Source organism: Vibrio tritonius (assembly GCF_001547935.1).
GTDB lineage: Bacteria > Pseudomonadota > Gammaproteobacteria > Enterobacterales > Vibrionaceae > Vibrio > Vibrio tritonius.
Map to the genome: position 1 here is coordinate 1,670,753 of NZ_AP014636.1, position 57,671 is coordinate 1,728,423.

Below are 57,671 nucleotides of genomic sequence, written 5' to 3' on the forward strand. Positions count from 1 at the left end.
TCAGCCACTTTCAGTAACGTTTGCTTAGCAGCTTTATCACTGGAATGGTCAACTGACAATGAAGTTGGTGCAGTGGTTGAACGCACTTCACTTTCTGGAGTCGTTGTAGGCTTTTGTTGCTCGACTTTTTGTCTTTCTTCAGCACGGCGTAATTCGCTTTGAATCTTGCTTTCTACCGACTCAATGACATCCGATTTAAGGCCATGAGAGTCAATCACTTGCTCCCAAGCTTGCAGCGACTGCATCAGTGTCTCGCGTGCAGTGCCATCGAAACGGTGATACTCAAGTTTTTCTACAACCAACGAGAAACGCTGGGCAATTTGACTAAAGAATTTACGTCGTGGCAGATTGCCACGCTTACCCGGTGCGGGATAACTCTCTTCCCAAAAATGCACCATGAAATCGGTCATCACATCTAAAGAGGTAATGAAACGTGTTGGCGTGGGATCGTTGTGAAGGCACTGAAGTAAGTAGACCAACAGTTTGATGTCTTTACTCTTTTCAGCCAAAAGCTTAACAGTGCTGTGTTCAACTTCTTCCCACTGCACACTACCGTGAGAAAGTGAGCCCACTTTCATCATCTGATCTTCAACAAAATCAAACAGTGGATCGTCGATCAACCGTTCACCAACTGGGTTATCACCTGCGATCGGTTGAGCGACACATTGACGATATTGCGCTAATTCCATCTTCTCACCTACCAGCCACAGCGTTGACGTAATGCAGAAAGTTCGCTTGCCACATTGCGGGTATCAAACTCTAGACCATCAGCAAAGGTTGCGTTTGAACGCAACACAAGACGATTTCCAGCCGTCATGGCTTTCATCATATCAATTGCAGGCAGACCACGAGCAGAAGACATCAAAACGCCTAAATCATCACTGCGCCAATACTGCTGCTGACCACCAGCCACAGCAATACGAATACGACCATCTTGTACAGGATCCGGCAGAGCCAGCTCAACACGGCTTAAGTTATTCATGCAGCTCATCAGCAAAATAGGTTTGGCATTGCCTTGGAATTGGGTATGCGTATTCATCGCTGTTAAAGCCAACCATGCACTGCTTCCTTTTCCATCGCCTTGCGTCACTAACGTTCGTGACTTGTCACCATCTTGATGGGCAGCATCCATCGCACGCTGCCATGCTTCGGGGTATGCTTGACCTGTCAATTGTTTTTCAGGTAATGGGGTTTTGAATACGCGGTCAAAACAGTCTAAACGTTCTAAACGTCCTGATACCAAACGACATTGCTCAGCTTGAGCTAAGCGTTGATCGGCAGCTTGAGTAACAGAAGGGACAGCCGCTAAGGTTGATAGCAGGCCTAACCATGCACAAACACGCAGTTTATTCATTGTGCTTTGATCTCCAATTTAAGGCATTTGTACGCCAGCGTGCGCTTAGGAATGCCTAAGCTTTCAGCTGCTTTTGCCCGATCGCCAGAGAAGCGTTTAAGACGTTCACTAATGATTTTGGCTTCGAATTCATTCAGAGCCTGTTTCAAGTCGCTGATGACATTATAATTTGGCTCTGATGACTCATTGACTGGCGCTTGAGTCGTCGTTGAAGCTGGTATGTTTTGCGGCATTTCTGGATCTAGATTAATTTCAGCCATCGCCTTAATGCGATGAGCAAAACACTGCTCTTCAACTTGTGTACCGTCTAGAGTTTGCGCACACCCAAATTCAATGAGGTGTTTTAGCTCACGCACGTTACCAGGGAAATTATGTTGTTTTAGGCAGTCAATCGCTTTGAAATGCAAACCGCGAATGTTCTTGCCGTTTTGTTGATTAAACAACTCAACAAAGTGCTGGCTAAGTTGGTCAATATCGTCCATTCGCGATGCTAAACTAGGCAACGTGATCGGATATTGGAACAAACGATAATAAAGGTCTTGGCGGAAAGAACGCTTACGCACTTGGTCAATCAAGTTCACGTGAGTTGCCGATACCAAACGAAAATCTGACGTTAGCTCTTGTTTACCGCCAACAGGACGAAAAGTTCGAGATTCCAAAACACGCAGAAGTTTGGCTTGCAACGCCAAAGGCATATCACCAATTTCATCAAGGAATAAGGTGCCGCCATTTGCTTGAGCAATCAGACCTTGCTTATCACTGTCTGCGCCAGAGAACGCCCCTTTGCAGTAACCAAATAGCTCACTTTCTAAGAGGTTTTCAGGAATCGCAGCACAGTTAATTGCGACAAATGGCTCATCTTTACGGGAAGAGAGCTGGTGAACAGCTTCAGCTACCAACTCCTTACCTGTCCCAGTTTCACCTTGCACCATAACTGACAGCTGTGACTGAGCAGCGCTGGCGATTTGCTGACGCAGCTTCTGCATCACGTTACTTTGGCCTATCAACTTACTAGATAGGTTATTTACTAGTGACTGCTGTGTGGAATTACGCTGAATATCCGATAACGATTCAGTGAGAACTTGACGATTTTGCTCTTCACGCGCCATTTCACTGAGCAGTTCCCACTGCTGAGAAAACACCGCGACAAATTTGAGGAAGTGCTCATCGTCAAAGGCATTGGTCACAACGTGGCTTTCGCCAATCATCAATAAAATCGACTGAACATGACGAGCACCCAAAGGTAGAGGTTGAATCAAGACTGAGTCGAACATCCCCACGCGCGCGGTCAGTTGATTAAACATACGGTTAGCTTGCCAAAACACCAGTTCATCAGCCGTCAAATGCATCGCATTAGACGACTGAAGAACATGGGCAAACGGTGTATCAAAGTCCGTAACTGACCATGAATAAGGTAAAACGTTGTCGTTAGGCACCAATAGACGCCCATCCGAAGAGGGCATCAATAGCATACAAGTAGAAAGACCGAGCTCTTGCGACACGATATCGACAAATCGAGTCGCAAGTTGTTGGGGCTTTCTTAATCCAACAAGATCGGTCGCGAAAGCTAGCCAATTACTCATGATTACTCTACCTCTCCTACAAATTCACCATCTTGCGCAGACAATGAAATACGCACGACAGGCTCTTTGGCAGCCAGTTTATTTAGCAGTGCTAATGAGACTGGCGGTAACAGTTGTCCTTCGATAATCGCTTCGAGCATACGCGCGCCATTTTCAGAGCGAGTCGCACGGTTAAGAATCTCTTCAATCAGAGAATCTTCAATCACTACTTCAGCGCCGTAACGAGTCTTGAAGAGTGTTTCTAGGCGAGCAAGTTTGCCTTTCACGATCTCGTTTAGAACTTCTTTGCTAAGTGGCATGTAAGGAATCACCTCCATGCGAGCGAGCAATGCAGGTTTAAAGAACGCCGCTAATTCTGGGTAAAGCGCATCATCTAGTTCAGACAGATTGTCTGAGTAATCAACGATGGTTTGGAAACCAAGGTTTGAAGTCAGGAAGAAAACAATGTTTTGGCAATCAATCTTACGACCTTCACCATCACACAGCTCACCTTTATCAAATGCTTGATAGAAGATGTTAAGCACTTCTGGATGCGCTTTTTCAACTTCATCAAGAAGAACCACTGAATATGGCATCTTGCGAATCGCTTCCGTTAGCACACCACCTTCACCGTAACCCACGTAACCTGGAGGCGAACCAATTAGGCGTGAAACCGTGTGTTTCTCTTGATACTCCGACATATTAATCGTTGTTAAGAATTGCTGGCCGCCGTATAACTGCTCAGCAAGCTGAACAACCGTTTCTGTTTTACCCACACCACTTGGACCAACAAGCAAGAAAGCACCTTTTGGACGACCAGGACGACGCAAATCAGCGCGAGCCGTTAACAGGTGGCGATGCACACGTTCAATCGCGGTATCTTGACCTTTGATTGCTTTACCTAGGATCTCGGTTAGATGGGTAATTTTGTGCAGTTCGTCCGTGTTCATTTGATCGACTGGTACACCAGTCCAATCGGCAATGACCTCTGCAATTTGATCGGCGCCAACTTGTGGACACATCAAACGATCATCATGCGGAATCGCATTTAATTCAGCGAATTTGCTCTGCAAGTCAGTACGAAGTTCAGCCAAGTGATCTTGGTCTTGATCTTCTGCATCCACAGCTTCCATCAATTCCACTCGCAGAGCGACAATGGATTCAACCAGTTCTTTCTGTGATTGCCATTTTGCGCTTAACGTCTCTTTTTCTACTTCATCCAGTTGCTCCTGCTCACGCAGTTGCGCAAGACGATCTTCATCGATCTCTTGACCAAGATAGATAGCACGCTCAAGCATCTTGATCTCTAATTGACGCTGATGACATTCAGTTTCAAGCAAAGCGATACGACTTGGCGGCGTTGTCATATTAATGGCGATACGAGCACAAGCAGTATCTAACACATCAATGGCTTTATCTGGCAGTTGACGACCTGAAATATAACGAGCAGAAAGTTCTGCTGCCGCTTTCAAAGCATCATCAGTAATTAATACGTTGTGTGCCTTTTCATACACACCATTCAAACCACGCAAAATATCGACAGCTTGAGTAATAGAAGGCTCTTCCAATTTCACCAGTTGGAAACGACGAGTTAACGCAGGATCTTTTTCAAAATACTTTTTGTATTCTTTCCAAGTGGTCGCCGCAATCGTACTTAATTCACCACGAGCGAGGGCAGGTTTTAGCAAGTTGGCTGCATCACTGCCCCCTTCTTGGTTACCAGAACCAATAAGGGTATGTGCTTCATCGATAAACAGAATGATTGGGTGTGGTGCGTGTTTAATCGCATCAATCACGCCTTTCAGGCGTTTTTCAAATTCACCTTTTACTGATGCACCCGCTTGTAGTAAGCCTAGATCTAGAGAATAAAGTTCAATTTTTGCTAATTGAGTAGGTACTTGACCAGCTACGACGCGCAGTGCCAAACCTTCAATCATGGCACTTTTACCCACGCCAGCATCACCAACCACAATCGGGTTATTTTTACGGCGACGACACAGGATGTCGATCATGAGATTCAGCTCATTCTCACGACACAATACTGGGTCAAGTTCGCCATTACGCGCTTGTTCGGTAACGTTGGTGCAGTATTTAGCTAAAGGTGAAGAATCGGAATTTAGCGCTGCTTTACTTGCCGCAGCGGGTGTTGATTTTTCAACCGCGCTTTCTGCAGAATCTGCCAAAATAGTGGTGAAATGTTTCTTCAAACTTTCGCGATTAATGCCATCAAACAGTTTAATCAGTTTCAAAGGCAAATAGCGGTCAGCACGTGTGATTGCCGCTAAAAAAACCGCACCAGAACGCAATTCGTTTTGATCCAATTCAGTCGTTGAAAGTAACCATGCTTCTTGCAGAACTTCCACTAATAGCGGAGAAAACGCCGGATAAGAATCTAAAGATTGTTCACGGGCATAACTGGACGCAAGGGCTTGTTTTACGGCGTCTAGCTCAATATTCGCTTGTTTAAGTACAATGCGAACATCAGACAATGGGTTATCTGTCAGGACATCAAGATAGTGCTCTAGGGTGACTTCTGGATGCTGACGCTCAATGCACAGTGAAGCAGCTTGCTCTAAAGCCAGCTTACTTTGCGCATTCAACTTTGCGATAAGAGTGGGTAATTCAATACGGATCACGACGACCACCTAGCCTGTTAAATTGTAGTTAAAGTATTTGATTTAATTGATTTAGTACGTCACTGGTTTTTTCATGAAGTAGGTATGTATAGCCAATAAATACCCCAATCCACAAAACAACAAATCCAGCAAACACTGACCATATTGGTAACTGAGTGCTTAACTTATATTTAGATTGCACTACATGGTCAGTTGCACTGGTTAGCGCTTCGAGCGGTTTCTCTTCTAAGCCATTGAGCATCTCGTGCAAACGAGCAATGACACGTTCGCGTTCAACGTGTCCACCCTCAATCACACGGTATTTGCCCTCAAAACCTAACACTAAGCAGTGGTAGATAAATTCTAAAAGGAGCTGATAACGGAGTGGGTCATCTTCTAAACGGCCTAAGATAGTAAACACTTTTTCGCCACCCCACGTTTCATTATGGAAACGAGAAAGCATTGAGTGTTCAGCCCATACACTAGAAGAACCCCATTCAGTTCCCATCACCGCTTCATCTAAAAAAGCACACAAAATGTAGCGGTACGCCATCAAAATCGCATGTTCAAAACCTTGCTCGGAAAGCTCGATTTCGATGGCCTTAATTTCTTCAATTGTTTGTTGATAGATTTGTTCGATATTGTCGCAATCACTTAACGAACGAACACGTAATGACAAACCAAAAAGCGGTGTTGCCGCATCAATCAAAATATTTGGGTTATCACCACGCAACTGAAACCAGTAATCTTGGTCATAGTTAATCTGTTCAACATCATCAAACAGTAAGTTACTGTATTGTTGTTCTTTTTTTCCTAAAGCCATGGTTAACTCCTAATCGCCCAGAATTGCAGATCCAAATCTTCAAATGCCGCTGCCACATGGAATGCAAAACCACTTGAGTTAGTGATCATTTCCCATGCAGGACTAGTTTTATCCAGCTGGTAATAGGTGTAGCCAGCGTGATATGGCAATTGACGAGGTGCAACAGGTAACGAAATTAATGGAATACCTGGTAGCTGAAGCGAGATAAGCTCGCGAATTTTTTCCACAGAAGAAACTTTGGTTTGCTGTGTAAACAAACGACGCAATTCGTCTAATGGCATACGAGCCTTCACTGCAATGATGAATTCTGCTGAACTCATCAATTGCGGGTCGTGTACCGGTGCTACCATCAAACCGTACTTACGTTTATCCAACTGAATTGAAACCGCGCGAGGTTCAAGTACCACACTCAAGCTTTGACGTAAGTTGCGAATCAGCGGACTAAAAGAGAGTCCAGGCATATCGTGGTTATAACTTGGGAGCGATGGTGGTAAACGGCTTTCATGGGTGAACGTCGCAAGCTCACCACACACTGCTGAGAGACACTCAAATAGGCGCTCAGGGTGCAAACTACGCAGCTCAGCCAAATGCTGCATTTGAGGTTGTAAGCGGTTAAGCGCTTGAAGCAACATAAAGTCAGACACATCCGCAACACCGCCTTGCGATGGAGCTGCGATGCGTTGAGCAATGTTTTTTGCACGCTCGCGCATAAGACCAGACATCTCGTTAATAAAACGATGCAATCCCGATAACCCCACAACGTTGTAGTGGCAAGGGATAAAGTCTTGGTCAAGCACCACACTACCATCAGGGCGTTTTTCTAGAATGCGAGCAATGGCAATCGATGCATACGCACTGCGATCTTCTTTCTCTAACATCAGTTGCATTCTGACAGGAGAAACATCAATCGTAGTGGTATCGCCTTGAACGCTATGCACATCACGTACTTCCATACGACGGCTCACATAACGACCAGTACCCTTTTCTTCAGGCCAGTTCACTTCCATCAACGACTCACTACGAAGTGGCACGGCTAGATAGATAAGTTGATTGGCTAACGATGCATCTTCAATCTCTAATGCATCTGGCATCGCATCTTCTTGAGGAATACGAAATGCGGTACCGTCGGGCATGATACCAACAGCACGCTCAATCGCGATTCGACCAAAAGATAGGTATTCAGGGTTTAATGACAACTCTGAGATGCCATAAAGGTAGCGGCTGGCAGCACTGATGCGTTCATCGATATAATATTCGGTAAAACGCTGTTGCTGTTGAAAATGCTGAGGCTTGATAAACAGCCCCTCATTCCAGATCACTCGGTTACGTGCAAACATGGTCTATCACTCCACCCGTTCTAACTTGACGTTATAATCTTTAAATAACATCAACATGTGATATTCACGGCCAACAGTGAGAACTTTCACTGCTTTTTTCCATTCACTTAACTCAGGGTCGGCAAAATGAGCCATAACACCGATATAATGCGTGTCTTTGTTGATCTCAAAACCATTCACAAACTTGAACTGCCCAGGCATCAATACGTAGTCGTAACTTTTCACGAAGTTACTGCGTAGTGCCTTTTTGTAGTCTGTTTTCAGTTGGTCATAGTCAGCAGACATAAACATAGAATCGTCTTGTAACTCAAAGACCTGAATTTCAATCGGTGAGGCTTCACCCCAAATATTTGGGTTAACCCCTTCATCGGCAACTAGGCTAAGTGTGACCTTAGTTGGCTGTTTCGCTGGGTTGTAGGCGTCTTCTGCATCACTCCCTTCAGAAGAACCACTGCTACTACAAGCAGTTAACAAGATAAGCGGAAACAGCAATAACAGCAGTTTCTTCACTTTTACAGCTCCAGTTGTTTCTCACGGATTTTCTTGTCGTAAGCTTGCTCAAAAATTTCCCAGAACAGTTTTTCAAAACCGCGCTGACGGTTTGAAGTCAGTTCTTGATAGTAGCTGCAGTACATATCCCAAGCCCAAGCTTGATCGGATGTATGTTGAGAATCGGTATTTCTTCTGTAATGCTGGAAACGACGCATCAGTACTTGTGGCGAAAAAGCAGCCAGAATTTGGCTAAGCGCTTCTGAAGTGGCATGTTGCATTGCATCGTTATGGTCACGCACATTCTTCAAGCTTTCTTCAATCGCTGCTGGTGCTGATAAATGCACCATGCTTTTGTCTGAATCATACATAGTACGTACAGTTTCTTCGTAAGAAAGCCCCAAACGCAGTGGGTTATCTTCTATCGGTTGAAGATTGCGGTTTAACGTACCAAAACGGCCTTCGCTCACCTGTTGGTGAAGGTCAAGTAAACCTTTCACACAAGCTTGCAGAGACTGACCTAGCTCTTCAGATAGAAGGTGCATACGGTTCATGTCGTGCTCATCGCTTAAGTCAACACCTAAGCCTTGTAGCATTGGACCCGTTAATAGGTGTTGACCACCAGAAACTGGACGTTCTGCTGGGGTGTGATGCTGTTCGATATGATCAGGATTGATGCTTTTCGCAACTTCTTCTTCGAGTAAATCCAATACTTTGTCATCCATTGGTGAGCCCTCTGATACGTTGTTAATTGTTGTGTCGTTATTATGTGTGTAAGCCGAGTTAGGTTGTGGGCGTTCTGCAACTTGAACGCTAGCCACTGCATCCTCTTGTTGAGGCGCCGATTTTTTCCACAAACCAAACCCCAAGATTCGTTTCAAACTAATTGAAGATGTCATTTCGTAATCACTGTCAGCCTGAGGTGTGTAACTTAATTCATTAAGAACCAGATTATCCTCAGGCACTAATGACTCTGATTCTTCATTATGTTCAACCTTCGGTGCATCGATCAGCGACTCTTCTTCATCATCGTTGGTTTGCAATGCATCTAATGCAAGCAATGGATCTGCATCTATTTTTTGCTCATCCACTGATACTTCATTTTCATCAAATGGCGCATCGGCTAGTAAATCGATCTCATCGGAACTGAACATAGTATCCAGTGAACCGTTGGTCGGATCTTCTGCGACCGCACCACGAAGCACGCGAACTTGATACGGTCCAACCGTCACTTCGTCTTTATGTTCTAATTTGGCCAGTTTGTTTAAACCCAGTGGCATATGCGATCCATTAACATAAGTCGCACCACAACGGTCTTTTAAACAAAAAGCGCCATCGACCATTAAGATTTCACAATGAACAGGATGTACCTGACCTTGATTATCTTTTAAACGCCAAGTGGCAAAGCTGTCTGAGCCAATCGTGCCACCCGTTTGAGTCCAAGTTGACTGCGCGGAAAGCCCTGATTCCAATAACTGTACGTTGGTCACTAATAGAGTGAGTGAAGGCTGTGCTGCTTGGTTCATTGTTATTGCCTCACCTGAATTAATACGTGTTGATCTTGAACGTTATCACCGAGGAAAGATGTCCAACCCAATGCGATACCTTTATCAGCGCCAAGTTCTAATTTTGGTGCCTCATCCTCAGCCATCGTCAGTTCAAGGTCATAAGCCATTTGTTCACGCAAAATCACTTCAACCAATTTACATAATGGCTGATATTCTTTGCCTGAAGGAAGAAAGTCCGCAAAGCGGTCTCTCGTTAATTTATTGATACATATGGTAAATTTACCATTACAATCCACAACAGTTTCACCAATCACAGTGTCCATACCGAGTTGTGCATTCTGCAAACCCAAAGCGCATTGTTGTTCTTTGCCAATAGCCACTTTGCGTCTCACCCACTGTCGAATTTCAACTTCTGGTAAATCAAAACAGTGTGCGATAATCCCAGCAACCACTTGAGGCGAACGACTACGTCCTGCCAAAGTTCCTGAGTAAGCCAACATCTTGCACCAGTTAATTGGTGCGTCTCCCCGCAAGTTCGGATCGCCTAAGCCAACCAAAGCAAACAGCTGAGATGAAAAATCGTCTTGTGCATCAGGCTGAAAACGAACGTAATAACGATATTTACGCCAAACTCGATACACTAAGTTGATTAACCGGTTATTGAAAAAATCAAAAAACGGTTGTTTGTAACCACCTGGATCTTCTGTCGCTAACTGCTCAGTTATAAAACCAGGTAACGGTGATTGCGCCCCTGACAAACCAAAGAAGTTGGTGAGCATAATCATTCGTTCATCGGTTCTCTCATCCAACGACATCACATCAGATGGAGAAAATCCTAGACTCGGATTGGCACTAAACACCAAACGGCATTGACGCTCCCATTCCTCATCTTCGGGATTGAATTCGTTCACTTTTTGCAGCAATTCAACCAATTGGTAGAAGTTGTACGAACGCACGTTGTCGGGCAAATGCGGCTGGGGCATCTGCTCATCAGCAAGCGTTAGATCAACGGCTGCATTCCGCTCTGAGTTCCCCATGTATACTTCTCTTGGTTAGTAAAGTTCACGATAATCAATTCGTGGAACGAATTGATGCTCGCATATAAAGCAAAAAAGTGACTTAACACCGTACCAAACAGGTATAAATCCCCCTCTGAACCAAACTTGGTTTGATCAACATACAAGGTGGATTGCAAGCCACGAACCGGTAAGCCACGCAAGATTTTATCTACTGGCTTCGATTCAATATTCAGGATGCCTTCAAGACGTTGACGACCAATGCGTTCTGCTTGTCTGTCAACCAAAGCACGGAAGTCATAAGCGCGTAACACACTGCTCAACGCATCTTTAGAGAGCAAAGAGAGATAGTTAAGTGATAAATTGGAAATCAATGTCCACAACAAGCTGCCATCCAACACTGGACGAAGCGACTGTGTTGGTACAGAAATATTACGGAATGTTGCATAAGGTGGAGACGTGTCAGTTGGTTCGCAAATGTCACCAACACCAAGTTCTGAAGGCAGTAAACGGTTAGTACAAGTCAACTTTATTGATACTGCTTCATCAACTCCCGTTGATACCGTTTCATCACTGCGCACAAAAGAGATGAATGAATCAAAACCATCACCACGGATGCTATCTTTGGTACGAGAGCGGTAGTACAAAGCTTTGCGATTGCGCGCACGCTCTACTTCGTGTTGGAAGGTTTCGAATGCGGAATAAACACGTTTTTCACCACGGACTCGACGACCTGATTGCATAGAATCTTGCCAGCCCGTTACGCTGTCGATACTAAAGACTTCGTAATGAGCAGGATAACGACTTGAGGGAATCACTCGGTATTCTGTTTTTTTGCCATTAAGATCAATTGGATCCGCATCATGCTCAAACAGATTAATGATAGGTGTGCAGTACAATTGAAAATTGTCATTACGAACGCGAACATCAGTGGGCAACGTTTTTGAGAAGTAGATTTTTAGGGTAAATTCACCACTAACCTGCTTCGGTAACGCCTGATTAAGCCCTTTAATGTCCACAAAATGAAATGCTTCAGGGAAAGAAAGATATTCCTGAAGGATTCGGTAACCTTCATAGACGTTCTTTGGGTAAGGTAGCAGCGCTTGCTCACTATCAAACCCCACTGTTGCAAACGCATTACGCGGCAAAGCGAACTCTACTCCATTCACTTCAACCGTCATTTTACCCAGATAATGATTTAGCCAAAGGTACAGCATTTGCGAGCTGTATTTATCCCCACCTAGGTAAAAACGCAAAGTATCTAATTTCGCTTCACCAGCACTAATATCACCATTAATGCACATATCTAGGCTAAGAATGGTGGATTCACGCGAGTGTTCCGCACTGACATTCAAACAGCGAAGCGGGTATAGCTCAACATCGCGACACGTACGAAAATGACACTTGGTGCCAAAAACAGGTTTGCTGTCTAACTGAGTGCCACGGGCAACAGTCTGCTTTTCGCTAACACTTTTATCCGGATCAAAAGCAACGATACTCATGCTCGGTACTGGACGAAGGTAATTCGGCCAAAGCATATTAATCATCGAATGAGTAAGTTCAGGGAACTCATCTTCTACCTTTTCTCGCAGACGCGCGGTCAAGAATGCGAAACCTTCTAGCAGGCGTTCCACATCTGGATCGGTATTGCGGCCATGAAGAAAACGAGCTAATTGAGGGTGAATTTCCGTAAATTCTTTCCCTTGCTCCTTCAAAAAGGCGAGTTCTTCTCTGAAATACTTATCTTGAGTCATAATAATTTAGAACACTCGGTACTGACGGTTTTGGTCCAAAAGCAAATTAAATTGCACTTTGTCATGTAAAGCCTCACTGTTGAGCATGGCAACAATGTGGAATCGCAATGACAACGGATCATGCTCATTACTCTCGGCTCGAACCTGGATATTGGCTAACCTTGGTTCATAAGTCTGCAAACAGTTCTGAATTGCTAGTCTTATCCGTAATGACAAATCCATGGTTTCAAGGGTTGCATCGTTAAAATCGATTAAACCAAGTTGAGGGGAACTCTCAGCACCACCCACTCGGGTATTCAGAATATTCGATACGTTACGTTTAACTGACTCGAGCACATCCCATGCATCTGGACCTTGGGTCAGAGACATGGGTTTAGAGCCGGCTTCTAGACGTTCAAAGAAGCCAACTCCAAATGCACTCTCTTCGGGTGCAATGTAAGTCATGATTATGCTTGATCCAGACGGCCTACTAGTGACAGTTCGAAGTTAGCACCCATATATTTAAAGTGCGGACGAACAGCTAGAGATACCTGGTACCAACCTGGGTTTCCTTCAACATCGGAAACTTCGATTTTCGCTGCACGCAAAGGACGGCGGCTACGAACATCTGCTGGTGGATTTTCCTGATCTGCAACGTACTGTTTGATCCAACCGTTCAACTCACGCTCAAGATCTTGACGCTCTTTCCAAGAGCCGATTTGTTCGCGTTGTAGCACTTTAATGTAGTGTGCTAGACGGTTGATGATCATCATGTAAGGAAGCTGCGTACCAAGTTTGTAGTTGGTTTCTGCTTCTTTACCTTCTTTCGTATTCGGGAATACTTTTGGTTTTTGAATTGAGTTTGCAGAGAAGAACGCTGCGTTGTCACTGCCTTTACGCATAGTTAGGGCAATGAAGCCTTCTTCAGCAAGTTCAAACTCTTTACGGTCAGTGATAAGCACTTCTGTTGGAATCTTAGACTGCAATGCACCCATTGATTCGAACACGTGTACAGGAAGATCTTCAACCGCACCGCCACTTTGTGGGCCGATGATGTTTGGACACCAGCGGTACTTAGCAAAGCTGTCAGTTAGACGAGTTGCAAAAGCGAATGCAGTGTTACCCCACAAGTAGTGCTCGTGAGAGTCACTTACATTTTCAGTGTAGTTAAAGGTTTTAATTGGGTTTTCTGTTGGGTCGTAAGGAACACGCAACAAGAAACGTGGTGCAGTAAGGCCAAGATAACGAGCATCTTCAGACTCACGAAGTGCGCGCCACTTAGTGTATTTAGGGCTTTCAAAAATGGATTTTACATCTTTGATGTTTGGTAGCTCTTCAAATGAATCGATGCCGAAGAATTCAGGACCAACACTCGAGATGAATGGAGCATGAGCCATAGCGCCAAGTGCGCCCATGTACTGAAGTAGCTTCATATCTGGTGTCGATGGTGTGAATGAGTAGTTACCAATAATCGCACCTGTTGGTTCACCACCGAATTGACCGTAGCCAGAAGAGTATACGTGTTTGTATAGACCTGCTTGTGCTGTTTCTGGCGCAAATTCAAAGTCTTCTAGAAGTTCTCCTTTTGTAACATGAAGAATATCTACTTTGTTGTTTTCACGGAAATCAGTACGGTCAACGAAAAGCTTCAGACCACGCCATGACGATTCTAGTTGTTGATAAGATTCGTTGTGCAGAATCTCATCCATTTGAGCACTGATTTTTTTATCAAGCTCAACCAACATTTGGTCGACAAGAGATTTGTTTACTGGTTCAGCCGTCTGATCTGAACCAATGAGGTTTTCGATAAAAGCAGCAACGCCTTTTTTCGCTACGTCATAGCCTTCTTCACTAGGTGCGATGCGAGTTTGAGACATGATTTCGTCGAGCAAGCTACCAGTTGCAGCTAACTGACCATTCTCTAAAGCTGAGTCTGTTGTAGACATATGTTTTGTTCCTGAAATAGATTTATGACAAAAGTATTAAGTCAAGCTAAAGCGATGAATCACTCTTGCTCACTACTAACTAAATTCAATTCAGACAGCAGTTTTTCACGTGACTCTTCAGAGTTAAGAAGGTCTTGCAAACGCTCACGGAATGCTGGGATGTTACCTAGCGGACCTTTTAGAGCGACAAGTGCTTCACGCAACTCAATCAACTTTTTCAATTCAGGAACCTGAGACGCGACAGAATCAGGAGCGAAGTCAGCAAGAGAATTAAAACTGATTTCAACTGGAAGCTCAGCGTCTTCTTCGTCTGTCAGTTTATTCTTCACTGTGGTGCTTAGTTTTAGATTGCTTTCGCGCATCACTGCTTCAAAGTTGTTTTTATCAACAGAAACGGTGGTGCGTTCTTCAAGTGGTGTATCTTCGGTATGACCTTTGAAATCACCTACAATTAAGGTTTTAAGTGGTAATTCCACTTCAGCCTGTGCATCTCCCGTTGCCGGAACATATTTGATATTAATCCGCTCTTTAGGAGCTACACTTCCTTCTTTAGACATGTTATGTCTCCACTACCTATGCCAATCGTTGTTAATGAATTTGACTATGTATGCGCAACCATACCCATACTTAGTCCGACGTTATTTCTATATCCAATGTATTTGATATAACCGTACAAATATCAGTAGCTTTAAGCCGATTTATTTATTTCGCTACCAAAAGTAATTTATCTTATTTAAGCCTGTACGATTATTTATATAATATTTAATTTGTTGCATTAACTGCGTTGAACAATATACAACCTATAGATTATTTATTCAACGACCAAGCAACTTTTTACCCAGCTATTCTATTCACTCAATGAGCAAACTCATCGCATCAATTTAGTAAAATATGATCTAGTTTCCAAAAATAACTTTGCTAACAATACTCTTGAATAATGGGGTGGTGCAATTTTACCACTCGTCACCCGGTTAAATATCCCAATAAAGATCATGGTTATAAAAAGCTTGTTGCTTTTTCAATTTAACTTCAATCGCTTTCGACTTTTCAACATCTTTGGGTGAAATGGTTTTCATAATATCTGAGTAATGTCTTTCTACGTTTTGGTATAGAACATCTAGTCTGTCTGTACCTGCTGTTTCAAGGTATACGTCATAGTAAGCCTTGGCCTTAGCTAAATCTTCTTGGATAAAGGAGTAATTGCTGCTGTAACCACTCAAAATGATTGCAACTGCCGCTAACGAAGTTAAATCACCTTCCTTAACAGCCCTTTCACGCCATTTAAATGCTTCTTGGTAATTACCTTCATCTTCCAAACGCTGGATATAATTACGTATGGCTGGCATGTAACCTGTATCGGCTGCTTGCTCGTACAGTTTACTAACGGCTTTATCACGACCACCTGGTAATAGGTAAGTGCCAGCACCTTGCTCTAGTTCAGCTGCTTTTTGCATTAATGCCCTTGGCACATCAAACGTCATCGATTTTTTTAAGTAATATTCTGACAGTTCCGGGGCTGATTTTTCGTAATACTGAGCCAGGCCGTACAACGCTTGAGCTGGGTCGGTTTGACCTAGTGTAACAAGTGCATCATGGTAATGATTTTGCCAGTATTTTCTTTCTCGAATACGCAGCCAATCACCTTTTAAGTAAAGATGCTGCATCGCCTGACGATTACCCTCACGGGCTGCTTTAAGTAAATATTCCTGAGCCTTTGGAGGTGTACGAATAGTGGTGTTGTAGTTAGACAACTCCATTGCATACAAGTACGCAGCCTGTGCATCACCTTTATCTGCCGCATATTTCAAAAATGGACGGGCTTTGATATTTTTTAATTGAGCTCTCAGCAACTTACCTTCTTGATAAGCCTGAGTCGCAGTCATTTTTTCCATCTCATACACTTGTTGTGTATTCTGAGACTCTGCAGCGACAGCGGAAGCGGCAACGCCCGAAAGGAGAAGCCAAGTCGCTACAAATTGTTTTGCTGTTAAAGACACTACCATTCACCTTCAGTTATCACGAAAATCTTGTACTGTACAAAAACCTTGCCTAAGGTTTATCGTCGTTTTTGGTCTGTTTGAACGTCGATTTTCTAACCGAATGCTGCTTTAACATAAGTCATGATGCTTGTACGCCATGCTTGGATGTTGCTCATATCAATTCTCCGTAAGCCTTTATTTTCAATAGTTGAGATTGGTATTTAGCAATAGCAAGTCACCTTATCTAATCAATGCGCCTGCTTCGTTGATACGTATTCGACTTGCCTAGCCATTGCAAGTTACCGAAGGGTATCTTCTTATTTTACCTACACTTTATAATGCCAACTCTTTGTAGTCATAATGAGTCTCCACATTGATACGGGAAGACAAATGGTTAGCTAAAACAAAGTGCGACATATAATGGATCAAAATCGTCAAAAAATAATCACTTCTTAAGAGTAATGTACAAATTTTGGGATAGACATTCCAAATTAATAGTTTTAACTGTATTTTTACTTTGTAATTTTACGGTCAATTTTCATTTGTAGAATTAAATATAAAAATTACAAATATATATTTTAATTATTCTGGATAGATATCTAATTAATGATTAATATTTTAAACCAGCAAACAAAACCATGACACAAGCCAAATCCTCTGACAGTAAATTTACAATAGAGCATTAAACAATGGAGGAATATCACATTTTATAAACAATAATATTTTAGTGCCTAATATCAATTGTGTGAATACACCGAAGAAACCTCAAAATTCTGTGCCCTCGAGAGGGTAGCACTATTAAGCAAAACACTGATTTGAAAATAGTTTGAAAAGAAGTAACACGGCATAAGAGCTTATCAGTAAGCTCCCTTCTGGACAAAAGCACGAATGACGATACCTTTCGTGATTGCGCTAGAAAAACAGACCATAATAAAAGTCACAAACCTAGAATCTGAAAAACCACTTGTGACCTATGGCAATGAAAGGATTAAAACTCTTGGTTCATCTGGCGCAACATGTCACTTAATACTTGCTGCTGCTCAGGTGAAAAGTGGCGGGTGAGATCTTCGGTTAACTGGAGATGCAACACATTGTGTGTTTGAAAGACCTGCTGGCCTTCATCTGTCAACGCAACCAAAATAGAGCGGCGGTCGCCTTCTAAAGAATGACGTTCAATAAGACCGGCTTTAACCAGTTTATCCACTTGAACGGTTAACGTTCCCGTCGTAATACCCAAACGATTAGCCAACTCTTTCATCCGCATAGCGCCGTGACTGCCAAGCACCTCTAACGTGTGCACTTGTGCCAAGGAGAACGGAGTATCTTTCACGACCGCTTGTTCCCACGACGACATCTTGTCATAGAACTCTGTAAGCAAATTATTTAAGTCGGCTAATGGCTGCATCTTTACCTGCCTGATGGCTGTACCTCAATCGTTAAGTGGCTGATCTTATCAAATTCTTCTAACTCATGTCTAAAAAAGGCGACATCTTTACCGTTGTCAGAAACCAGCGTCATCATCGCTGCATAATGATTAGCACTCACTTTCCACATATGGAGATCTTGCACGGTCGCTCCACTTTGAACAATTTTAGCTAGGATAAGTTGCTCATATTTTTCATCTACTTGAGCATCCAGCAATATTGGCGCCGTTTGACGTAGTAAACCCCACGCCCACTTAGTGATGACTAATGCACCAACGATACCCATAATAGGATCAAGCCATACCCAACCTAAATATTTCCCCACAATCAGAGCAACAATAGCCAACACCGAGGTTAAAGCGTCAGCCAAGACATGCATGTAAGCCGCTTTAATATTGTGGTCTTCATGGTGGTGAGCATGGGAATGTCCATGCTCATGATGGTCATGATGGTCATGATGGTCATGATGGTCATGATGGTCATGATGGTCATGCAATAGGAACATACTAACTACATTGACCGTCAAGCCTATTACCGCAACAAAAATCGCCTCATTGAATTCAATAGTTTGAGGACTGAATAAGCGATGAATGGATTCCACCACCATCAATAGCGCCACAATTTCTAACCCAACAGCGCTAGTGAAGCCCCCCAGTACACTCACTTTACCAGTGCCAAAAGAATAGTGGCGTGAATCCTGGTTTTTTCGAGAATAACGCAACGCAAAAAGGGTAATACAGAAAGCAGCGGCGTGGGTGCCCATATGCCAGCCATCGGCCAGCAGCGCCATGGAACCAAATAGAGAACCTGCGGTTATCTCTACGGTCATGGTAATAACCGTTAAAAGCAGGACATAAAGGGTTTGCTTTTCCCCTTCGGTATTACTATAGGAAAAGGTATGTGATTTCGAACAAAGAGTCGTAGCCATGGTTAAATACTTTGATTATCAAATTTTCTAAAGTCTAGTTAGTTTGATTATCAAAGTAAAGTTACTCATTGATAAATTTAAATCCTCTGGCATTTCGATCTTGCATCGGTACAATGCCTGCGTCTCAACCACTAGTGCCTACAATTACGCCATGCAATCTAAAAACTCTTGTTTCACACCTTTCTTATCTGATGTCTCTGCGATAGCACTACCGGAAAAGTTTACTTATCCATTTTGCTACGAACCGCACCCACTATGTGAAATGGCCGCTAAACAGCTTCAGCAACATTTGCTCGAACAGAGTGATTGGTCGCATCCGTTTGGTTTAGATAGTGAAGGTCGTCTCGATGAGAAAAACGGTGATTACAATGGAAAAATGTTTGGCGTATTAGTGGTAAAAAACGCGCAAGGTGCACTGGGTTTTTTGTCTGCTTTTTCTGGACTACTCGCCGATCAACTCATTCAACCAGGATTTGTTCCGCCCGTTTACGATCGACTCTCTGGAGCAACGCTATTTCGTCAAGAGGCAGACGAAATCGCTGCAATTAATCAGCAAGTGAAATCTTTAGAGCAAAGCCAACAGCGTGAACATCTTCTGCGCCAGCTAGCAAGGTTAGAAAAAGAGGCTCAACAAGAAACTGAAGCTCTACGCCTCACCATTATTGAGCAACGAAAACTTCGTAAGGCTGAACGAGAATCCATTGCACAAAATAGCCCCAATTCCCTTCAGGAAGAACGCTTAGCGCAATTGGCACGTGAAAGTGTCGCAGAGAAACGTCGCCAACAAGAGCTTAAAGCTCATTGGTTGCAGATACACAATGAAGTGAATGTTAAGATCGAAGCATTTGAAAGCCAACTAGCCGATCTGAAGCAAGAGCGCAAGCATCGCTCGGCAAAACTTCAACAACATCTTTTTGAGCAATATCAACTACTAAATTGCTCTGGAGAAACCAAATCATTACTGGATATTTTTGCTGAGTTCCCCAAATTGACACCACCGGCGGGTTCTGGAGAATGCGCAGCCCCCAAACTGCTGCAGTATGCCTTTAAGCATCAATTTACGCCTATTTGCATGGCTGAGTTTTGGTGGGGTAAATCGCCAAAATCTGAAATTCGTCAGCACAAAAAATACTATCCAGCTTGCCAGAACAAGTGTTTTCCTATTCTTTCTCATATGCTTAAAAACATGACTCTGGACGATAACCCATTACTGCAAAATCCAGCGCAAGATAAAGAAATTGAAATCCTCTATCAAGATGAAGCGATTGTTGTCGTCAACAAACCAGCCGAACTACTTTCCGTTCCTGGCGTTCACATCAAAGACTCAGTAGCAACTCGTCTGACGGAGCGATTTTCCGATAAAGAAGGGCTATTTGTGTTACATCGCCTCGACATGTCAACTTCAGGTTTACTGGTATTTGCACTGACTAAACGAGCCAATAAACAACTGCAAAAACAGTTCATTACAAGACAAGTGAAAAAACGCTACGTTGCGATTCTTAGCGGGAAAGTCAACGAACAACACGGCGAAATTACTCTACCGTTGAGAGGTGATTTAAACGATCGACCACGTCAAATTGTCTGTTTAGAACACGGTAAGCCGGCACTAACCACCTGGGAATGTATCGCTCAAGAAAATGATGGCAGCAGCCGTGTTTATCTTTATCCTCATACCGGCCGAACCCATCAATTGAGAGTACACTGTGCACATAGTCAGGGGCTCAATTTACCAATCAAAGGTGACGACCTATATGGAACAAAAGCTGATCGCCTCCATTTACATGCGGAGCAGCTTAGCTTTACTCATCCATATACTCGACAACCGATGACTTTTACCGCCAAGCCCGACTTCTAAGAAAACCAAGCGACGAGCAAGGAAGCCTCTCGAAAAAATGCTTAGCAAACAGACTAGACGACTGGTCTATTCTCAACTATAGTTACCAATATGAACAGTAAAACACTCGATACTCGACAACATATCCTCGACGTGGGCTATCAGCTTGTCGCGAAAAAAGGATTCACCGGGATGGGACTGGCAGAACTCTTAAAGAATGCCGATGTACCCAAGGGATCCTTTTATCATTATTTTCAATCTAAAGAACAATTTGGCGAAGCTTTGTTAGAAGATTACTTCGCTCGCTATGTTGAAAAAATCGATGCCCTGTTTTACCACTCGGATGGCAATTTCTATCAACGCATCATGCGCTACTGGCATTACTGGGCTGAACACAACAGTAATCAATGTGATCAAGGGCAGTGCTTAGTCGTCAAGTTAGCAGGTGAAGTCACGGATCTCTCCGAGCCAATGCGGTTAGTCTTTCTAAAAGGGACCAATAAGATTATTGCTATGCTTGCTGATTGCATCGAACATGGCATAAAAGCCGGAGATATCAGCCCATTAGATAGCAATGTGATGGCCGAGCGACTGTATGATTTATGGCTTGGAGCAAGCTTACTTAATAAAATTCGTCAGGATGATTCCAGTTTGCAACTCGCGCTACAAACCACTGAGCAATGGCTCAACGGTAACTAATTATTGATCCGCTTAAAAAAGCGGATTTTTTACCCTACACAACTAGACGACCGGTCTAATAAAGGAGGCTCATTTATGAGCAGTATTCAAAATCAACGCATCGTTTTAGCATCTCGCCCTGTTGGTGCTCCAACTCAAGCTAACTTTCGTCTCGAATCAGCTCCGGTGCGTGATCTAAAAGAAGGTGAAGTTCTTTTAAGAACCATCTACTTATCGCTTGACCCTTATATGCGTGGCCGCATGAGTGATGCTGAGTCTTATGCAGCAGGTGTTGAACTCAACCATACCATGGTCGGCGGTACGGTATGTCAGGTTGAACAGTCCCAAAATGGCGATTTTGCGGTTGGTGAATGGGTGTTGTCTTACTCAGGTTGGCAAGGGTATTCAATCTCTAATGGTGAAGGATTATTGAAATTAGGTAACAACCCAGAACAGCCGTCTTACGCGTTAGGCATTCTCGGTATGCCAGGCTTTACCGCTTATATGGGATTACTCGATATTGGTGCCCCACAAGAAGGTGAAACCATTGTGGTGGCAGCTGCTACTGGAGCTGTCGGCGCCACCGTGGGACAAATAGGCAAACTAAAAGGTTGTCGCGTGGTTGGTATCGCAGGTGGTGAAGAGAAGTGCCGTTACGCGACAGAAGTGTTAGGTTTTGACGCGTGCATTGACCACAAGTCTCCTACTTTCGCACAGGATTTGGCGACAGCATGTAATAAAGGAATCGATGTTTACTTCGAAAACGTCGGCGGAAAAGTATTTGATGCAGTGATGCCTTTACTTAATGCTAAAGCACGTATTCCTCTTTGTGGTTTGGTGTCTCAATACAACGCCACCAGCCTACCAGAAGGCCCAGACCGCTCATCTAAACTCATGGGCTTACTGCTGATTAAGCGCATAAAAGTGCAAGGATTTATCATTTTTGATGATTATGGCCATCGTTACCCAGAGTTTGCCCAACAAATGGGACAATGGGTTGAAGAAGGAAAAATCCAATACAAAGAGCAAATGGTTGAAGGCTTAGCTGCCGCACCTGATGCTTTTATCGGCCTATTGGAAGGAAAAAACTTTGGCAAATTGGTCGTTAAAATTAACCAACCTATCGAGGCTTAATCCATGATAACCCTACATCACCTTAATAAATCTCGCTCTAAACGCATTATCTGGTTACTTGAAGAATTAGGGATTGATTACTCAATTAAAGCCTACCAACGCGATAGCCAAACCCAACTTGCCCCTGCAGAACTGCGTGCGATTCACCCATTGGGAAAATCTCCGGTGATTGATGAAGACGGTTTTGTTTTAGCAGAGTCTGGGGCGATTACAGAGTATCTCATCGACCAGTATGCTGGCGATAAACTTGCTCCCTCGCGCGGCACACAAGACTACGCGCTCTATTTACAATGGATGCACTTTGCCGAAAGCTCGGCCATGGTACCGCTACTGTTAAAAATATTTTTGGCGAAAGATGGTTCCCCAACTCAATTTCTCGACAAGTACTCACAAATCGAATTAGAAAAAGTGGTTGGCTACTTAAACCAAGAGCTTCAAGACAAAACTTATCTTGTCGCCAACAAGTTAACTGGGGCTGATATTATGATGTCCTTCATTCCTGAAGTATTATCGCAGCTCGGACAACTCGATAGTTACCCTAACTTGAAACGTTACTATGTGAATCTGGCGGCATTACCATTGTTCCAAAAAGCCAACCAACTGGAAGCACAATACGACCAAAACGTGGCTTAATATTAAGCACTACCGAGTGATTATCTCTTACACCAAGACACCTTCCGAGGTGTCTTGTCGTTTCTTTAATAAGCACTTTATGTGACAATGTTCACCAAATTCTTCTATTTATACTGGTGTTATGAAATTCCAAGCTGCAATTTTCGATATGGATGGTTTGCTACTCGATACTGAACGTGTGTGTATGCGGGTCTTTGAGCAAGCTTGTACTGCTATCAATGTGCCTTTTTTACAAGATGTTTATCTTAATATCATCGGCCGAAATGCGGCTGGTATCGAACAGGTGTTACGTGATGGCTATGGTCCAGAACTTGATTACCCAGTACTACATGAAGCATGGCGCTCTCGTTATGATGCCGTCGTGACCACTCAAGCGATTCCAGTAAAAGATGGGGTTATCGACTTGTTGAAATGGTTGAAATCGAGCGGTATTCCAACCGCAGTGGCCACCTCAACGCGTAAAGAGATCGCTGAAATAAAATTGCAACTGGCAGGATTAGATCAATACTTCGATTCTTACAGCACAGGTTGTGAAGTCAAACGCGGTAAACCGGATCCAGAAATCTACCTGCTCGCAGCTGAGCGCCTCAATGTCGAACCAAGCCAGTGTTTAGCGTTTGAAGACTCCAATAATGGTGTATTAGCAGCCGTCGCAGCGAACATGATCACCTACCAGATTCCTGATCTTGTTGCACCGACTGAAGAGATAAAACAGCTCGGTCATACCGTATTGCCATCCCTCACTGCGGTTCTTCAATCTCTTAAACAACCTCAGCTCGCCACCGCTGAGTAATCAGTAGATATCGCCCTGACTGTCGATGGTGATCATCACCGCATCAGGGCGCCAATATTCAAACTCACAATCCATAATCTGCCCATCACTTTTGTAGTTAACTCGACAAATTTTGAGTACAGGCTGACCTGCTGCCAAATTGAGCGCCTTGGCAACATGAGCGGGAGCTGCGGTTGGAATCACTTGAAAACGAGATCGCTGAGTCTCATAGCCGTAGTGACGAGAGTAGAGCTCGGTCAATGAAGCAGCGATATTTTGCTGCAATATGCCTGGAAATAAGGTTTCAATCAGACAGTTTTCAACAAACAGTACTGCCCGACCATCGATATAACGTAAGCGTTCAATGATGTGTACCGGCGTAAAGGCTCGCAGTTCTAACGCTTGAGCGATTTCGCCATGGGCAATATCTGTTCTTACCGAAATAATTTTTGTCTCAGCGATTCTTTGCTGCTCTTGAATCATTTTGTGAAAGTGGCTTCGCGACAAAGGGTTATAGCGAATACGCGGCGGTGAAATGTACCAACCACGTCGCTCTTCACGATAAATCAAACCTTCTGTTTCTAACGCCACTAAGGCATCTTTTAAGGTGACGCGCGTGGTGGAGAACAGCTCCGTCATCTCACGCTCTGAGGGCAGTTTCTGACCTGACGTCATACCGCCTGAAATAATTCGCTCACGTATTACATCTCTAATTTTGGCTGGCGCGCCTGTTGATAACACCATCTCCACCCTGACCTAGTCCAGACTCATGTTCTAATAATATAGATAATTTATAATTCTTATATGAATTTCTTGTATAAGTTATATGAAACGCTAGATTAGAATGAATTTTAATCAGTTCATCTTCATTTTCGCTTAATAAAAACGCACTAATCCTGTCACAATCGTTCTATAGTGTAAAAAAAGGAACAAACTGAACTAGTCCAATGGAAGGCGACTATCATGAAAAACACACTGTTTACGGCCAGTTTACTGGCTTTTAGCCTGATATCTTCCGCTCACGCTGAAGATAATGTCACAACGTTAATCCAAAAAGCTCAGCAAGAAGGTACAGTCAACAGCGTTGGCATGCCAGATTCTTGGGCAAACTGGAAAGGTACTTGGCAAGATCTCAACACCAAATACGGTTTAAAACACCAAGATACGGATATGAGCTCGGCCCAAGAAATTGCTAAATTTGCTGCTGAAAAGAAAAATGCGACGGCGGATATCGGTGACGTTGGTTTCGCGTTTGCCAAAGTTGCGGTAAGCAAAGGTGTCGTACAACCCTACAAACCTACCACTTGGGATGACATTCCTGATTGGGCTAAAGACAAAGAGGGTTACTGGGCGCTTGGCTATACAGGCACGATCGCTTTTATCTCGAACAATAAACTGGTTAAGAATGCTCCAAAATCTTGGCAAGATGTGCTCGACGGTGACTACAAAGTAGCAGTCGGTGACGTGGGTGTTGCAGCGCAAGCCAACAACGCTATTCTCGCTGCAGCAATGGCATTTGGTGGGAGTGAAAAGAACCTAAAACCGGGTATGGATTTCTTCGCCAAACTGGCAAAACAAGGTCGTTTATCACTTGCCGATCCTTCAGTAGCTAACCTAGAAAAAGGGGAAATTGAAGTCGCTATCATGTGGGATTTCAACGCACTGAACTATCGTGACCAAATTGATCACGACCGTTTTAGCGTGAGTATTCCTAAAGAAGGTTCGATCATTTCTGGCTACGCAACGCTAATCAATAAATACGCTCAACATCCGAATGCGGCCAAATTGGCTCGCGAATACATCTTTAGTGATGCTGGCCAAATCAACTTAGCTGAAGGCTACGCCCGCCCTATTCGCACTAATGTAAAATTGCCTGAATCGATTCAAGCGAAATTGCTACCAAACGAACAATACAAAAATGTTCACCCTATTAAAGACTTTACTGCTTGGGAAAAATCGTCTCGCCAGTTGGCGCGTCAATGGCAAGAACAAGTAATGATGTACCAACAATAGAGGTAGCACTATGAGCAATAAGGTTATCCTTGTTGTTCTTGATGGACTCAATTATCAAGTAGCCCATGACTGCATGGGCTACTTGCAAGGGTTAATAGAACAACAGCAAGCAACGTTACACCAGGTTCAAAGTGAACTTCCGTCGTTATCACGTCCTTTGTATGAGTGTTTACTTACGGGCGTTCCACCAGTAGTAAGCGGCATAACCAATAACAATGTTGTGCGCTTATCACATTTCGAGTCGATTTTCAGTCTCGCCAAAAACCAGCACAAAATCACGGCAGCCGCGGCCTATCACTGGGTCAGTGAGCTTTATAACCGAGCGCCTTACGACGCCATTCGCGATCGCGTCACTCACGATGACACCCTCAATATTCAACATGGCTGCTTTTATCACTGGGATCACTATCCTGATGAAGCATTGTTTCTAGACGCCGAATATCTACGACGCCAATATCAACCTGACTTTTTGCTGATTCACCCAATGAACATCGATGATGCAGGACATAAATTCGGCCTTGATTCACCGCAGTATCGAAATACGGCTCGAATGGCGGATGTGATTTTATCTCACCTAATGCCAACGTGGTTAGCAGAGGGTTATCAAATACTGGTCACCAGTGATCATGGTATGAACAATGACCGCAGTCATGGTGGAGTGTTGGCTTGTGAACGTGAAGTTCCACTCTTTTTGATTGGCTCGGCATTTTCCCATACACCAGCCGATATCAAACAAACCGAGATTTGTGGTTTGGTGTGCAACGCACTCGGACTGGAACATGATAAACCCGCCCCGCGCGAGGGTCTTGTATGATGAAATGGCCATCCCTGTCTTCACCCTCAGAGTTAGATGAAGTCAAAGCTGAGTCGAACAAACCCAAATTTTCTCGCTTCAAGCCAGCGCTTTGTCTTTCTCCGTTTGCCATCTTCTTTTATCTGTTTCAAATCGCTCCGATGCTGTGGGTGATCGTCAACAGCTTTAAAGTCGACGATGAGTGGTCACTAGACAACTATGGCCAAATCATCGACTCGCCCTTTATCCAACAAGGATTTAGCCACAGTGCGTCTATCTCATTTTGGTCGAGTTTAGTCGGTTTAATGATTGCCACTTTGCTCGTGAACTCACTAAGACGCATCCCCGGTCGTCTGCGCAGCGCTGTGGTGGCCTTCACCAATATGACCAGCAATTTTGCCGGTGTGCCGCTGGCATTTGCTTTTATCATCATCTTGGGCGCTAACGGTGCAGTCACTTTGCTCCTAAAACAGTGGGGCGTAATCGACGATTTCAATATCTACAGCCAATGGGGCTTATTACTGATTTACATCTATTTCCAAATTCCCCTCGCTGCGCTGCTGCTTTATCCCGCATTTGATGCCTTAGATGATGACTGGCAATCTGCTGCAGCCTTGCTTGGCGCATCGCATTGGCAATATTGGCGCAACGTGGCGATCCCTGTTCTGGCTCCAGCCTTGTTAGGAACCTTTATTATCTTGATTGCTAACGCGATGGGAGCGTATGCCAGCGTCTATGCGTTAACGGGTGGCAACTACAACATGATCACGATTCGTATCGCGAGCCTTGTTGCTGGGGATCTCTTCCTTGAGCCAAACTTAGCCGCGGCAATTTCCGTGGTTTTGATTGTATTGCTCGCGTGCATCACCGCCATCAATCAATGGTTAATCGCAAGGAGTTATCATGGGAAACACTAGTCTTGCTGTGCATAAAGCCATTGTGTTCACCATTATCGGTGTACTACTGATTCCGATTTTGGCCACGTTAGCCTACTCCCTATCCACCCATTGGGGTGCGACCATTTTACCTGAAGGTTTTACCTTAGAATGGTTTCACAAATTACTGAGCACCCCACGATTTCTCTGGGCGTTTGGACGTTCACTACTGATCTGCTTTAGCGCATTAATCTTAAGTACCTTACTGATATTGCCGGCGATTTTTGTTGTGTTCTATTACTTTCCTAAATTGGATAAGTTAATGAACTTGCTGATCCTGCTGCCCTTTTCGGTGCCGCCGGTCGTCTCCTCGGTAGGGATGCTACAAATCTATGCCGACAGCGATATCTCACTTATTGGCACGCCATGGATTTTAATTGGCACCTATTTCACTATCGCGCTGCCTTTTATGTATCGCGCGATTGCCAACGCCTTCTCTGCCATCAATCTACGTGATCTGATGGACGCGGCCCATCTGTTAGGAGCCAGTACGCCTAAAGCCTTTTTCCTAGTCGTCCTGCCGAACATTAAAAAGGGACTGATGGCATCGCTGTTTTTGTCGTTCTCTTTCTTACTCGGGGAGTTCGTCTTCGCCAACATATTGGTCGGCACGCGCTTTGAAACACTGCAAATCTATCTTTATAGCGTTCGTCAAGAAAGCGGCCACTACACATCAGCATTAGTAATGACCTACTTCTTCTTCATTTTTCTATCTACCTGGCTTGCCGGCCGTATAGGAGCAAAATCATGAGTTACGTTTGCGCGCAGCAGCTCGCCAAACAATTTGGCGAACATACGGTGTTTTCCCATATCGATTTTCAAATTGAGCAAGGTGAATTCATCACCCTACTGGGACCAAGTGGTTGTGGTAAATCAACTTTGCTACGAAGCCTAGCTGGTCTTCATCCTGTGGATTCCGGAAAAATCATCGTAGATGGTCAAGACATCACTCATCTTGCGCCGCAAAAACGTGGCATTGGCATGGTGTTTCAGTCTTACGCGCTTTTCCCCAACATGACGGTTGAGCAAAACATTGCCTTCGGTCTGAAAATGCAGAAGGTGCCAGCCGCCGAACGCACTACTGCGGTAAAGCGTGTTATCGAACTGGTGGAACTCAACGGAAAAGAACAAGACTATCCAGCCCAATTATCCGGTGGACAAAGACAGCGGGTCGCGTTAGCACGAGCTCTTGTCGTCCAACCGAGAATTTTGCTGCTTGATGAACCGCTATCCGCTCTCGATGCCAAAATCCGTCGTCATCTGCGTGAGCAAATTCGCACGATTCAAAAAGAACTCAATCTCACCACCATATTTGTTACCCATGACCAAGAAGAAGCGATGACCATGTCTGATCGAATCTTTTTAATGGATAGTGGCAAAATCGTTCAGCAAGGTCGTCCAGAACAGATCTATAATCAGCCAGCAAATGAGTTTGTGGCAGGATTTATGGGCAACTACAATTTGATTGATGCGCCGCTGGCCAATCGCATGTTTGCCTTAAATACCCAAATGATGGTTGCAGTGAGACCAGAATCTATCTACGTAAAAGAGGCAGGCAGAAACTATGGACCCCATATTTCATCGCCTCACGCAGCAACCGTATTGGATCATCAACTGCTCGGAAACGTCATTCGTTATCGAGTATCCCTTGCAGAATGCGAACTGACGGTTGATTTGCTTAACCGCTCATCAGAGCGACTCATGCAACGTGGTACCCCACTAGAATTGCTGTTCAATTTAAATGAAATTCAACCTGTGAGAGCCTAATCTGTATGTCTCAACCGCTGTATATTTTCGACATGGACGATACCCTAATCGATGGTGATACCTCCATGCTGTGGAATGAATTTTTATTTGCCAAAGGGTTAATCGCTGACCCTGATTTTCTCCGTCGCGATAAAGAGCTGATGGGGCTGTATGCCATCGGCAAGATGGATATGGAACAGTATCTTCAGTTTGCTATGACCCCTATTCTTGAGCTCTCGACTCAAGAGGTTGATCAACTGGTTGATGAGTATGTCGAGACCGACATCATGCGGCGCGTTTTTCCACAAGCGCACACTCTGATTGATGAACTCACGCACAATCAAACGCCTATGCTGATCATTTCTGCTACGGTCAGTTTTATCGTCAAGGCGGTGGCGAAACGTTTGGGTATTGAACACGCACTGGGTATCGACATGAAAGTCGAACATGGCCGCTATACAACAAAGATTGAGGGAATCCCTTCTTATCGCGAAGGCAAAGTGCTGCGGTTACAAAACTGGTTAAAAGAACATTCGGCTTCAGTCAGTGCCACCCATTTCTACACCGATTCGATTAATGACCTGCCTCTTTGTCAGCAAAGTGATTATGCCTACCTCATCAATCCTGATCCTTTGCTGGCGGAATACGCCCACACTCCGAATTGGCATGTTCTGTCTTGGTCACACGAACCCTATTCAGCTTAATCTCTGTGATGCCAGCTAAGCTGGCATCTTTTTTTTCTAAACAAATCGAGGATCTAAACCTTGCTGCCGGGCTCTGCCACATCTAATTGATGAATCTCTCTTAACAACTGAATAAACAGCGAACTGCCAACTGGCAGCAAAGCATCTGGGAAATCGTAATGCTCGTTGTGCAATTGGGGAGAGTGTTCACCACTGCCCAACACAAACATAGCGCCCTCTTTTGCTATACGGGTAAATTCACCAAAATCTTCAGACCAACGCATCGGCTCCGCTAACGTATGGCATGGAATATTAAGCGCCTTGCATGCTTGCTCAACGGCAAGAACACCTTGCGCAGAATTCACGCTGGCTTGGAATACATCTTGATAATCGATACGCCATCCTAACTGATGAGCAGTACAAACACTTTTTACCCACTGTTCCGCCTGCTGTTTCAAAGCTGCCATTCCTTGGTTACTTTCACTACGCAAAGTGACCATTAGTACCGCATGCCCCGGAGACGTTCCAAAAGCAATTTCTCCCAAGTTTGCATGAATCACAGTTACCCAGCTTCGCTCCGCAACTTTAGCAGGCAATTGAGGAAATTCTTTGAGTAACTCGCTTAGCGCCAAGGTCGGGCTAATACCATTTTCTGGATGCGCTGCATGAGAGGTTTTGCCATCTAAATGAACAATCATCCCAGCGGAGGCACAATTAAACGTCCCAGCCTTGATCGCCACCTCACCTAACGCCAATCCGGGATAATTATGTAACGCAAAAGCGTAGTCTGGTTGAAGTTCGGCAAATTGAGGGTCATTGGCTACGGCAATCGCCCCTTCCCCCGTCTCTTCTGCCGGTTGAAACAGCAACACGACTTTCCCCTTTTGAGGACGATGAACAGAGAGATGAGCACCCACAGCACAGACCATCGCCATATGACCATCATGGCCACAGAGATGTGCCACTCCGGGAGTAGAAGAGCGGTAAACTGCGCTTCCTTTCTCTTGAATGGGTAGCGCATCAAGCTCACAGCGAATCAAGGTCACAGGCCCATCTTCTACACCGTGATAGAGCATCGCCATTCCTGATCCACAGAGGTTTTCTAGCATTTCATCAGGTGCATAAGCGCTAAACCACTGTTTAATCCGCGCTGCGGTTTGCACCTCTTGGAACGATAGCTCTGGGTGCTGATGTAAATGATGCCGCCACTCTTGCCAATCCATATCCTGCATAACCTATCCTTGTTTACGCTATCTTTAACTTACGACTAAACAATACGTTATCGCGTAATGATATCGAAAGCCAGCCTCCTATTTACAGTGTAAACATCGGTTTTAGCTACTGAACTCTCTGACCATTCAGGCTGGGTACAAACTGGAATGAAAAAAGCCCCATCAACTCAGTTAACGGGGCTTTCTAAAATCACTTTTCAGCAATTATGCTGCTGCTATGTATTGTCGTTTGGTTCTTTTTTGACGCTTTAATTCAGCAATTAGCTCATCAACATCAAGGTCGATATTAAAACGACGTTTGAGGTTAGCGAGGAAAATCGGATCTTCACACATCGCCTTTTCTGGCTCATCACTGATTTTCGCCACCGGACGACCATTACATTCGGTCAATTTAATCACGATGGATAGAGGCTTGTAAGCCACACCTTGCGCATTTTTCCAACCAGCTAAATCATTGGTTAGGAACGTACCGATACCAAATGAAATACGCACGCGGCCAGCAAAGTATTCGCACAGCTCTAACGCTTCATCGAAGTTAAGGCCATTTGAGAAAATGAACACTTTCGATTTTGGATCAATCCCCATGCTTTCGTAATGTTCAATCATGCGGTCACCCCAAACAAACGGGTTACCTGAATCATGACGAATACCATCGTAAGCCTTGGCCAAATGCATATTGAAATCTTCTAAGAAGGTATCGATAGTCAAGGTATCAGTTGGCGCAATAGAAAGTTGGCCATCAAATGCTTTCAACCATTGCTCTAAAGCAACACGCTGTGAGTCTTTCACGTTAACTAATGCTTGATGCCCCATAAACCATTCATGAGCGATGGTTCCAATCGGCTTTAGATTAAACTCACGGGCAAAGTGGTAGTTACTCGTACCAAGAAGCAGTTCTGGAATTTCCTGTTTCAAGTACGCCATCACATCACGCTGTACTTGACCAGAGAAGCGACGACGAGTCCCCATCTCCGTTAGAGAGAAGTTAGTAATACCACGACGTTTGATTTCCGCCTTTAGCTTCTGAATTTTCTCATCCAGAATCTCTATTGGCAGCGACTGAGGCACTTCAGCCCAACGGCGACGGCTACGCACTTCAGAAAGAATCGACATAACGATTGTTTCATACAAAATAGTATCGCGCCAAGAGCCTTCAATACCAATGCGCAGTTGTTCTTTACCATCGTGTTTGATCACACCGAACCGCACTTGACGCTCCGGTTGAAAATGGAAATAACGCAATGATTGAAGAAAGGCATGCTTCAAGTGAGGCGAGCTTTGTGCAAGATACACGATGTCCGCGTCAGAAAATCGCAGAGAGGATAACTGACTAATTTCACTACGAACTTCTTCAAGCAGTTCACTAACATCTTCATCGCTACGAACAATAAGCTCATAACGTACCTGAACATCAGGATATAACGAATGGATCGCTTGCATCATGTTGATCTTGTAAGCATCCAAATCCAGCAGGCTGCGAATAATGTGTGGAGAAAACAGGCGAGAGTTCATTTTGCCGTCCTTCATTTCACTGTGTCATCACGTTAGTAACATTATGTTGCTAACTTTTGTTGGACAATAAAAGAGTTTAAGAGGTTTGTCAACTTATGTGACAAACCCAAATGATAAAAACACGTACAAATGTTCCATATTTGTTACATGTAAATGTAATTATTGCAATAACTTACCCAATCTCAGCCTAAAAGTGACAAAATGTAAAAATCAGTTTGTCACAAATCGTTATTTACATTTGACCGCAAAGACCAGCTTGCCTAGAATGATGCCATCAATAATTAGGGATTTTATATGATTGTTTCAATTGATTTGGTCTGTCTACGTCTCACCACCAATGGCATCAAAGTTCTACTGGTTAAACGTCAGAATCCAAATCGCCCAGACTGTGGTAAATGGGCACTGCCTGGTGGGCTAGTTTATGATGAAGATTGGGCTGAAAAAGGAGGCGAACCCGCTGATGACGATTTTGACTCAGCTCGGCGACGCATTTGCCGTCAGAAGATCCACACCTATCCTAATTACATCAGTGACCCTATCGTAAACGGTAACCCTAAGCGAGACCCTGATGGATGGAGCGTCAGTATTTCTCACTATGCTCTACTGAATCCTTCAAACGTGCAACAGATTGAAAATTCAGGAATGGATAAAGAACGTGCAGATTGGTTTGAACTGAGTGATTTGCTCCACGGTAAATTCAACCTAGCGTTTGATCACACGTCACAAGTTCAACATGCTTGGAGCAAATTGCGCGCCGCCGTAGAGTATACCTCTGTCGTGCTCTTCTCTTTAGAAAAAGAGTTTTTAGTGGCCGACATTATTGATGCTTATGCGAAATTCGGCGTGGATGTAAACCGGATGACAATTAAGCGTCGCTTGATTGATACAGGTGTTATCGTCAGTGCAAATAAATTGGCTTCATCAAATAAGGGCCGCGGAGGCAAACCTGCCACGGTTTATCGCTTAAATAATAAAGAAGTCAGCTACTTCCAAACCTGTTTGCGTGGTTAATAAAACATAACTCGGGTGTAACAAAATCCTTTAATTGAGTAGATTCTGTTCAATAAGCGTGTGATACTAATCACACACTTCTGGGTCGGAGCGTTTCCGACCGCATACCTTTTTCTATCAACGGATACCATGAACCCGAAAATTGCTGCACTTTGTGGTTGGCTTTTATTACTCAGTCTTGCCATCTCGCTCTACTCAGAATTGCTCGTGCCTATTCCATCCTATTGGGCTGGTGTACCAATCTGGATTTCCTCCTTTTTCTTTTTCCCCTACCTTAAAGGCGTACAAAAGAAGCAGATTATTATTCTGGTGGTATGTGGCTTATTCGGCCTGTTATACGGCACCATGCACCATCTCGATAGCCGCTATTTTCTAAAAACTTTAGAAGCCAACCAAAATGTAGTGACAATGCTGATTGGTGTCGGCTTTCTAAGGATTTTTGCCTCTCACGGTGTACAAACCAACGAAACCTTACCGATAGGCTCTCGCTCGCTTATCAAAACCTTACTCGGGATTCATCTTTTCGGAGCCGTATTAAATATGTCTTCCGTCATCATCGTCGGTGACAAATTGTCGATGAAAAAGCCCTTACAAACGCCCCAGGCCGTCATCCTGCTGCGTGGTTTTGCCATTTGTGCTTTCTGGTCGCCTTTCTTTGCTGCGATGGGGATGACATTAACAAGCGCGCCCGGTTCACATTTAAGCACCTTGATCATTTATGGCATTCCCGTCAGTTTGGTTGCTCTAGCACTTACCGCTTGGGAGATTAAACGAACTCCCTTAGTGGAGAATATTGAAGGCTATCCGATGGGGATTAAGTCATTGTGGATGCCATGTTTATTAGCCATGATTGTTCTTGGTGAACATCAAGTTTGGCCTAGAGCCAGTGTGCTATCTCTAGTTGCACTGACTTCTGTCTCCTTTATCGCTTTATGGCTTATTGCGGTCAAAGGGAAATCTGGAGTTGTGATGGCAAAACGTCATATTGAGGTTGGAGTAGCCAGTGCTGCCGGAGAAGTGGTTCTATTTGCCGCTGCAGCCATGCTCGCTTCCGGAGTAGCATCCATCTTGGCTTCGCTTAATGTTCAGTTGGCACCGGATCACTTTGGTGCTCTCGCTGCCTTTATTACTTTGGTTATTTTGGTTGGCTTAGCCATGACTGGCATGCATCCGGTCACCAGCGTGGTACTAGCAGGCAGCGTATTGGCCCCATCGGTAACGGATCCTAATTTATTAGGCTTAACGCTCTTGATGGGCTGGTCTTTGGGCATTACCTTCTCACCATTTTCCGGTGTGCAATTGAGTATCCAGTCTCGCTATAAAATAAAGGCAAAAACGTTGTTGGCACATAATTGGCGCTATATCAGTGCTATGTTAGCAGTGTGTGCGACAACATTGTGGATTTATACTTTGTAGATAAAAATGAAGCTGCGTTTTGGCGCAGCTTCATTTTTGTATCGAACTTGTTTTAGCGAACCACACACATCGGCGAACCTGCGATAGGATCGCGATGTATTTCAGCTTCTAAATCAAAAACATCTGCCAGCAATTTGGCAGTTAACACCTCTTCAGGGCAACCTTCGGTGACCACCTGCCCCGCTTTCATCACGATTAAGTAATCACAGTAACGGCAGGCTTGGTTAATATCATGCAATACCGTGATAACGGTTTTGCCCTCTTGATTGAGCTTACGTAGCAGCTTCATTAACTCCACTTGATGGTTAAGATCCAAATAGGTAGTCGGTTCATCAAGCAATATATAATCCGTGTCTTGCGCAAGCGTCATTGCTAACCATACTCGTTGGCGTTGGCCACCCGACAAGTCAGTGACCAAGGTAGACGCTAAATCCATTACACCAGTTGCGATCATAGCTTGTTCCACGATCGCATTATCTTGCTCTGAAAGTTGTCCCCAAAAACCAGTATATGGGCTACGGCCATACCCAACCGCTTCTCTTACGGTAATCCCTTCAGGCGTTTCTTGTGCTTGCGGCAACAGTGCCAAATGCTGTGCTAGGGTTTTAGACGCAACCTCATGAATCGGCGTTTCATCCCAAAAGACTTCGCCTGATTCAGGAAGGAGTATTCTTGACAAACCTTTGAGTAGGGTCGATTTTCCACAACCATTTGGGCCTAAAAGAGCAATGATTTTTCCCTGTGGAATAGCTACATCAACACCTTTAACAATCGGCGTTTTTCCGTAACTCAATACTAATTTTTCTGTGGATAGCCGCATCGTTTATCTCATTTTCACTAATAGGTATAAAAAGTAAGGCGCACCAATGATGGCCGTCATAATGCCTGCCGGAAGTTCAAGCGGCGGATGGATGACACGTGCAATTAAATCGGCCATCAACAATAAGAAGGCACCAACTATCATGGCAGCAGGTAACAATACTTGATGCTTCCCGCCCACCATTTGACGAGCTAAGTGCGGTGCCACTAAGCCTAAGAAGCTCAAAGGTCCACAAACGGAAACCGCAGCAGATGTCCACATCACCGCAAGCAACAAAGCACCGGCACGGACAAGATAAACCGAAACGCCCAGACTGGTCGCTCGTTCATCTCCTAAGGTCAATAAGTTCAACTGATGACTCAACCACAGCACTAAAGGAGCCAATAACCACCACGGCAAAATCATCCATAGCTGATCCCAGCTTCGGCCCCATAAGCTACCCGTTAACCAAAGCAGAGCATTGTTAATTTCCAGAGGCTGAGTGAGCATCAAAAAATCAATCGCACTACCAAACAGCGCCGACAGAGCGACACCAGTGATTGCCAGTTTTACTGGTTTGGTTTTGGAGCCAACAACCAAAAACAAAATAATCGCCGCACCAATCCCCCCAGCCAATGCAGCACTTGGCAGCCAATAAATCGATACCGTTGGGAAAAGTGTCATTAGCGCCACCGCCGCTAGCCCAGCCCCATGACTCACGCCAAGAATATCGGGTGACGCTAGCGGGTTACGGATAACACCTTGAATCAAAGTACCAGAACTGGCGAGCATTGCTCCAACCAAAATGGCTAAGAATATGCGCGGCAGACGATACTCATGAATCGTAAAGTAGTGCTCACTATGAGACGTTAAACCTTGCCAAATCTCAGTTAACGACAGGTTTACCGCACCAAAACAGAGGTTAGCAATAGCGGCAATAACAACCGCACCAACCAACCCACTTATCATCCGCAAAGGTTGGTTCATCGCGTTTTCCTCACAAGATAAATAAAGATAGGCGCACCAATAATTGCCAGTACCGCGCCAGCTGGAGTCTCAGTAGGATAAACAATAGCGCGACTGACGATATCAGCAATCACCGTCAATAAGGCCCCGATTAACATAGCAATAGGCAATAAACGGCGATAATCATACCCAACCAGTAAACGTCCTAAATGAGGGACAATTAAGCCAACAAACGAGAGTGCCCCTACCGTACTCACGCTAATCCCAACTAAGATCAAAACCGTTCCAGCAATCACCAAACGCATCGCTGTTAGGTTGATGCCTAAACTTTTGACTCGCTCATCCCCCATCGCTAATAGGTTCACTTTAGGAGCCAGCAGCAAACTCACGATTAATCCAACCGCAAGGCCTGGCCAACTCCATTGCCAATTGTGCCACTGCACATTAGCAAACGAGCCTGCCAGCCAAGCCATAACACTTGCCGCTTGGTCTTCCACCAAAATAATGCTGGCTTTAGTTAATGCGCTGCACAACGCTGAGATAGCGATCCCCGCCAATACAAGTTGCCCCCGCTCTGTGCCCGCACGCCATGCACCGCCTAAAATCATCACCAAAACCCAAGTGATTAATCCCCCTAAAATGGCGGCAAGCGGCACACCTATGGGCGATGAAACAGCAAACACAGTACTCACTAGAGCCATCCCCATCGCCGCCCCAGCATTGACCCCAAACAGACTCGGAGAAGCCAAAGGGTTACGAGTTAACCCTTGCATTAAAGCGCCAGCGGCCGCTAATGACGCACCAACAAGCATTGCTTCCAACACCCGCGGCAAACGTACATCATGCACGACAATATGAGCAATGACCGTAGGATCGCGATGCCAAATCGCGGCAAACGCATCGTAACCAGAAATAGGAATAGCGGAATAGGCAAATAGCCCTATCCATCCAAAGACAATCAAAGCCACCAGCAGAAATAGAAAGGTGGTCATGTAGACGAGAAAATGACGATGTCGCATTAAGCTTTAACCAATTAGAATAACTCTGTTAAAGGAAAATGTTCGTAACACTCAAAGAGAACAGTACTGACACTTTTCTTAATCCAATCAAATGCCCTAACAAAGCAAAAATGGATTCTATAAAAACAAAACGAGCGTGAAGATCACGCTCGTCTATCATAAAACTCTCAACTCAGCACTAAGCTTTGACCAACTTGAGCAAGTCTTGAGCCATAAACTCAGCGGCAAGAATACCACGACACCTTGCCCACATATTGCCATCAACATGATAGATATGCTTGGCTCTAACCGCTTGCAATGCTTGCCATAAAGGTTGGTTTTGCCATTGGTCGACAATACTATCCTTAACGTAATCACCAACAACCAGATACTGAGGATTAAGACCGAGTAACTGTTCAAGGCTAATCAAACGAGATGCCTGTTCATTGTCTAACCCCGTTGGAGAAGTAAGCCCCAAGCGTTGAATCACACCGCCATCATAAGCATCAGCAGAGTGGGCATAAAATCCATTTGCACGAGCAACACCAAATAGCACGGGTTTACCTTTTAAGCTTGATAAAGCCTTAGCATACTCATTCATACGCTCTTCATGCTGCTTAAGACGTGCTTGCATTTGTGTGTCACGACCAACCACTTTACCAATGATCGCCGCCGATTTAAGGTTATCTTGGTACGTTTCACGACGCGAAGGCAACAATAGTGTAGGCGCAATCTTCGACAGCTCTTTATAAACGGCCGAATGGCGATCCGTATCCGCAATAATCAAATCCGGCTTTAATGCAGCAATCACTTCTAAACTCGGTTGTGAGCGTGTTCCTACTGAACGCCAATCATTACTTAGCTCTTGACGAACTGCTGGAAGCAGCCGGTTTGCATCATTATCATCAGCTATTCCAACAGGGCTAACGCCCACCGATACTAAAGCATCAACAAAAGAGAACTCTAATGCCACAATGCGTTTGGGTGTGGAATCGATTGTAAACTGCCCATGACTATCTGTTACCGTCACTGCACTAGCAGAAAAACTTAATACACATACCACAGCCGCTGTGACTCTAACTAATCCAGAAAACCACTTCATCCTTTACACCTATATTTCAATAACCCGACTTACCACCAGATAAATTAAAGACCTTTATCCTTGGGGTAGTGGAAGTACCTATGTTGTGAGTCATACCAATGACCATCAATGCGCCATCATTATTGTGAACATCAATTGCAGTGATAATTATTTATATTTACATAGGCAGGTCAACCTTTTGTACATAAATTAACAGAGGCAATTTTTAACTCCTTTGCTAACTCTTCATCTGTAATCTTATCGTTGTGAGATTGCTAAGCCTTAAAGCTCACCAATAATGCATAACTGTATTCAATCGCCACATGTTTGTGATTTAAATCAACAAATGGTGCAATAAAAATGTAAAAGCAACATTTAGGGCAATGCTTCATTTTGGTGCTTGGCAGGATAAAACAAAATAAACAGTTGATTTATAATGTTTTTACCTGTCAATTTTTATGTTCCAGTATGGTCAAAGATATAAAAATAAAAATTTATCTAAAATTTAGGACGTGACTTAGATCACAGTGCTACAGTTCATTTATCGATTCAACCAATGAGACATCAATATTGGATTTGTTTGGTAAAGCTAAACCTCTCTATTAGGTCGCTACTTAATCGAGGCGTATCTGAAAACTGGATTTGAAATCAATTTCAACCTAGTTACCAAAACAATTATTCGACGCGCCTGAGGATCAGCGCGTATCGCAATAAGCACATCATGGAAGATAACATTGGACATGTGTCCCTACGTTACTCGTTGCTAACCCTAAGTAACAACGTAAGTTATCGACATCTATATCAACTGCCCATTCCGTTGCGATTAATTCAAAGCATTTCAATATGATGTTCAAGTTATTTGAATAAATGTATTTTCACTTCACTTTTATGAAGAAAACAACGGTACAAAAGAAGTAAAGGTGTTTATTTATATCAATAAAAGAATATAAATTATATAAAAACATACAGTTACATTAAAAACTAAAATTAAGACGAGATAGGTTATTGTTCAACTTTTTTGAATACATCATTTCAAAATAAGCTATTTCACTAAATTAATTATCGAACTAATATACAAACACGAACTGAGAGAAAGACAAAGTTCAAATAAACTGATTAATTAGGAGATACCATGAAACGTTTAGCTACAGCCCTTACTCTTACTGCTTTAACCACTACTTTTGCTGCCTCTGCTTTTGCATCAGACATTAAAGTGCAAGTCTTCAGCGTAGATAACAAAGCAACACTCACTGTTACTAAAGATGGTCAGCCTTTGGCAAATTACCCAGTAGAAATCCAAGGTATAAACGCAATGACCAATACTGGTAGCAACGTGACTTCTGAAAATGGTTCAGTGACTGTCACTAACTACAGCAACCAACCTGAAAGCGTGAAATTCATCGTCAATGATGAAAAAGGTCAACCTATTGTTGCTCGCCGCTTCCTTGGTCGTGATAGCTAATAAGACCTCATCACGAATAGAACTGACTTATTGATTAATAGAGAAAATACTTTTTATTTGGAGAACATCATGAAAAAACTAGCTGCGTTCGTTGCAATTACCGCTCTAACTTCCGCTTTTGCTGCTTCAGCATCTGCATCAGACATAAAAGTTCAAGTTTTTAGCGTAGATAACAAAGCAACACTCACTGTTACTAAAGATGGCCAACCTTTGGCAAATTACCCAGTAGAAATCCAGGGTATCAACGCAATGACCAATACTGGTAGCAATGTGACTTCTGTAAATGGTTCAGTGACTGTCACTAACTACAGCAACCAACCTGAAAGCGTGAAATTCATCGTCAATGATGAAAAAGGTCAACCTATCGTTGCTCGCCGCTTCCTTGGTCGTGACAGTTAATCAAGACAATAACTTAAAACAATAAACTGATTATTTGGGAGAATATGATGAAAAAATTAGCCACTCTATTTGCTCTAACAGCACTTTCATCGGCTTTTGCTGTATCGGCTTCAGCAGCTGACCTACAAGTCCATGTATTTAGCCATGCAAACAAAGCGACATTGACAGTCACCAAAGATGGACAACCTTTGGCAAACTATCCTGTTGAAGTTCAAGGTTTGAACACCGCAGAAAACACCGGAAACAATGTCACAGCAGCGAATGGTTCCGTTACCGTGACTAACTACGACAACCAAGCACAGCGAGTAAAATTCATTGTGAATGATGAAAACGGTCAACCTATCGTTGCACAACGCTTCCTTGGTCGTGATAGCTAATACATTGCCAAGATAGGAAGTAGTAATGGAATTGGAATCCAAATAGACTGCAGCTTAATGCGTTATTAAGCTGCAGTTGAAACAGCCTAGGAGAGTAGCTCAAGTCCTAGTTCTGCTGCAGTCTGTTCACCCATGGTGATTAGACGATCAAGGATATGCTCACCGTCAGCTCTTAACCCATTGTGTTCATACTCGTTGGTGATCCACGCCTTCGCATTAGGCATGATGGCGAGTGTTTCACGACTCAAATCCAAATCAACAAACATATCATCCGCATAAACAGCACAGTTTACTGGTACGGTATTCTTCGCCAGTACTTGCTCACTGTATAAAGGCGTCCAATCTTCTTTATTTGCCAATAGCTCAGCCGCTTGACGCAGTGGCTTTAGACATTCCATCTGGTCAAACATCCATGGATAGACCATTTCCCCAGTAAATAGGAATGGCTTACCGCTTTCGTAATTGAATTCGGTATAACGTTCACGAATACGATGGGCAGCCCAACGAGAGGCATCATTATGACCCTGACAATAAATAGATTCATGCAAAATCGCATAAATCGGGTTAGTTTGGTAGGCCTGATCCATCAACATCGCATTGAGAAACTCATAACGCAGCTCACGACGTCCATTGACCTCTACAAAGGCATTTTCCAGCGTAAAGTACGTAGCGAGGAAAGAGTCACTCATACCGAAGTGAATCCCTATCTGCTGGAACTGCTCAACGGTAAAACGTTGTCCATTGGGTAAACGAACATCATTATCTTGCAGATAATCTGCTATGTCACAGCACATCTGCTGCGCCTGTGGGAACTGATGGAAAAACGCTTGGTTCTTCTTACGCGTGTTTTTATAGGTCGCTAAATAAACATCATCCGCTTTACGGAAAATCGACGGAACACCGCCAGTGATATAGCTGCGTAATAAGCTTTGCGGGAATAGTGAAAGATAAGTCAGAGAACAAAAACCGCCAAAGCTTTGGCCAATGATTGCCCACTTATCTACGCCCCACTGCTGACGAATGCTCTCTGCGTCACGCACGATATTATCTGCACGGAAATGGCTCAAATACTCCGCTTGTTGTTCACTGTTCATAACCGACAAGGTTTGATGGGTAATCGGCGAACTTTGTCCAGTACCACGTTGGTCAAGCAACAACACACGAAACTGCTTTAATGCACGCTTCATCCAGCCACTATTGGCACTGGCTCGAGGCGATGGAAAGCCCGGACCACCTTGGAAATAGACCAGCCATGGCTTACTTTCATTGTTGCTAGCAGCGACTTCTACGCTCCGTGCAAACACTTCAATCTGTGTGCCTTGCGGTTGGGTATAATCAAGAGGAAGAGTAAATCGGTGTGGTGTGTAACGAACTCCCGTGTCAATGAAACTTTGCGTCATCTGTGTCATTAAATAATCCTTGGCTAACTAGCCGAATAACAAAAGCAAAGTGGTAATGTATCACAAGAGTCAGGCGCAAAAGAACAGATCAAAAACGGCCCCAGTGACTTTAATCACTGGGGCCGTATACTTAATGACTAGCGCCAAAATACTATTGGCTGAATCGCGTCGATTCAAATCGGTTCAAAATGATGTGAACCAGATAGGTTACGAGCAGAGTTGCCACGATAGCAAACAAAATACTGCTGACACGATATAAAGCGCTGAACACGAGATCGCCACCCGGCGTCAGGTATTGACCAAACAAAATACCTAAGGTGGTTAAACCACCAAAACCAGCGCCAGAGCCACTCGACTCTTTCACATGCATATAGCCAAAGAGCATAGCTCCAATCCAGAGTAACGGAACAACAAACAGCAATACATCCGACCAATCGTACAAAATGATTTGGCAGAACATGCCAAACGATACGCCCATCAAGGTGCCCATCGCTCTCTTACGAGCATAGCCCATAGCGCCATTCCAATGCATTGGAAACATCAACAAAATGGTTGTTGCTTGTGCCGACATAGAATCTTGTAGGTCAGCCACCTGAAACACAATAAACGAGAGGGTCGCTATCGTCGCTCCCATCAGAGCCTCATGTCTCATGCGGTGGGACTTTTTCGGCTCTGTTGGTCTCGGCGGAGGATCGCGCGGTTCCACATCGGGGAACACATACATCATCAAATAAGCAATCGCCACTGAAAGCACACTGGCCATCAAACTCACTTGAATAAAGTCGTTCATATCGGTGCTAGAAAAACTGCCGAAATGCAACATAATGCTTAGGTTTAAAACACCATTCGCACCAAACAGGAACAGGCTACCTTTTGACATACAAGCAAAATAAGCGAGAAACATTGCAAACGCCAGTAAGGTCATTAAACCCGGATGGCCACCAAACAGGCCGCCAATAATCCCCATTTCCAGACCAACCACCACTGAAGAAGCGATCAACTGGCGAGCAGCATGCATGCTCATGACCGGAATCATACCCAGTAGCAAAACCGGAGTAACCGTAAAAAATACCCCATTACTCCAGCCAAATATCTTACAAATCGTAAAACCGAGTGCCGATCCTGTTGCTATTCGTAAACACTGTCTAAAGTCGTTATTCGACATTGGGTGATCCCATAACTTCATGGCATCACCTGCTTAGTAGATGTAGTGAAGGCTACTGATAAAGTAGATTTGCAGCATAGCAAACAAAGCACCAATCCCATTATCAGGCACGAGCTGTACCGTCGCCTGTGCCCCAGCGGGCAGCTTACTATCGGTTTCGTCTTTCAGTTGCACATGCAAACGCATACGCTGCGCATCACGTACCCAGCGGTTAGATGAAGTTGGAGCTGCTAGGCGACCATCTGCATCAAACTGACCAGCACTCACCCCCGCATCTACTGAGGAGATCGTACCGCTAAACACTTTGCCAGGATAACGGTCAAAAGCCACATACACATGAGATTCATCGGTAAAATGACGTAGGCTTTTCTCACGAAAATCAGCAATAATATCCATTGAATCATCAACTAAAGCGACTAATGGGCTTCCTGCCGAAGCAAAAGTACCCGCCTCTAACTGTAAGTTGGTTACGATGCCGTCATGCTCAGCAACCACGGTCGTGTATTCCAAATTCAATTCAGCTTGATTCAGTTGGTTACGTGCAGCCCGAACATTCACGTTTGTTTCATCATCAATCGAACCACGACTGACAACCAAACCTTGAAGGCGAGCTTTAGCCGCATCCCAGTTTGCTTTCGCTGCAATAGCGGAACTTTGCGAGTCATCATATTGTTGTTGCGAGGTGCCACTACGTTGAAGCAGCTTTTTCAAGCGATTTGCTTCACGTTCTTTTTGCTCAGTGACAATACGGCTTGCTTTAACGCTTGCGCGGGATGCCGCAATATCCGCATCTAATTGCGCGTTATTTTGCTTTACTTTATCTAAGGCAATTTTCGCCTGCTCAACCGCTAATTTGTACGGCTCAGGATCAATTTGAAATAACACGTCACCAGTATGCACAACTTGGTTATTTTTTACTTCAATCGACATGATTTGCCCGCTGACGCGAGGGGCCACTTTAGTCACAACGCGGGTGACTAATGCCTGCGGCGTTAATGGCAAAAACATATCTGCCACAACAAAATAGGCAAAAATAATCACAAACGCGAAACAGGAGATCTTAATCCAGCGCGCAAATTTCTGATCTGGAGTCATGAAAATGTACTTCTCTTAAAAATGGGGAAAACTAGTTATCAAGGGTGCGTAAGGTGTTTTCAGCGATCTTTTCTAACAAGGTTGATAACAGCTCTAAGTCTTGCGGAGAAACATCTTGGAGAACTTGATTACGAACATCCAAAATACGTTTTTCCATTTGAGTAAGCAGTCGCCTACCCTGTTCGGTTAAACTCACGATTCGTGTACGTTTGTCGCTTTCACTAGAGTGTCGAGTGATCAACGCTTGCTCTTCTAATTGGCTCAATGTGCGCATTAACGAAGGTAATTCCAACTCTAAAGCGCAAGCGAGTTGCTTCTGGCTGATGTGATCACCCAGTCGTTGCAATTTCCACAATGCGGTCCACCTTGGGTGGGTAAGACCGAGTGGGGCCAATTCACGATCAGCCGCCATTTTCCAAAGACGAGAAACTCTAGCTAATCGCTCAGCTAGAGACAGTTGACGAAAAATATCGGAATCGTGAAACATAAGGTTACCAATAAAACTTAGCGTGCTAACTAATATAAATTAGTTAGCACGCTAAGTAAATACTTTGTGATGCAAATCACATAACCTTAGTAATTAAGTGGTTTTACTTTGAGCCTCTGCCGGTTGAATAAGGTACAAGCGAATAAATTCATCAATCGCCACAGGCCGACCATAATAGTAACCTTGAAAATAATCAGCGTGGCGGTTAAGTAGGTATTGCTCCTGATACTGATTCTCTATTCCTTCAGCAACAACTGGAACGCCAATCCGCTCGGCCAGATCAAGCACATTGGCCACTATGTGATCTTTGAACTCTTCTTCACCAATCATATCCGTAAAACTTTTATCTATCTTGAGATAATCGATTTTGATATTTTTCAGATAAGTGAGTGATGAATGACCTGTACCGAAATCATCCAGCGCAATGCGAATACCCTGCTTTTTAAGCTTTATAATGCCTTGAATATGTAACTCATCTTGTGGTATTTGCACCCTTTCTGTGAGTTCTAATACCAGTTCAAAATGACAACGGCTCAACCCATAAATCAAATGTTTACAATCACGCAATAAATCAAAATGCTTTAACTGAGGTGATGACACATTAAATGCCAAATGGAACTCTTTACATTGATTAATGTGAGTCTGAAACGGCTTAAGACCAAGGATAACCTGGTCTACGAGCTGGCAAAATATGTGATTAATATGCCCACTACGTTCTGCGTTTGGTATAAATGTATCCGGCGCTATCATTCCGTGCTTAGGGTGTAACCAGCGTGCCAAAACTTCAGCGCCAACCATATTTCTATGCTTGTCAAATACAGGTTGGAGATAGGGAACAAACTGACGTTTCTTCAACCCTCGAGCAATCGCAAATACAGTCCAATCAATTCTCATTAAAAAGAGGTAGAAAACCGCACCACAAAAAAATGAAAACACCGTGATAATTAAATAGAAATAAGCGTAATTGAGCAGCCCAAAATTGAGATAGTTTTCGGTATCAATTCGATAGAACAGATTAATATAAGCATTGCTAATGGGATGGCCGTGGTCCAATTTCAATGTTGAGGCCTGTGAGGTGCCATTTTTCGCAATAAGATAGCCATCAATATAAAACAACGGCGTAAAGAAGTTCATATCTGCACTGAGCAAGTTGGTAAAGATAAAGCTATCAATCCCAAAGTTAACCAACACATCATCGGACGTGACTATGAGAAGAAACACATCACTCTTTTTGACCAAAGGACTCGATGCGATATAACGTAAACTGACTCCCGGCTTTACATTTTTTATTGGGTATTTTTGCTTCGCATTTAGCGTAATGGTACTGCAGTATATGGTTTGGTCAGCGGCTAGTGTAATCGAGCGAGTATAAGGGCTTGCTAGACTCACTTGCTTAGCTACTGGAAGGAACTGATCACAATTAAGCTTGTACCTATCAAGATCGTTATAGTAGGTAGTTATCGTAGAACCAAGTATTTCATTGATTTTATTAGATATTTTCTCAGATTGCTCGTAAGCATATTGGTTTAAAGCGACATAAACCCGACAGGATACTAATAGATAACCTATCACGTTAATGAGAACAATAAGCAGCAAAACTGCGCTAAGAATCGTCGACTTCTTTGTCATAGTATCAGCAATATTTCCCCTTCTTCCTTAATCAGAGGATGAGTAGAATGACAAGTTTAGAGCATTTTGCCAGACTATCGATAATTAACTCTAAAATAAAAGCAGCTTGAATCACTAATACTTCCCTTTATCTAACCTCATTTCTTTGAAGTTCAGCCAACTATTAAGTACACCGACATCCAAAGCATCATTTATTGAAATTATTTTCTTTATATTTCATGAAGTTTTAATGTTTAGAATAACGTTGAAAGGGAATGCTCACTCCTTCCGTGATTGAGTTTGACCTGTGCTCGTTGATGAAGATCTAAATCCTACATCTTGAAGCGATTTGCGTATAGCCCAAATCGGTTTTACCTATAACAACAATAGAGAGAACCGACCTTACAATAAGAATAGTTCCCTTTATTCTAACTAGTGTCACTGGTAGAGCCCAAACAACTTTTGCTTTACCAACTCATATTAATCACCCTTTGATCCTACCAATCACCTGGCTCACCGGATAAGGCAGATAAACGCTCATTGTTCTTATCCGGCTTTTTTCATTGCAAATTTGTCATTAGATAAAAAGTGGTCGATTTGATTCGCAACTTCATCGCTATAGAGTAGTGTCAGGTGAGTATTATTGGTCTCGATATGATCACTCATTCCCGGGATTTGGGTCTCTGCAACAGAAACTGTGCCATCAGAAGAAATATCAAAGCCAAATATAAGAGGCATGACTCCCCAAGCCATATTACCGGCTATGCACCCCAATTTTTGCGGGAAATGCCACTGGTTATCATGAGGTTCGAGTCCGAATTCTTTAGCATCGCCCAAAATTCCACTCATACCTAATTCATCTATCGCACGAACAATAGCAGCACCCTGCATGGGAGAACCAAGAGTCACGACATGAGAGACTGTATCTAATGTTGGTTGACGAGCAGCAAGGTACTTTTGAATAATCAATCCACCAAGACTATGTCCTATTAGTGCATTCGGTTGGTCAGGACTTAACGCATCATCAATGCTTTTAAAAAGAAGGTCAGTATCGATGGTTACTGTACTGAAATTGAGCACATGGGTCGAATACCCGAGTTTCTCTAGCTTTAACTTAAGTGGCTGCATTACCAGCGCATTCATATATAACCCGTGCAGAAGAACAATATTCATTATTTTCCCTAAAACTAGCAGCAGATAACTTGGAGGGAAAAAAACACCCCCACCAAAACGGCAGGGGCGATGTTTATCGTCTTTACAAGCAATCGAACAGAACTAACGCAACCAGTTGGTTTTGCTTAGCTCAATGATCTCATCACCTCGGCCGTTAATAATGGCTTTCATCATATAGATGCTGAAGCCTTTGGCGTGTTCCAGTTTAATTTGTGGTGGCATAGCAAGTTCTTGTTTTGCTGTATCGACCTCTAAGACAACTGCACCGGGAAAGTTAAATGTTTCACTCAATGCTCCAGGCAACGCTTCAGGGTCGGATACGTGTATGCCTTTTATTCCACACGCCTCTGCAATTTTAGCAAAGCTTGGGTTTTGTAGATCAGTATCATCTGATAAATAGCCACTTGCTTTCATTTCCATAGCAACAAAACCAAGAGAACGGTTATTAAAGACGATAATCTTGATGGGCAAATTCAATTGTTTCAGTGACAATAAATCCCCCATTAACATCGAAAAACCACCGTCTCCACACATGGCAACCACTTGGCGTTGGCGATCGAACGCTTGAGCCCCCATCGCTTGCGACATGGCATTCGCCATCGAGCCATGGTTAAAAGAACCGATTAAACGACGTTTGCCATTCATCTCTAAATAACGAGCCGCCCAGACGGTTGGTGTGCCTACATCACAAGTAAATACAGCATCTTTCGCGGCTTGCTCACTAATTAAGCGAGCGAGATACTGAGGGTGAATCAGCCCATGACTGGTTTTACCGTTGGCTAAATCGTCCAAACCTTTACGTGCTTCTTTATAATTAGCTAAGCAGCTGGTTAAGTGTTTTTCAGAACGGTCTTCTTTGATAAGCGGTAACAATGAACTAATCGTACTGCGAGAATCCCCAAGGACACCAAACTCAATTTGAGTATGGCGTCCCAATGAAGCAGGATTGCTGTCTATCTGAACAATTTTGGCATTGTCTGGGTAAAATGCACGATATGGGAAACTCGTACCAATGAGCAGCAACGTATCGGCTTCACGCATCGCATGATAGCCTGAAGCAAACCCAATTAAGCCTGTCATACCCACATCGTAAGGGTTATCGTACTCAATGTACTCTTTACCCCGCAGAGCATGTACGATAGGCGCTTTTAGTTTAGCCGCCAAAGCGACCACTTCTTTATGAGCCCCTTTGACTCCAGCCCCAACCATGATAGTCACTTTGCGGCTGTCGTTTAAATAAGCCGCTAACTGTTCCAAATCGGGTTGTTGTGGAGCATAAAAAGCAGGTTTAGGCAGGCTCCATTTAGCCTCAACCCCCTCTGGCATTGCTTTAAGAGCAACATCTCCGGGCAACACCAGTACAGCAACGTCGTTATGTAAGATGGCTTGGCGCATTGCCGTTTCTAATAAATAAGGCATTTGCTCTGGATTGGAAACTAACTCACAGAAAACACTACATTCTTTAAATAGTTCCTGTGGGTGAGTCTCTTGGAAATAGTTGGTACCTATTTCTGAAGACGGAATATGTGCTGCAATAGCGAGCACTGGAACTCGATTGCGGTGGCAATCATACAAACCGTTAATAAGGTGCATATTACCTGGTCCACAAGATCCCGCACAAACAGCCAACTCACCAGATAAGTGAGCTTCTGCCCCCGCAGCAAAGGCAGCCACTTCTTCGTGACGAGTGCCCAACCACTCAATTTCACCTATTTTACGTAGACTGTCACTTAAGCCATTAAGTGAATCGCCAGTCACGCCCCAAATTCGTTTAACACCGGCTTGGCAAAGCGTATCGGCGATAAAATAGGCAATTGTAGAATTACTCATAAGACAACTCTCCATTGATTGGATTGATGATGTAAAAGTAACACCGGAGCATTTGTTAAAAATTTGTGCTCAATGTCTCATTTTTATCTTCCTCCCTGTTCACTACTTGTTCAAGATCAATTTATTTGAATTTTTGCAATATTTTTTTATAAACGCGCCTTTTTTATACTCAAATAGAATAAAAAAGCATCGTTATATGGATTTCTTTATGTAACGGATAGAAAACTAGGTTGCATATCATTGATAGTGATATCGATCTTAAGCACAAAAAGAGCTACACGACTGATAAAAATCGGATAAACAGCACTAAAGCAGCGCAATTTTGTTGCATCACATCAAAAAAATGGGTAACTATTCTAAGACTAGGGAATTGTGGCAAATCAAAAACGCCCCTAAATCAATTAGACTAGTAAATACAAAATATCTAGTAGGAAAAACTAGTTAGCAGGGCTGTGCTTAAAATTTATCTCACCTAAAAGTAAACTTACCTCTTACTTTTTCAAAGCTAAGAATGTTTTATTATGCACACATAGTGAATACACAAACAATCAACAGTGCAAATACGACAACGCAACTGCGACATTTTGCCAAATTGTCATCGAATGAGAATATCGGTAAATGTCGTATTTTTAGCTCCAAATGCTACAAAATAGATAAATTGGATACGAAAAGTAGTGAAAATTGTTGTTGCAAGGTTAATAAATAGCTCATTACAGTGATGTAGATCACATCTATTAGTTATGGATTGCATTTTGTTTTTTGATTTTTGAACTTGCCTGCTAACCTGCCGCTCGCTTCGAAATGATGTCGAAGTGAATAAATAATAAGGAGTGTTCAGAATGAATACCAAAAAACCAATGTCTTTAACCGCTCGGGTTATTCTTGGTATGGTTGCCGGCATATTGACTGGATTCGTTATTCGTAGCCTTTTCGCTCAATACAGTTTCGTTGATACTTACATCGTCAATGGACTATTCGAAGTCGGCGGCAAAATCTTTATAGCCAGCTTGAAAATGCTCGTGGTACCTCTCGTGTTTGTCTCTTTGGTGTGCGGCACTAGCTCACTAAAAGATCTTTCTACTTTAGGTCGCATGGGTGGCAAAACGCTGGGACTTTATGTCATTACTACTGCCATCGCCATTACATTGGCACTGATCATGGGGAATGTTTTTCACCCAGGGGCAGGTGCTGATCTTACCGCTGCAAGCTCGTTTAAATCAGCTGAAGCACCATCATTGGTCAAAGTTCTCATTGATATGTTCCCAACGAACCCTATCAGTGCAATGGCCGAGGGTAACACTCTGCAAGTGATCGTTTTCGCCCTATTATTTGGTGTTGCAATCAGTGTTGCGGGTGATGCAGGTGAACGTGTAGCAAGCTTCTTTAATGATCTAAATGAAGTTCTAATGAAACTGGTTACGCTATTGATGCAAGTTGCGCCTTACGGTGTGTTCTTCCTCATGGCAAAGCTGTTTACAGGTTTGGGACTAAGTGCCATCTGGAACCTAGCTGCTTATTTCGCAGTGTTGGTTGGTACATTACTCATTCACGCATTCGTCACTTATAGCGTAATGCTAAAAGGTTTTACGGGTCTGAGTCCTATCGCGTTCTTCCGTAAAATGGAAGATGCGGTGATGTTCGCATTCTCTACAGCTTCGTCGAATGCAACACTCCCTGTCACGATGGAGACAGCAACGCAACGTCTTGGTGCACAGAACAAAATCGCATCATTCACTATTCCACTTGGTGCAACAGTGAATATGGACGGTACAGCGATAATGCAAGGTGTTGCAACCGCATTTATCGCCCAAGCGTTCAATATCGACCTGTCCATGACGGACTACCTAATGGTTATCATAACAGCCACATTGGCATCTATTGGTACTGCAGGGGTTCCGGGCGTAGGTTTGATCATGCTTGCTATGGTACTAAACCAAGTTGGTCTACCACTTGAAGGTGTAGCACTTATCATGGGTGTTGACCGCCTACTTGATATGATTCGTACCGCGGTGAACATCACAGGTGACGCTTGTGTGACTTGTATCGTGGCGAAATCAGAAAATGCGCTAGACGAAAAAATCTTCAACACTGATGTAGAAACATTAGAGAAGAAACAAAAAGTTGCAATTAGCAATGATTAGTTGCATCTAATCATGGTTAATTAACAATCAAAAAACATCCTTGTCACTAATGGCAAGGATGTTTTTTATTATTCAACTAAATTCATGGTTATGGTGCCTAAAAATCAAACTAAATTGATTTAGTTCACAATCGCTCAAGCAAAGAGTCCTTAGTATTTCAGTGTATTTAAATTTCACTGGAGCTAAAAGCAATGAAGCGAACACTATATGGAGTGGTAGTTTTTCTCCTATATTTAATACCCACTGTCAGTCTCGCCTCTACTAATTCTGATTCCGTACCTTCACTGACACACTCTTTAATTGGCTACACTGCTATCGCTATTTTTGTGATTGCTTATGCTGCGGTCATGTTAGAGGAATATCTCAAACTTCATAAATCCAAACCTGTCCTACTTGCGGCTGGTTTAATTTGGGCTCTAATCGGCTGGGTTTACCAACAATACGGCCAGTCAGAGCTTGTAGAACATGCTATTGAACACAACTTGTTAGAATACGCAGAATTACTCTTATTCTTGCTTGTCGCTATGACGTATATAAATGCAATGGATGAACGCGGCGTATTTGATGGACTTCAATCGTGGATGTTGAAAAAGGGTTTCAATTTCCGCATGTTATTTTGGGTAACAGGCTTTCTAGCCTTTTTTATATCCCCAATAGCCGACAATTTAACAACCGCTTTATTAATGTGTACCGTTGTTATGAAACTCGGTGGAGATAATAAACGCTTTGTCAACTTGTCCTGTATAAATATAGTTGTCGCAGCCAATGCTGGCGGCGCCTTCAGCCCATTTGGGGACATCACTACCTTGATGGTATGGCAAGCTGGCAATGTTGAATTTAGTCAGTTTTTCGATCTCTTCGTACCATCCGCGGTTAACTACTTAGTTCCCGCTTTGATCATGTCGGTATTTTTGCCAAAAGAAAAGCCAGCCAGTGTGAAAATGGCAACTGAAGTCAAACGCGGTGGTTTAATTATCGTTGGGCTATTTGTTTTCACTATTATTACCTCGGTGGTTTTCCACTCATTATTCGACTTTCCGCCTGTCATTGGCATGATGCTGGGTCTTGCTTATTTGCAGTTCTACGGTTTCTACCTAAGAACCACTTTCGACCGCGCCGTTGAAAAACGCAAAGCCAAAGCTGAGTTAGAACATGATGAAGAAATGCTCCAAAAAATGGGCTCGATAGTACCGTTTGATGTTTTTCAGCGTATAGCTCGTGCCGAGTGGGATACCCTACTATTTTTCTATGGCGTGGTGATGTGTGTCGGTGGTTTAAGCTTGCTTGGTTATCTATCAATGGCTTCAGAAATCATGTATACCCAATGGAACCCCATCGTCGCGAATATAACCATCGGTGTTCTCTCTTCTATTGTAGATAACATTCCGGTGATGTATGCGGTACTCACCATGGAGCCCATTATGTCTCATGGTAACTGGTTGTTGGTAACGCTGACGGCCGGGGTTGGGGGGAGTTTACTTTCCATTGGTTCCGCAGCAGGCGTGGCTCTCATGGGGGCCACCAAAGGCCAATATACCTTTGGTAGTCATTTAAAATGGACACCGGTTATTTTATGTGGATACGCAGCAAGCATCCTTGCTCATCTATTTATTAACAGTTCTTTGTTCTAAATAACGGTTGCTAATTATGCTCCAGTTGTACGCATTAGGCAGATACTAATAAGCAACCCCCTTTGCCAAGGATGGCAAAGAGCAGCCCTATGGATGGGGGTTAAACGAGTCTGCATTAAGCGTTTTGAGGTTATCAGGAGCTAATTAATAACAAGCACTTTACTGATTACTCAGTAAAGTGCTTTTTACTAACATGAATTTTTCTCATACTCTTCATGCAAATCTATCACTTCTATTTTTAAGCTTAACCCTCTAATTTAAATCTAATTTCTTTCTGTTTAGAGGCGCCCCCTATGTCAATCAAACCTCCATTTCGCGCTGATGTCGTTGGCAGCTATTTACGTCCCGACTATCTTCATACCGCTCGTAAAGACTTTGCTCAAGGCAATCTGTCTCAACAAGAGCTAACCGCTATCGAAGACAAAGCCATCACTGAATTGGTTCAACGTCAAAAAGAAGCGGGATTAAGTGTTATTACCGACGGTGAATTTCGTCGTAGCTGGTGGCATCTGGATTTCATGTGGGGGCTCAACGGCGTAGAAAAGAAAGCCATCGATAGTGGTTACAATTTCTCTGCAATGAAAACTCGTGCAGAAAGCGTGCAATTAACAGGTAAAATCAGTGGTGAAAACCATCCATTTATTGAGCACTTCAAATTCCTAAATCAATTTGCTGAAGAAGGAATTGTACCTCGTTTAACCATTCCTGCGCCGGCGCAGTTTTTGAAAGAATTAGAGCGAGAAGGCAACCGCGAACAAACCCAAGCGGTTTACCCTGATGTAAAAGAACTTATCAAAGATATTGCAGCCGCATACCGCACTGTCATTGCAGAAGTATACGCTGCAGGCTGTCGTAACTTACAATTTGATGATTGTACTTGGGGCATGTTAACCGACCCGAAAGTTCAACAATCAGCAGCACAAGCCGAAGTTGCCCAGCACGCTTCTTGTGGCTGTGGTCATGACCACGGCGTTGTCGCTGAGAATGGCCTAGAATCACTGCTCAATAAACTATTAGAAGTGAATAACCTCGCTCTGGATGGGACACCTGAAGATCTCGTTACCGCAACTCACGTTTGTCGTGGTAACTATCGCTCAACTTGGGCGGCAAGTGGTGGTTATGGCCCAATCGCACATGTACTGTTTGCCAAAGAAAACATTGATGCGTTCTATCTTGAATTCGACACGGATCGTGCTGGTGATTTCTCTCCACTAGCGCAAGTTGCACCAGGTAAGAAAGTAGTGTTAGGTCTCGTCTCCTCAAAAGTAGGTGAACTCGAAAACGCTGATGATGTGATTGCTCGCATCAAAGAAGCTAGTCGATTTGTGCCGCTAGAAAACTTGTACCTCAGCACTCAGTGTGGTTTTGCTTCTACTGAAGAAGGTAACAATCTAACCGAAGAACAACAATGGGCGAAAATTGCCTTGGTACGCGAAGTAGCTAAACGTGTCTGGGAATAGATAAAACTAAACTGACAAAAGAGTCCATATTTGGACTCTTTTTTCTTCGTGGTGAGACGAACAAAAGTAAACGGCATACTATCGTCCTATCTATTTACTCAGAGGTAATACCCCTTCTAACTCCAACAACGCTTGTTTGCGTTCCACACCACCAGCATAACCGGATAGCTGCCCATTTTTCCCCACCACACGGTGACAAGGGATCAACACTGAGATCGGGTTACGCCCATTAGCCGAACCTACGGCGCGCACCGCTTTAGGATTACCGATCTGCTCCGCCAGGTCTTGATAAGAGCGAGTTTCACCGAAAGGAATGCTCATTAGTGCTCGCCACACTTGGCGCTGAAATACCGTACCATACAAACTTAACGGGACAGTAAACGCATGGCGTTGCCTTGCAAAATATTGCTCTAATTGGCCCTTTGCCTGCTGCAATAAAGGAAAATCTTGCTCTTGCGTACCTAAATCTTCGGGGCGAGTCGTATGGGTTTCAAACCAAATCCCAGTAATTCCCTGCTCGTCACATTGAATAGTAATGAGACCGAGCGGGCTTTCATATTGACCAAAGTATCTCATGATAACCAATTCCAGCAGTGAAATGTTGCGTAACTCCCCCATGGAGATACAGACTTTGCGGTAACATTTGGCAATTGATGCATGGCCTTTTTCACAATCAAATCACCTTCAAGAAAACAATCGACCTGCCCATCACCTCGTAACTGGGCATATTGCACTGTCCACGGACCAATTCCCTTAACATCCAGCCATTGTGTTACAGGCGCATCAGCATGCTCCACCATAAATTGCGCGAAACGTTTGAGGGTTTCTTTTCGCGAATTAGGCATGCGCAAAAAACTCAAATCCAAAGCAACAATTTGTTCCGGCGTTGGAAAATACCATGGCTTAGGTTGACCTTCATAGCAAGTTTGAACCAATAAATTAAGTTGGCCGATTGCGCCCTTAATCGTGACCTGCTGCCCTAATATAGCGCGTACGCCAGCCTCCCACGTGTTCCAAACTCCGGGTAATCGTATTCCTGAAAGCTTGACCAACCCAGGCTGACACTGCTCTAAATGTTGTTCAATCACATCGGTATCCGCATCTAAATCAAATTGGCGGCGAACTTGGCTAATTAGGTAACGAAGTTGGCGTATATCTTCTAACTCAAAGGTCAATTTCATATTCGAATTTTCTGAAGGAGATATACAAAACTTTATCTGTTGGCCTTTATGGAGCAAATGGCGTGAATAGGCAGTTTCCGTCACCTCTTCAATGCCATCAATCGCTCTAAGCGCATAGAAATCTCGCATATGCGTCCAGGCTAATTTGCCCTTATACGGCAATAAGATGGTATATTCACTTGTCGTACTACTGTGTTGTCGTCTTAGTTGGGTAGGCGCCATCATAAAATGTTTGGAAAATGCATCATTAAAACGACGCAAACTATTAAATCCACAGGCAAACGCAATATCGACAACGTTCATCGCACTGCGATGCAGTAACTGTTTAGCCAATAATAATTGCTGATAAAGGGCGTAGCGTTTAGGAGACATACCTAAATATTGATCAAATAGCTGACGTAAATAACGCTCACTAATACCCAGCTTTTCGGCTAATTCAACCACAGAATGAGTCGTTAATATGCCCTGTTCAATGGCTTTCACAGCCCGTTCAAACGTGGTCGCAGTCCCCATCCAACGATAAGACTTAGGTGCACTGTCTGGATGACAACGTAAGCAAGGTCGATATCCTGCTTCTATCGCTTGCGCAGCAGTAAGGAAATAATCAACATTTTCTTCTTTCGGCAAATTAGCCGGACAGATCGGTCGACAAAAAATATGTGTCGTTTTGACCGCGATAAAGAAGATTCCATCAAAGCGAGAATCTCGACTTAATCGCGCTTGGCGAAACGCCTCTTTATCTATGTTTTGAATACTCTGCATCGTGAGTCCTCATCCTTACCATACCTTCCGTTATTGAGCTTAACCAGGGCTCGTTAATGAAGCTCTGAATTTCTGAAAATTAAGATACAATTGGGCATAGTACGCGATTCAACACTCCATACTCGCCATTTTCGGCACTCAATGTGCAGATCAATTAGGTATGCACGAGAAAGTTCCATAAAACAAGTTCAATATTTTCGAACATGAATATCAGCCAGATAGGATTATCAACATGATGAATGTCACATAGACTAACAGCAACTTAGTGATAACACTGATGAACCAAATTTAAGGAACTCCATCATGGGCGAATTTTTGAAAAAACTGTTAACTTCTAATGCGGGTCTCGCACCACTAGCACTACGCATCCCTGTCGGCATCATTTATATGGCGCATGGTAGCCAAAAATTGTTCGGCTGGAACGGTGGTTATGGCCTACAAGGTACTGGTCAATGGATGGATTCTATCGGTATTCACCCAGGAGTCTTAATGGCAGCTCTTGCTGGTAGCGGCGAATTCTTCGGTGGTCTGCTACTTCTCGTTGGTCTAT

Annotated in this window: 51 protein-coding genes and 2 pseudogenes (2 of these 53 running past the window's edge); 20 read left to right on the plus strand and 33 right to left on the minus strand. The window is 43.6% G+C overall.

Annotated features, from left to right (window positions below; translation table 11 throughout):
- The 17 genes and pseudogenes from tssA to dmeF form a co-directional block, all read right to left on the minus strand.
- A protein-coding gene (gene tssA, locus JCM16456_RS22730; RefSeq protein WP_068718783.1) for a type VI secretion system protein TssA crosses the window boundary here: on the minus strand, positions 1-689 show its beginning. 718 nt of this gene lie to the left of the window's left edge; 689 of the gene's 1,407 nt are visible here — the first part of the coding sequence; its start codon is at positions 687-689; its stop codon lies off the left edge, out of view.
- 8 nt (positions 690-697) lie between these two features.
- Positions 698-1,354, minus strand: a complete 657-nt coding sequence (vasI, locus tag JCM16456_RS22735; RefSeq protein ID WP_068718785.1) for a type VI secretion system-associated protein VasI — start codon at positions 1,352-1,354, stop codon at positions 698-700.
- Positions 1,351-1,536: pseudogene (locus tag JCM16456_RS24535) on the minus strand (helix-turn-helix domain-containing protein); the annotation flags it as partial. The gene vasI and the pseudogene JCM16456_RS24535, both read right to left, overlap by 4 nt.
- 83 nt (positions 1,537-1,619) lie before the next feature.
- Positions 1,620-2,937 (minus strand): annotated as a pseudogene (locus tag JCM16456_RS22740) (sigma-54 interaction domain-containing protein); the annotation flags it as partial.
- 2 nt (positions 2,938-2,939) lie between these two features.
- Positions 2,940-5,552: a type VI secretion system ATPase TssH gene (gene tssH, locus JCM16456_RS22745; RefSeq protein WP_068718789.1), complete on the minus strand. Its 2,613-nt coding sequence runs from the start codon at positions 5,550-5,552 to the stop codon at positions 2,940-2,942.
- 28 nt (positions 5,553-5,580) lie between these two features.
- Entirely contained in the window at positions 5,581-6,354 is a 774-nt protein-coding gene (gene icmH / locus JCM16456_RS22750; protein WP_068718791.1) for a type IVB secretion system protein IcmH/DotU, read from the minus strand.
- Between the two features lie 2 nt (positions 6,355-6,356).
- A complete protein-coding gene (gene tssK / locus JCM16456_RS22755) occupies positions 6,357-7,691 on the minus strand; it encodes a type VI secretion system baseplate subunit TssK (RefSeq protein WP_068718793.1) in 1,335 nt (444 codons plus the stop codon).
- Between the two features lie 6 nt (positions 7,692-7,697).
- On the minus strand, positions 7,698-8,201 hold the full coding sequence (tssJ, locus tag JCM16456_RS22760; RefSeq protein ID WP_068718796.1) for a type VI secretion system lipoprotein TssJ: 504 nt from the start codon (positions 8,199-8,201) through the stop codon (positions 7,698-7,700).
- Between the two features lie 2 nt (positions 8,202-8,203).
- Positions 8,204-9,706 (minus strand): type VI secretion system-associated FHA domain protein TagH, encoded by a 1,503-nt coding sequence (gene tagH, locus JCM16456_RS22765; RefSeq protein WP_068718798.1) that lies wholly within the window; start codon positions 9,704-9,706, stop codon positions 8,204-8,206.
- A gap of 2 nt (positions 9,707-9,708) precedes the next feature.
- A complete protein-coding gene (gene tssG, locus JCM16456_RS22770; protein WP_068718800.1) occupies positions 9,709-10,725 on the minus strand; it encodes a type VI secretion system baseplate subunit TssG in 1,017 nt (338 codons plus the stop codon).
- Positions 10,689-12,458 (minus strand): type VI secretion system baseplate subunit TssF, encoded by a 1,770-nt coding sequence (gene tssF, locus JCM16456_RS22775; RefSeq protein WP_068718801.1) that lies wholly within the window; start codon positions 12,456-12,458, stop codon positions 10,689-10,691. Before tssF ends, tssG begins: the two co-directional genes overlap by 37 nt.
- Before the next feature lie 6 nt (positions 12,459-12,464).
- Positions 12,465-12,902 (minus strand): type VI secretion system baseplate subunit TssE, encoded by a 438-nt coding sequence (gene tssE / locus JCM16456_RS22780; RefSeq protein ID WP_068718803.1) that lies wholly within the window; start codon positions 12,900-12,902, stop codon positions 12,465-12,467.
- A 2-nt stretch (positions 12,903-12,904) separates the two neighbouring features.
- Positions 12,905-14,383 carry a type VI secretion system contractile sheath large subunit gene (gene tssC, locus JCM16456_RS22785; protein ID WP_068718805.1) on the minus strand — a complete coding sequence of 493 codons (1,479 nt, stop codon included), beginning with the start codon at positions 14,381-14,383 and terminating at the stop codon, positions 12,905-12,907.
- A 59-nt stretch (positions 14,384-14,442) separates the two neighbouring features.
- Positions 14,443-14,940 (minus strand): type VI secretion system contractile sheath small subunit, encoded by a 498-nt coding sequence (tssB, locus tag JCM16456_RS22790; protein WP_068718807.1) that lies wholly within the window; start codon positions 14,938-14,940, stop codon positions 14,443-14,445.
- A 414-nt stretch (positions 14,941-15,354) separates the two neighbouring features.
- Entirely contained in the window at positions 15,355-16,275 is a 921-nt protein-coding gene (locus JCM16456_RS22795; protein ID WP_068719143.1) for an SEL1-like repeat protein, read from the minus strand.
- Between the two features lie 1,075 nt (positions 16,276-17,350).
- Positions 17,351-17,767, minus strand: coding sequence for a MarR family winged helix-turn-helix transcriptional regulator (locus tag JCM16456_RS22800; RefSeq protein ID WP_068718809.1), 417 nt, complete (start codon positions 17,765-17,767; stop codon positions 17,351-17,353).
- A gap of 2 nt (positions 17,768-17,769) precedes the next feature.
- Positions 17,770-18,714 (minus strand): CDF family Co(II)/Ni(II) efflux transporter DmeF, encoded by a 945-nt coding sequence (dmeF, locus tag JCM16456_RS22805; RefSeq protein WP_068718811.1) that lies wholly within the window; start codon positions 18,712-18,714, stop codon positions 17,770-17,772.
- 151 nt (positions 18,715-18,865) lie between these two features.
- Here dmeF and JCM16456_RS22810 point away from each other — a divergent pair, with 151 nt between their 5' ends.
- From JCM16456_RS22810 to JCM16456_RS22830, 5 genes are all read left to right on the plus strand, one after another.
- Positions 18,866-20,569 (plus strand): RluA family pseudouridine synthase, encoded by a 1,704-nt coding sequence (locus tag JCM16456_RS22810; RefSeq protein ID WP_068719145.1) that lies wholly within the window; start codon positions 18,866-18,868, stop codon positions 20,567-20,569.
- 90 nt (positions 20,570-20,659) lie between these two features.
- On the plus strand, positions 20,660-21,247 hold the full coding sequence (locus JCM16456_RS22815) for a TetR/AcrR family transcriptional regulator (protein WP_068718814.1): 588 nt from the start codon (positions 20,660-20,662) through the stop codon (positions 21,245-21,247).
- Between the two features lie 75 nt (positions 21,248-21,322).
- Complete coding sequence (locus JCM16456_RS22820; RefSeq protein WP_068718815.1) at positions 21,323-22,360, plus strand: NADP-dependent oxidoreductase; 1,038 nt, start codon at positions 21,323-21,325, stop codon at positions 22,358-22,360.
- 3 nt (positions 22,361-22,363) lie between these two features.
- Complete coding sequence (locus JCM16456_RS22825) at positions 22,364-22,993, plus strand: glutathione S-transferase family protein (protein ID WP_068718817.1); 630 nt, start codon at positions 22,364-22,366, stop codon at positions 22,991-22,993.
- A gap of 121 nt (positions 22,994-23,114) precedes the next feature.
- A complete protein-coding gene (locus JCM16456_RS22830) occupies positions 23,115-23,786 on the plus strand; it encodes an HAD family hydrolase (RefSeq protein WP_068718819.1) in 672 nt (223 codons plus the stop codon).
- Here the strand turns inward: JCM16456_RS22830 and JCM16456_RS22835 are convergent, their stop codons facing one another.
- Positions 23,787-24,509, minus strand: a complete 723-nt coding sequence (locus JCM16456_RS22835) for a UTRA domain-containing protein (protein ID WP_068718821.1) — start codon at positions 24,507-24,509, stop codon at positions 23,787-23,789. It abuts the gene before it with no gap.
- Between the two features lie 219 nt (positions 24,510-24,728).
- Between JCM16456_RS22835 and JCM16456_RS22840 the strand changes: the two genes are divergently transcribed.
- From JCM16456_RS22840 to JCM16456_RS22865, 6 genes are read left to right on the plus strand one after another with little or no spacing between them, the layout of a single operon-like run.
- Complete coding sequence (locus tag JCM16456_RS22840) at positions 24,729-25,778, plus strand: ABC transporter substrate-binding protein (RefSeq protein WP_068718823.1); 1,050 nt, start codon at positions 24,729-24,731, stop codon at positions 25,776-25,778.
- A 10-nt stretch (positions 25,779-25,788) separates the two neighbouring features.
- The gene (locus JCM16456_RS22845; RefSeq protein ID WP_068718825.1) at positions 25,789-26,592 is read left to right on the plus strand and encodes an alkaline phosphatase family protein; all 804 of its coding nucleotides are present in this window, start codon (positions 25,789-25,791) and stop codon (positions 26,590-26,592) included.
- Positions 26,592-27,488, plus strand: a complete 897-nt coding sequence (locus JCM16456_RS22850) for an ABC transporter permease (RefSeq protein ID WP_408068397.1) — start codon at positions 26,592-26,594, stop codon at positions 27,486-27,488. Before JCM16456_RS22845 ends, JCM16456_RS22850 begins: the two co-directional genes overlap by 1 nt.
- Positions 27,475-28,257 carry an ABC transporter permease gene (locus JCM16456_RS22855; protein WP_068718830.1) on the plus strand — a complete coding sequence of 261 codons (783 nt, stop codon included), beginning with the start codon at positions 27,475-27,477 and terminating at the stop codon, positions 28,255-28,257. The genes JCM16456_RS22850 and JCM16456_RS22855 overlap by 14 nt, the downstream gene beginning before the upstream one ends.
- Complete coding sequence (locus JCM16456_RS22860; protein WP_068718832.1) at positions 28,254-29,273, plus strand: ABC transporter ATP-binding protein; 1,020 nt, start codon at positions 28,254-28,256, stop codon at positions 29,271-29,273. The genes JCM16456_RS22855 and JCM16456_RS22860 overlap by 4 nt, the downstream gene beginning before the upstream one ends.
- Before the next feature lie 5 nt (positions 29,274-29,278).
- Positions 29,279-29,956, plus strand: a complete 678-nt coding sequence (locus tag JCM16456_RS22865; RefSeq protein ID WP_068718834.1) for an HAD family hydrolase — start codon at positions 29,279-29,281, stop codon at positions 29,954-29,956.
- A gap of 53 nt (positions 29,957-30,009) precedes the next feature.
- On the opposite strand, the gene JCM16456_RS22870 is transcribed toward JCM16456_RS22865, so the two are convergent.
- Together JCM16456_RS22870 and pncB are read right to left on the minus strand one after the other, a co-directional pair.
- Positions 30,010-31,167, minus strand: coding sequence for an amidohydrolase (locus JCM16456_RS22870; RefSeq protein WP_068718836.1), 1,158 nt, complete (start codon positions 31,165-31,167; stop codon positions 30,010-30,012).
- Positions 31,168-31,371: 204 nt separating this feature from the next.
- Positions 31,372-32,679: a nicotinate phosphoribosyltransferase gene (gene pncB / locus JCM16456_RS22875; RefSeq protein ID WP_068718838.1), complete on the minus strand. Its 1,308-nt coding sequence runs from the start codon at positions 32,677-32,679 to the stop codon at positions 31,372-31,374.
- Positions 32,680-32,973: 294 nt separating this feature from the next.
- Here pncB and JCM16456_RS22880 point away from each other — a divergent pair, with 294 nt between their 5' ends.
- Both JCM16456_RS22880 and JCM16456_RS22885 read left to right on the plus strand, forming a co-directional pair.
- On the plus strand, positions 32,974-33,690 hold the full coding sequence (locus JCM16456_RS22880) for an NUDIX domain-containing protein (protein ID WP_068718840.1): 717 nt from the start codon (positions 32,974-32,976) through the stop codon (positions 33,688-33,690).
- Positions 33,691-33,819: 129 nt separating this feature from the next.
- The gene (locus JCM16456_RS22885) at positions 33,820-35,106 is read left to right on the plus strand and encodes a hypothetical protein (RefSeq protein WP_068718842.1); all 1,287 of its coding nucleotides are present in this window, start codon (positions 33,820-33,822) and stop codon (positions 35,104-35,106) included.
- Positions 35,107-35,158: 52 nt separating this feature from the next.
- On the opposite strand, the gene fecE is transcribed toward JCM16456_RS22885, so the two are convergent.
- From fecE to JCM16456_RS22905, 4 genes are all read right to left on the minus strand, one after another.
- On the minus strand, positions 35,159-35,926 hold the full coding sequence (gene fecE, locus JCM16456_RS22890; RefSeq protein ID WP_068718844.1) for a Fe(3+) dicitrate ABC transporter ATP-binding protein FecE: 768 nt from the start codon (positions 35,924-35,926) through the stop codon (positions 35,159-35,161).
- 3 nt (positions 35,927-35,929) lie between these two features.
- Positions 35,930-36,892 carry a Fe(3+) dicitrate ABC transporter permease subunit FecD gene (gene fecD, locus JCM16456_RS22895; RefSeq protein ID WP_068718846.1) on the minus strand — a complete coding sequence of 321 codons (963 nt, stop codon included), beginning with the start codon at positions 36,890-36,892 and terminating at the stop codon, positions 35,930-35,932.
- Positions 36,889-37,890, minus strand: a complete 1,002-nt coding sequence (locus JCM16456_RS22900; protein ID WP_068718848.1) for an iron chelate uptake ABC transporter family permease subunit — start codon at positions 37,888-37,890, stop codon at positions 36,889-36,891. Before JCM16456_RS22900 ends, fecD begins: the two co-directional genes overlap by 4 nt.
- Positions 37,891-38,068: 178 nt before the next feature.
- On the minus strand, positions 38,069-38,971 hold the full coding sequence (locus tag JCM16456_RS22905; RefSeq protein WP_068718850.1) for a Fe(3+) dicitrate ABC transporter substrate-binding protein: 903 nt from the start codon (positions 38,969-38,971) through the stop codon (positions 38,069-38,071).
- Between the two features lie 1,111 nt (positions 38,972-40,082).
- Here JCM16456_RS22905 and JCM16456_RS22910 point away from each other — a divergent pair.
- The 3 genes from JCM16456_RS22910 to JCM16456_RS22920 all read left to right on the plus strand — a co-directional run bounded on the left by JCM16456_RS22910 (position 40,083) and on the right by JCM16456_RS22920 (position 41,188).
- Entirely contained in the window at positions 40,083-40,412 is a 330-nt protein-coding gene (locus tag JCM16456_RS22910) for a hypothetical protein (RefSeq protein ID WP_068718852.1), read from the plus strand.
- Between the two features lie 69 nt (positions 40,413-40,481).
- Positions 40,482-40,811, plus strand: coding sequence for a hypothetical protein (locus JCM16456_RS22915; protein ID WP_068718854.1), 330 nt, complete (start codon positions 40,482-40,484; stop codon positions 40,809-40,811).
- A 44-nt stretch (positions 40,812-40,855) separates the two neighbouring features.
- Positions 40,856-41,188, plus strand: coding sequence for a hypothetical protein (locus JCM16456_RS22920; RefSeq protein ID WP_156430632.1), 333 nt, complete (start codon positions 40,856-40,858; stop codon positions 41,186-41,188).
- Between the two features lie 86 nt (positions 41,189-41,274).
- Here the strand turns inward: JCM16456_RS22920 and JCM16456_RS22925 are convergent, their stop codons facing one another.
- From JCM16456_RS22925 to poxB, 7 genes are all read right to left on the minus strand, one after another.
- Entirely contained in the window at positions 41,275-42,597 is a 1,323-nt protein-coding gene (locus tag JCM16456_RS22925) for an alpha/beta fold hydrolase (RefSeq protein WP_068718858.1), read from the minus strand.
- A gap of 142 nt (positions 42,598-42,739) precedes the next feature.
- Positions 42,740-43,774 (minus strand): DUF2955 domain-containing protein, encoded by a 1,035-nt coding sequence (locus tag JCM16456_RS22930; RefSeq protein ID WP_068718860.1) that lies wholly within the window; start codon positions 43,772-43,774, stop codon positions 42,740-42,742.
- Positions 43,775-43,786: 12 nt separating this feature from the next.
- Complete coding sequence (locus JCM16456_RS22935; RefSeq protein WP_068718862.1) at positions 43,787-44,848, minus strand: HlyD family secretion protein; 1,062 nt, start codon at positions 44,846-44,848, stop codon at positions 43,787-43,789.
- Between the two features lie 31 nt (positions 44,849-44,879).
- A complete protein-coding gene (gene slyA, locus JCM16456_RS22940) occupies positions 44,880-45,335 on the minus strand; it encodes a transcriptional regulator SlyA (protein WP_068718864.1) in 456 nt (151 codons plus the stop codon).
- 93 nt (positions 45,336-45,428) lie between these two features.
- Positions 45,429-46,964, minus strand: a complete 1,536-nt coding sequence (locus JCM16456_RS22945; RefSeq protein WP_068718866.1) for an EAL domain-containing protein — start codon at positions 46,962-46,964, stop codon at positions 45,429-45,431.
- A 525-nt stretch (positions 46,965-47,489) separates the two neighbouring features.
- The gene (locus tag JCM16456_RS22950) at positions 47,490-48,116 is read right to left on the minus strand and encodes a serine aminopeptidase domain-containing protein (RefSeq protein ID WP_068718868.1); all 627 of its coding nucleotides are present in this window, start codon (positions 48,114-48,116) and stop codon (positions 47,490-47,492) included.
- A gap of 102 nt (positions 48,117-48,218) precedes the next feature.
- Complete coding sequence (poxB, locus tag JCM16456_RS22955; protein WP_068718870.1) at positions 48,219-49,946, minus strand: ubiquinone-dependent pyruvate dehydrogenase; 1,728 nt, start codon at positions 49,944-49,946, stop codon at positions 48,219-48,221.
- An 839-nt stretch (positions 49,947-50,785) separates the two neighbouring features.
- Between poxB and JCM16456_RS22960 the strand changes: the two genes are divergently transcribed.
- The 3 genes from JCM16456_RS22960 (at position 50,786) to JCM16456_RS22970 (ending at position 55,178) form a co-directional block, all read left to right on the plus strand.
- A complete protein-coding gene (locus JCM16456_RS22960) occupies positions 50,786-52,087 on the plus strand; it encodes a dicarboxylate/amino acid:cation symporter (RefSeq protein WP_068718872.1) in 1,302 nt (433 codons plus the stop codon).
- Between the two features lie 191 nt (positions 52,088-52,278).
- Positions 52,279-53,718, plus strand: coding sequence for a sodium:proton antiporter NhaD (nhaD, locus tag JCM16456_RS22965; protein ID WP_068718874.1), 1,440 nt, complete (start codon positions 52,279-52,281; stop codon positions 53,716-53,718).
- A 293-nt stretch (positions 53,719-54,011) separates the two neighbouring features.
- On the plus strand, positions 54,012-55,178 hold the full coding sequence (locus JCM16456_RS22970) for a 5-methyltetrahydropteroyltriglutamate--homocysteine S-methyltransferase (RefSeq protein WP_068718876.1): 1,167 nt from the start codon (positions 54,012-54,014) through the stop codon (positions 55,176-55,178).
- Between the two features lie 90 nt (positions 55,179-55,268).
- Here JCM16456_RS22970 and JCM16456_RS22975 read toward each other — a convergent pair whose 3' ends face one another.
- On the minus strand, positions 55,269-55,757 hold the full coding sequence (locus JCM16456_RS22975) for a methylated-DNA--[protein]-cysteine S-methyltransferase (protein WP_408068398.1): 489 nt from the start codon (positions 55,755-55,757) through the stop codon (positions 55,269-55,271).
- Complete coding sequence (locus JCM16456_RS22980) at positions 55,751-57,121, minus strand: DNA-3-methyladenine glycosylase 2 family protein (protein ID WP_068718880.1); 1,371 nt, start codon at positions 57,119-57,121, stop codon at positions 55,751-55,753. Before JCM16456_RS22980 ends, JCM16456_RS22975 begins: the two co-directional genes overlap by 7 nt.
- A gap of 303 nt (positions 57,122-57,424) precedes the next feature.
- Between JCM16456_RS22980 and JCM16456_RS22985 the strand changes: the two genes are divergently transcribed.
- Positions 57,425-57,671, plus strand: partial view of a DoxX family protein gene (locus JCM16456_RS22985; RefSeq protein ID WP_068718882.1) — the 5' portion only. It continues 197 nt past the right edge of the window; only the first 247 of its 444 coding nucleotides appear in the window; the start codon lies at positions 57,425-57,427; the stop codon falls past the right edge of the window.

Excerpts from the sequence above, each read along its gene's own strand:
- vasI (WP_068718785.1), bottom strand. The coding sequence starts at position 1,354 with ATGAATAAACTGCGTGTTTGTGCATGGTTAGGCCTGCTATCAACCTTA.
- icmH (WP_068718791.1), bottom strand. The coding sequence starts at position 6,354 with ATGGCTTTAGGAAAAAAAGAACAACAATACAGTAACTTACTGTTTGAT.
- tssK (WP_068718793.1), bottom strand. The coding sequence starts at position 7,691 with ATGTTTGCACGTAACCGAGTGATCTGGAATGAGGGGCTGTTTATCAAG.
- tagH (WP_068718798.1), bottom strand. The coding sequence starts at position 9,706 with ATGAACCAAGCAGCACAGCCTTCACTCACTCTATTAGTGACCAACGTA.
- tssG (WP_068718800.1), bottom strand. The coding sequence starts at position 10,725 with ATGGGGAACTCAGAGCGGAATGCAGCCGTTGATCTAACGCTTGCTGAT.
- tssF (WP_068718801.1), bottom strand. The coding sequence starts at position 12,458 with ATGACTCAAGATAAGTATTTCAGAGAAGAACTCGCCTTTTTGAAGGAG.
- tssE (WP_068718803.1), bottom strand. The coding sequence starts at position 12,902 with ATGACTTACATTGCACCCGAAGAGAGTGCATTTGGAGTTGGCTTCTTT.
- tssC (WP_068718805.1), bottom strand. The coding sequence starts at position 14,383 with ATGTCTACAACAGACTCAGCTTTAGAGAATGGTCAGTTAGCTGCAACT.
- tssB (WP_068718807.1), bottom strand. The coding sequence starts at position 14,940 with ATGTCTAAAGAAGGAAGTGTAGCTCCTAAAGAGCGGATTAATATCAAA.
- JCM16456_RS22795 (WP_068719143.1), bottom strand. The coding sequence starts at position 16,275 with ATGGAAAAAATGACTGCGACTCAGGCTTATCAAGAAGGTAAGTTGCTG.
- JCM16456_RS22800 (WP_068718809.1), bottom strand. The coding sequence starts at position 17,767 with ATGCAGCCATTAGCCGACTTAAATAATTTGCTTACAGAGTTCTATGAC.
- dmeF (WP_068718811.1), bottom strand. The coding sequence starts at position 18,714 with ATGGCTACGACTCTTTGTTCGAAATCACATACCTTTTCCTATAGTAAT.
- JCM16456_RS22810 (WP_068719145.1), top strand. The coding sequence starts at position 18,866 with ATGCAATCTAAAAACTCTTGTTTCACACCTTTCTTATCTGATGTCTCT.
- JCM16456_RS22815 (WP_068718814.1), top strand. The coding sequence starts at position 20,660 with ATGAACAGTAAAACACTCGATACTCGACAACATATCCTCGACGTGGGC.
- JCM16456_RS22820 (WP_068718815.1), top strand. The coding sequence starts at position 21,323 with ATGAGCAGTATTCAAAATCAACGCATCGTTTTAGCATCTCGCCCTGTT.
- JCM16456_RS22825 (WP_068718817.1), top strand. The coding sequence starts at position 22,364 with ATGATAACCCTACATCACCTTAATAAATCTCGCTCTAAACGCATTATC.
- JCM16456_RS22830 (WP_068718819.1), top strand. The coding sequence starts at position 23,115 with ATGAAATTCCAAGCTGCAATTTTCGATATGGATGGTTTGCTACTCGAT.
- JCM16456_RS22835 (WP_068718821.1), bottom strand. The coding sequence starts at position 24,509 with ATGGTGTTATCAACAGGCGCGCCAGCCAAAATTAGAGATGTAATACGT.
- JCM16456_RS22840 (WP_068718823.1), top strand. The coding sequence starts at position 24,729 with ATGAAAAACACACTGTTTACGGCCAGTTTACTGGCTTTTAGCCTGATA.
- JCM16456_RS22845 (WP_068718825.1), top strand. The coding sequence starts at position 25,789 with ATGAGCAATAAGGTTATCCTTGTTGTTCTTGATGGACTCAATTATCAA.
- JCM16456_RS22850 (WP_408068397.1), top strand. The coding sequence starts at position 26,592 with ATGAAATGGCCATCCCTGTCTTCACCCTCAGAGTTAGATGAAGTCAAA.
- JCM16456_RS22855 (WP_068718830.1), top strand. The coding sequence starts at position 27,475 with ATGGGAAACACTAGTCTTGCTGTGCATAAAGCCATTGTGTTCACCATT.
- JCM16456_RS22860 (WP_068718832.1), top strand. The coding sequence starts at position 28,254 with ATGAGTTACGTTTGCGCGCAGCAGCTCGCCAAACAATTTGGCGAACAT.
- JCM16456_RS22865 (WP_068718834.1), top strand. The coding sequence starts at position 29,279 with ATGTCTCAACCGCTGTATATTTTCGACATGGACGATACCCTAATCGAT.
- JCM16456_RS22870 (WP_068718836.1), bottom strand. The coding sequence starts at position 31,167 with ATGCAGGATATGGATTGGCAAGAGTGGCGGCATCATTTACATCAGCAC.
- pncB (WP_068718838.1), bottom strand. The coding sequence starts at position 32,679 with ATGAACTCTCGCCTGTTTTCTCCACACATTATTCGCAGCCTGCTGGAT.
- JCM16456_RS22880 (WP_068718840.1), top strand. The coding sequence starts at position 32,974 with ATGATTGTTTCAATTGATTTGGTCTGTCTACGTCTCACCACCAATGGC.
- JCM16456_RS22885 (WP_068718842.1), top strand. The coding sequence starts at position 33,820 with ATGAACCCGAAAATTGCTGCACTTTGTGGTTGGCTTTTATTACTCAGT.
- fecE (WP_068718844.1), bottom strand. The coding sequence starts at position 35,926 with ATGCGGCTATCCACAGAAAAATTAGTATTGAGTTACGGAAAAACGCCG.
- fecD (WP_068718846.1), bottom strand. The coding sequence starts at position 36,892 with ATGAACCAACCTTTGCGGATGATAAGTGGGTTGGTTGGTGCGGTTGTT.
- JCM16456_RS22900 (WP_068718848.1), bottom strand. The coding sequence starts at position 37,890 with ATGCGACATCGTCATTTTCTCGTCTACATGACCACCTTTCTATTTCTG.
- JCM16456_RS22905 (WP_068718850.1), bottom strand. The coding sequence starts at position 38,971 with ATGAAGTGGTTTTCTGGATTAGTTAGAGTCACAGCGGCTGTGGTATGT.
- JCM16456_RS22910 (WP_068718852.1), top strand. The coding sequence starts at position 40,083 with ATGAAACGTTTAGCTACAGCCCTTACTCTTACTGCTTTAACCACTACT.
- JCM16456_RS22915 (WP_068718854.1), top strand. The coding sequence starts at position 40,482 with ATGAAAAAACTAGCTGCGTTCGTTGCAATTACCGCTCTAACTTCCGCT.
- JCM16456_RS22920 (WP_156430632.1), top strand. The coding sequence starts at position 40,856 with ATGATGAAAAAATTAGCCACTCTATTTGCTCTAACAGCACTTTCATCG.
- JCM16456_RS22925 (WP_068718858.1), bottom strand. The coding sequence starts at position 42,597 with ATGACACAGATGACGCAAAGTTTCATTGACACGGGAGTTCGTTACACA.
- JCM16456_RS22930 (WP_068718860.1), bottom strand. The coding sequence starts at position 43,774 with ATGAAGTTATGGGATCACCCAATGTCGAATAACGACTTTAGACAGTGT.
- JCM16456_RS22935 (WP_068718862.1), bottom strand. The coding sequence starts at position 44,848 with ATGACTCCAGATCAGAAATTTGCGCGCTGGATTAAGATCTCCTGTTTC.
- slyA (WP_068718864.1), bottom strand. The coding sequence starts at position 45,335 with ATGTTTCACGATTCCGATATTTTTCGTCAACTGTCTCTAGCTGAGCGA.
- JCM16456_RS22945 (WP_068718866.1), bottom strand. The coding sequence starts at position 46,964 with ATGACAAAGAAGTCGACGATTCTTAGCGCAGTTTTGCTGCTTATTGTT.
- JCM16456_RS22950 (WP_068718868.1), bottom strand. The coding sequence starts at position 48,116 with ATGAATATTGTTCTTCTGCACGGGTTATATATGAATGCGCTGGTAATG.
- poxB (WP_068718870.1), bottom strand. The coding sequence starts at position 49,946 with ATGAGTAATTCTACAATTGCCTATTTTATCGCCGATACGCTTTGCCAA.
- JCM16456_RS22960 (WP_068718872.1), top strand. The coding sequence starts at position 50,786 with ATGAATACCAAAAAACCAATGTCTTTAACCGCTCGGGTTATTCTTGGT.
- nhaD (WP_068718874.1), top strand. The coding sequence starts at position 52,279 with ATGAAGCGAACACTATATGGAGTGGTAGTTTTTCTCCTATATTTAATA.
- JCM16456_RS22970 (WP_068718876.1), top strand. The coding sequence starts at position 54,012 with ATGTCAATCAAACCTCCATTTCGCGCTGATGTCGTTGGCAGCTATTTA.
- JCM16456_RS22980 (WP_068718880.1), bottom strand. The coding sequence starts at position 57,121 with ATGCAGAGTATTCAAAACATAGATAAAGAGGCGTTTCGCCAAGCGCGA.